Here is a 54,235-nt window from a genome sequence, read left to right on the forward strand (position 1 = left end):
CAACAAGCCCACTGAGGGAATCCAAATTCGATTCAGAGGAAAATCATCCCGCTCTAGCGGCTGGCGAACCAGCGGCGCAGCAACTCGGCGTAGATGTCGGTCAGTCGCTCAAGGTCGTCGACCGCAACGACCTCGTCGACCTTGTGCATCGACTGGCCGGGCAGGCCGAATTCGACGACCGGGCACAGGCGGCGGATAAAGCGCGCGTCGGAGGTGCCGCCGCTGGTCGACAGCTCGGGCGTCACGCCCGTCACCGCCTCGATGGCCTCGACGATGACGGCGCTGAAGTCGCCGGGCTCGGTCAGGAAGGACTCGCCGGAAATCTTCACCTCGACCTCGTTGGCGGGGGCGTGCGCGGCGACCGTCTCGCGAATCCACGCCTCCAGTTCGCTGCCGCGATGGAGGTCGTTGAAGCGGATGTTGATGCGCGCGCGGGCCTGCGCCGGGATGACGTTGGTCGCCGGGTTGCCGACCGTCACATCGGTGATCTCGAGGTTGGAGGCGTCGAACCAGTCGGAGCCCTCGTCGAGCAGCCGGCCCTTCAAATCGGCGAGGATGCGCACCAGCCGGGTGATCGGGTTGTCGGCGCGGGCGGGGTAGGCGACATGGCCCTGCGCGCCGTTGACGGTGATCCAGGCGTTGACCGATCCGCGCCGGCCGACCTTCACCATGTCGCCGAGGCGCTGCGCGCTGGTCGGCTCGCCGACGAGGCAGGCGTCGGGGACGTGGCCGTTCGCTTCCATCCAGTCGAGCAGCTTGGTGGTGCCGAAGGTCGCCGGCCCTTCCTCGTCGCCGGTGATGACCAGCGACAACGATCCGGGGAGCGGCCCGGCGCGGTCGATGGCGGCGACGAAGGCGGCGATCGCGCCCTTCATGTCCGCGGCGCCGCGCCCGACGAGCTGGCCGTTGCGGATCTCGGCGGCGAAGGGATCGAGCGACCAGGCGGCGACGTCGCCGACCGGCACCACATCGGTATGGCCGGCGAAGGCGAAATGCGGGCCGCTGTCGCCCCGCCGCGCGAACAGGTTGCGGATCGGGCCGTCGGGCGCCTCGCCGAAGGTCAATAGCTCGACGGTGAAGCCGCGCGACCGCAGCTCGCCGGCGAGTACGTCGAGCGCGCCGGCGTCGGCCGGGGTGACGCTCGGGCAGCGGATCAGCTCTTGCGCGAGCGCGACGGGATTGCTTGTCATCGCCCCTCGTGTAGCCGGTTGGCCGAACGAGGAGCAACATGCCGAAGATCGATGTCGCCGCCGTGCCGGTGATCAGCCACAGCGGCTATCCCGCGCCCTATGCCGAGGCCGTGGCCGGCCGCAGCTACCAGCGGCTCGCCGATGTCGCGGGCCTGAAGGACTTTGCCGCCAACCTCTGCCGCCTCGCGCCCGGCGCCTGGTCGAGCCAGCGCCACTGGCACAGCGAGGAGGACGAGTTCGTGATGATGGTCGCTGGTGAGGCGATGCTGATCACCGATGTGGGCGAGACTCTGATGCGGCCCGGCGATTGCGCCGCGTTCAAGGCGGGCGTCACCGACGCGCATCATCTGGTCAACCGGTCGGATGCCGACGCGCTGTTCCTCGCGGTCGGCCCCGACAAGCCGTCGGATAGCTGCACCTACCCTGACATCGACATGCACCTGCCGCGCAACGACGGCGGCTACACGCACACGGACGGTCGCCCCTACTGAGCCCCTCTCCCTGGAGGGGAGAGGGGTTGGGGAGAGGGTGGCCGGAGAGCGGACGCTAACCGGCGACCACCCTCACCCCGCTCGCTGGCGCGAGTCGCCCTCTCCCCTCAAGGGAGAGGATTACGATTAGTCGCGGAGCAGCTCGTTGATGCCGGTCTTGGCGCGGGTCTGCGCGTCGACGCGCTTGACGATGACCGCGCAATAGAGGCTCGGCCCCGGGGTGCCGTCGGGCAGCGGCTTGCCGGGGAGATTGCCCGGCACCACCACCGAGTAGGCAGGGACGCGGCCGACGAACACTTCGCCGGTGGCGCGGTCGACGATCTTGGTCGAGGCGCCGAGATAGACGCCCATCGACAGCACCGCGCCGGTTTCGACGATCACGCCTTCCGCCACCTCGGCGCGCGCGCCGATGAAGGCGCCGTCCTCGATGATCACCGGATTGGCCTGCAGCGGCTCGAGCACGCCGCCGATGCCGGCGCCGCCCGACAAATGGACGTTCTTGCCGATCTGCGCGCAGGAGCCGACCGTCGCCCAGGTGTCGACCATCGTGCCCTCGCCGACATAGGCGCCGATGTTGACGAAGCTCGGCATCAGCACCGCGCCCGGCGCGATGAAGGCGCCGCGGCGCACGACCGAGCCGGGGACAGCGCGGAAACCCGTGGCGCGGAAGCGGTTCTCGCCCCAGCCGTCGAACTTCGACGGCACCTTGTCCCACCAGCTGGCGTCGCCGGGCGCGCCGGCGATCAGACTGTTGTCGTTGAAGCGGAAGGACAGCAGCACCGCCTTCTTCAGCCACTGGTTGACCTGCCAGCCGTCGCCGGCCTTTTCGGCGACGCGGTAGCTGCCGTCGTCGAGGCCGGCGAGCGCGGCGTCGACCGCGTCGCGCAGCTCGCCGGTCGTGCCGGCGTTGACGCCGTCGCGCGAATCCCAGCCTGCTTCGATGATCGCTTCGATGCTCATGACAGCTCCCGGTTCAGGCCGGCGAGCCAGGCGCCGACGTCGTTGATCTCGATATCGATATAGCTCGCGCACGCCTCGTGATCGCCGCGCTCGGAGCCGTTGTTGACCCAGACGGTGGTCATGCCGATGGCTTTCGCCGGGCGCAAGTTGCGCGCCATGTCCTCGACGAACAGCGCGGTCGTTGGGTCGATTCCATAGGCGTCGCACAGCCCCTGATAGGCACGCGGATCGGGCTTGGGGATGTAATCGGTGGCGTGGATGTCGAAGATCGACTCGAACGCGTGCGCAAGGCCGAGCCGGTCGAGCACCTTCCCCGCATAGGGCGCGTCGCCGTTGGTGAAGACCAGCTTGCGCCCTGGCAGCGCCGCGATCCCCTCGATGACGCGGACATCCTGCTCCAGCACATCCATGTCGACGTCGTGGACGTAGCTCAGGAACTCGTTGGGGCTGACGTCGTGATGGTCCATCAGGCCGCGCAGCGTCGTCCCATGCTCGTGGAAGAACGCCTTCTGTACCCGGTAGGCTTCCGCCCGGTCGCAGGCGAGCAGGCGCGAGATATAGTCGCCCATCCGAACGTCGATCTGCCCGAACAGGTTGGCGCTCGGCGGATAGAGCGTGTTGTCGAGGTCGAAAATCCAGGTGGAGATGCGCGACAGGTCCATGTCGTCCGCGCGTATAGCCGCCCAGGAGTCGCAGGCGAAACGTTAATATTCGGGTGACCCTTATCGTGGTAAACAGCCGCCGCCCGTTGGGGGGCGCGTGGGGACCGGGGGGTCTTATCGTGTTGAGTTCGTCGAAGGTGCGGATGCGCGCCGCCACTGCGCTTGCGGGCGCTGTCTTTCTCACCGCCTGCGGGGGCGGCGGCGGTGGGGGAACCGCCACCATTCCGACGCCGCCGGCCGGCAGCGCGACTCCGACGCCGACACCGGTGGTGCTCGCCCCCACGCCGGCACCGACGCCCACCCCGACTCCAACGCCGGCGTCGATCAACTACAACACCACCGAGTACACCCGCTCGAGCGGTGCGGTGCACATGAACGCGATCACCGCCTACAACCGCGGCGCCACCGGCGCCGGGGTAACCGTGGCGGTGCTCGACTCGGGCGTCGATACCGACAGCGCCGAATTCTCGGGGCGCATCCACACTGCCAGCCAGGACATCGCCGGCAGCGGTCGCGGCATCGACGATTCGGATGGCCACGGCACCTCGGTCGCCGCGACCTTGCTTGCTGCCCGGAACGACAACGCCATCCAGGGCGCCGCCTTCGGCGCGACCTTGCTGGCGCTGCGCACCGATACGGTCGGCAGTTGCGGCAGTACCGATGGCTGCCAGCACAGCGACAATTCACTGGCGCGCGCCATCGATGTCGCGGTGACGAGCGGCGCGCGCGTCATCAACATGTCGCTCGGCGGATCGTCGGCGAATGCCAATCTGCGCAACGCCATCGCACGGGCGACCACCGCCGGCGCGATCGTCGTCATCTCCGCCGGCAATGACGGCGCGGCGCAGCCCGATCCGCTGGCGCTGATCGCCACCGACATGGTGGCGCGCAACCAGGTGATCATCGCCGGCTCGGTCGGCACCGCGCTCGACCCCGCTGCGATGTCGAGCTTCAGCAACAAGGCCGGCACCGGCGCCGCTCGCTATCTGGCGGCGCTCGGTTACCGGGTCCGTAGCTTCGACAATACTGGCCAGTCCTTCCTGTACAGCGGCACCTCCTATGCCGCGCCGCAGGTGTCGGCGGCGGCGGCGCTGCTGATCAGCGCCTTCCCGAACCTGACCGCTGCGCAAGTGGTCGAGCTGCTGTTCACCTCGGCAACCGACGGCGGCGTCGCGGGCACCGACCCCGACTTCGGCCGCGGCATCCTCAGCCTGACGCGCGCCTTCCAGCCGATCGGCGGCACCTCGCTCGCCGGCAGCGCGATACCGGTTACCGACGACAATGGCATCCTCGGCGGTGCCTTCGGCGACGGCGTGCAACTGGGGAGCGCGCTGCAGGGCGCGGTGATCCTCGATGGCTTCGATCGCGCCTTCGCCATCGATCTCGCCGGCACCATTGCGGCGGCACCCGTTCAGCGCCCGCTTGCGGGACGCCTTGCCGATCGCACCCGCGGTGTCGGGGTCGGCGGCGACAACGGCTATCTGTTCCTCAACATCGCGCCCGCCACCTCGACACGGCCGTGGGTGGGCCTCGCGCAGATCGGCGTCGATTCGCAGGCGGGCGACCGGATGCAGGCGACGAGCGGGCTCATCGCCAGCCGGCTCGACGCGACGACGCGGATGGGCGTCGCCGTCGGCTATGGCGCGGAGACGCTGCTCGGCTCGATGACCGGCGGTAACCCGGACGGCGCCTTCATCACCGGCGCCGACCCGCTGACCGCGGCGGGCTTCGCGGCGCACGACCGCACCTCCACCGCGTTCACCCGGCAGGCCGGCCGCTGGTCGCTTGGCTTTGCCGCCAGCCATGCGCGCGCCAACGATCCGCGCCGCTTCGGCTTCGACAGGCAGCGCGAGGGCAGCGTCGACACCGTGGCGATCGAGGCGGCACGGCGTGTCGGCCCGGTCGAGCTGCGGCTCGGTGTGAGCCAGATGAACGAGAGCGACTCGGTGCTCGGCAGCTGGTCGGGTCCGGCGCTCGGCCTGCAGGGCGCACGGACCCGCTTCGCCAATATCCACGCGAAGCTGCCGCTCGGCTCGGGCTTCATCCTCGGCGCGGGCGCGCGGCAGGGCTGGACCAATGCCGAGACCGGCGGCGGCCTCGTCACGCGCGCGGACGGCATCCGCAGCTTCGGCTTCCAGTTCGACGTCGCCAAGGAGCGGCTGTTCGGCGGCGACCGCTTCGACTTGCGCATCGCGCAGCCGCTGCGGGTCAGCGGCGGCAGCCTGCAGCTCGCGGTGCCGGTCGACTATGACTATGCGACGCTCGCCACGCGCTTCGAGAACCGCTCGGCGAACCTGACGCCGTCAGGGCGCGAGCTCGACGTCGAGGCGGCGTACAGCGTGACGCTGCTCGGCGGCGAAGTCGGTACGCACGTCTACTGGCGCAACGAGCCCGGCCACGTCGCGGCACGCCGCGACGATCTAGGTGCTGCCTTGCGGTACCGCGTCGGCTTCTAGCGGCAGAGATATCCGCGCAAGGCTCGCACCACGCGCAGCTCAATCAGATCGGCGTTGCGGTCGCCGCGGCGCACCGAGGCGTCGGTCAGCGAGCGCGTCATCGACTGGACGTCATCGGCGGCGGCATTGATGTCGCTGCCCCACAGGCGGCCGCGATGCTGCTCGAGGAAGCTGCGGATCACCACGTTGACGCGGCGCGCGGCGCCGTCGTCGACCGGCAGGCGCCGGCCCTCGTAGGCGAGCGTGCGTTCGAGCCCCGGCCGGTCGAGCTGGTGGCGCACGATGGTGCGCACCAGCAGCCGCAGCCCGGCTTCGAACAGCATCGTCTTGGCATCGCGCCCGGCCTGCACGACCGAGGTTTCGAGGCTGCCCGACGAGCGCTCGATCAGCGCGGCGGTGAGCGCCTGCTTGTTCGGAAAATATTGATAGAGCGACCCGATGCTGACGCCGGCCTGCGCCGCCACCGCATTGGTGGTCAGCCGGGTCGGCCCTTCGCGTTCGAGAATGCCGGCGGCCGCCGCCAGAATCGCTTCAACCGTCGCCTGTGCGCGTGGCTGCACAGGCATCTTGCGCGCGGCAAGAGCCACTACCCCCATCTCGCTAACCCCCGTCTCGCGAGTCCCTAGAAGCGTGAGTATCGACTCACATTTGTTACGGGGTCAAGACGGGCGGGTGGCAATCCAGGTGCCGCTGATCAGCGCGACCGCGAGCGGCATGTAGGCATGCCAGCTGTCGAGCGCGACGAGTCCGATGACGGCGCTCGCCGCCAGCGCGACTAGCGCCATGATCTTGCCGCGCTTGCTGATCGCCCCGCGTTCGCGCCACGCGACGATGTGCGGGCCAAAGCGCGGATGGTCGAGCAGCCGCTTCTCCCAGACCGGATTGGCCTTGGCGAAGCAGAAGGCGGCGAGGATCATGAACGGGACGGTCGGGAGCAGCGGCACCACGATGCCGATGACCCCCAGCGCGACGGAGACGATGCCGATCGTCAGATAGACCGGCTGCATCAGGGGCTAGGCCGACAGGCTATGCCGTTCGTGACGGCGTCAGGAAGTCCGGGGCGAGTGAGGGAGCGAAGCCAGCTACAACTCAGTAGCTGGCAAGCGAAGCGAGCGCTGAGCCGGACTTCCTGACGCCGCCCTGCGGGTGGCACGGAGGGGTCGAATGGGTGCGTCGCCGACGCTTGCCGGGGGCCTTCAGGCCCGCCTGCGCGCCAGCTCCTACCCATTCGACCCCTCCGTGCCATCACGAATGGCATAGCCTGTCGGCCTAGCCCCTTTTAGTCCCCGGTCTGGATGCGTTCGACGAGTTGCTTCACCGTCGGCACGAACCCGTTCGAATAAAAGGGGTCCTCGCCGAAGCGGTAGGCCGCGTGCCCCGCGAACATCAGATTATGCTCGGGGTCGCCGCCGTGGGCGATGTCCTGCAGCGTCTTCTGGATGCAGAAGCTTCGCGGGTCGGCGAGGCGGCCGGTCGAGTTGGTCTCGTTGTCGGCCCAGGCGGAGAACTGGCACTGGCTGAGGCAGCCCATGCAGTCGGCCTGGTCCTTACGAACCACCTTCACCTCGTCGGGTGCCTCGAACACCAAGGTGTTGTCGGGGGTCTTCAGCGCCTGGGTATAGCCATAGCCGTCCCATTCGCGGGCGCGCAGCAGGTCGTCGCGGGTGACGTAATATTTCTTGCCGCGGCCAACGCCGACATCGAGCAGGAACTGGTGGTCGCCCGCCGCCTCGGTCGAAAAGGCGATCTGCCGCTCCGACCGCGCTTCGAGCCCACGCAGATAGGTGTTGCGCACCGCCGACGAATAGAAGCCGGTCGGCGAGAATTGATGCAGCAGGATGTCGCCCTTCTTCAGCGTCATCAGCTTTTGCTTCCAAACGTCGGGGATCGGGCTTTCCTGCGTCAGCAGCGGCCGGGTGCCGAACTGAAAGGCGATGGCGCCGAGTTCGGGGTTGCCGATCCAGTCCTCCCACTCGCGCAGGAACCAGACGCCGCCCGCCATGATGATCGGCACATCGTCCGAAATGCCGACCTCGCGCATCGTCGCACGCAGGTCGCGGACGCGCGGATAGGGATCCTGCGGGGCACGCGGGTCCTCGGCGTTCGACAGGCCGTTGTGGCCGCCGGCGAGCCAGGGATCCTCATAGACCACCGCGCCGAGCCACTCCGCCGCCTTCGAATAGGCGCGCTTCCACAGCGCGCGGAAAGCGCGGGCGGACGAGATGATCGGGTAATAGTGCACGCCGTGGTGTGCGGCGATCTCGGACAGCTTGTAGGGCATGCCGGCGCCGCAGGTGACGCCGTTGATCAGGCCCTTGGCGCGTTCGAGCACGCCCTGCAGCACGCGCTGCGCACCGCCCATTTCCCAGAGAACGTTGATGTTGATGGCGCCGCGGCCCGACGCGATATCGTAGGCGCGCTTCACCTGGTCGACGGCACCGGCGATGGCATAGTCGACCAGCTCCTCGTGGCGTTCGCGGCGGGTCAGCGCGCGGTACACCTGCGGGATGATCTTGCCTTCGGCATCGAAGCTGTCGGCGTTCACCGCCGAGACGGTGCCGATGCCACCCGCGGCGGCCCAGGCGCCCGACGAATGATGGTTGGTCGCCGCAACACCCTTGCCGCCCTCGACGAGCGGCAATACTTCGCGCCCGCCCATGAGGATCGGATTGATACCCTTGAACATAGGTTCCGTTCTCTTGCGGCCGTTGCTGGCGGCCTTCGTGCGCCGTCATATAGGCGTTCGGAGGGGAAAATGCGCTGGAAAAACGCTCAAGTCGGGCGAACGGCTCCCTACACGGCTTGACCCGCCGCCCAGCCGCTCGACCACGCCCATTGGAAATTATAGCCGCCGAGCCAGCCGGTGACGTCGACCGCCTCGCCGATGATATGCAGGCCGGGGACTTTGGTGGCTTCGAGCGTCTTCTGGGAGAGGCCGGCGGTATCGACGCCGCCCGCCGTCACTTCGGCCTTGGCGAAGCCTTCGGTGCCGGTCGGCACGAACGACCAGGCGTTGATGCGCTTGCCGACGGCTTCGAGCGTGCGATCGGGCAGGTTGGCGATGCCGCCGGTGAGCCCCAGTTCTTCGGCGATGGCCTGCGCCAGGCGGGTGGGCAGCAGTTCGGCGAGCAAGGTCTTCACCTCCGCCTTCGGCCGCTCGCGCTTGCGATCCTTGAGGAAGACGAAGGCGTCGGCGTCGGGGGCGAGGTCAATGATGACCGGCTCGCGGTGCCGCCAATAGGAGGAGACTTGCAGAATCGCCGGGCCGGAGAGGCCGCGATGGGTGAACAGCACCGCTTCGCGGAAACGCCCCGCGCCGGCGCTCACCAGACCCTCGACCGCGACGCCGGCGAGCGCCCGCGCGGTTTCGAGCGTCTCGGAACCGAGCGTCAGCGGCACCAGTGCCGGACGCGGCTCGACGATCTTCAGCCCGAACTGGCGCGCGACATCATAGGCGAACCCGGTGGCGCCCATCTTCGGGATCGACGGGCCGCCGGTGGCCAGCACCAGCCGCGGCGCGGTGAAGGTCGCGGCGGCGGTCTCGACCTGGAAATCGCCGCCGTGGCGGACGCCGCGCACATGCGTCGACAGCCGGATATCGACGCCGCCCGCCGCGCATTCGTCAAGCAGCATCTGCACGACATTTTTCGCGGATTCGTCGCAGAACAACTGGCCGAGCGTCTTCTCGTGATAGGCGATGCCATGCTTCTCGACGAGCGCGATGAAGTCATGCTGCGTGTAGCGCCCGAGCGCCGAGCGTGCGAAATGCGGGTTCGCCGACAGGAAGCGGTCGGCGGTGGTGTTTAGGTTGGTGAAATTGCAGCGGCCGCCGCCCGAGATCAGAATCTTGGCGCCGGGCTGGTCGAGGTGATCGATCAGCAGCACGCGCCGCCCGCGCTGGCCGGCGGTCAGCGCGCACATCAGGCCGGCGGCGCCGGCGCCGAGGATGATGACGTCATAGGTGTTCACGGGCGGAGGCTATCGGGGTTGAACGGAGCGATTGCAATTCTGATCGACGGCGACGCCTGCCCGGTGAAGGAGGAGGCGTACCGTGTCGCCCGCCGCTACGGCGTGCCGGTGAAGGTCGTCGCCAACGCCTACATCAACGTGCCGCGCGAGCCGTTGATCGAGCGGGTGGTGGTCGATGGGGGCTTCGACGCCGCCGATGACTGGATCGCGGAAAGGTCCGATCCGCTGAGCATCGTCGTCACCGCCGATATCCTGCTCGCCGACCGCGCGCTGAAGAAGGGCGCCAAGGTGATCGGCCCGACGGGCAAGCCGTTCGACGCCGGATCGATCGGCAACGCCGTCGCGCAGCGCGCGCTGATGGCCGATTTGCGCGCGATGGGCGAAGTCAGCGGCGGGCCGGCGCCCTTCTCGAAGACCGACCGCTCGCGTTTCCTGTCCGCGCTCGACGAGGCGGTAAACCGGTTGAAGCGGATGCATCCCGGCGGCTAGGCTGCTGGCCATGCGCAAAACCCTCCTCGCTTCGCTCCTGCTCGGTCTCGCCGCGCCGGCCACCGCCACCCCGCAGGATGATTTCTTCGCCCGGCTGACCGCGCTCTGCGGCAAGAGCTTCGCCGGCACGGTCGAGACCAACGACCCCGCCGACGCCGACTTTGCCGGCAAGCCGCTGGTCATGCAGGTGCGGTCCTGCACCGCCGACACGATCCGCATCCCCTTCCACGTCGGCGACGACCGTTCGCGCACCTGGGTGATCAGCCGTACCAAGGACGGCCTGCGGCTGAAGCATGATCACCGTCACAAGGATGGCAGCGAAGACAAGCTGACCCAATATGGCGGCGACACCGCTGCCGCCGGCAGCGCTGGCCGCCAGGCCTACCCGGTCGACGATTTCTCCAAGAAGATGTTCGTGAGCGAAGGCCGGCAGGTGTCGACCACCAACGTCTGGGCGGTCGAGGTCGAACCCGGCAAGACCTTCGTCTACGAACTGTCGCGGCCGAACCGCCTGTTCCGCGTGCGCTTCGATCTGACGAAGGTCGTCAACGATCCGCCGCCGCCGTGGGGCAACTGATCGATAACCTTATGTTCGGTACCTGACATAAGGGTTGACGCTGGACGCCCCACCCCGCAAGCCGCGCCCGTAATGAAACGTAGCGCGGGCGACATCGACAAGCTGATCGTGGAGTGGGAGAGCCTGCGCGCCGAATATGCGTCGCGCGGCTCCACCGGTATCGTCGATTTCATCAGTGCCGAACTGCGCAAGCTTCGCCTCGAACGCGCCGAACTCGACGGCGACTGAGGTTTGGCGGCGGCGCACATCTCCGGTAGCTTCGCCGCGACGGAGATGCGCGCGATGGACACCAAGCCTTTCGGGACGCTACGGCACAGATCCTTTCCCTATTTCCTGCTGCGCGCCGGGCTGGTTCTCGCGGCGGCGCTGCTGTCCGTTGCGCTGAGGCTGCTGCTTCCACGGCCCTTCACGGGCGGCGGCTTCTGGTCCGACTTCGGGCAGGGCGCGCTGGTGACGATCACCCTCGTGCCCCTCGTGCTCGCGGCGATCTATGGCGGCCGGCTGATCCGGCGCGGATGGACGGTCCTGCCGCGCTAGCTCGCTTTCTTGCGCGCTCCGAACAGGCTGAAGCGGCTGCGCAGCCGCTGGATGGCGGTGACGCCGACGATGGCGGCGCCGACCCACAAACCGATCTCGGTAGCGACGGCGACGACCGCCATCGCGATCGTCCACTGCGTCAGGTTCGGATCGAACAGCAGGTAGAAGAGCAGGGTGCCGATCCAGACGGCGAGGACGGCGGCGAGCGTGGCGACGCCGACGAGGCGTTTGCGCTTCAGGGTGAGCATCATGACGGCAGGTCCTTTCACTTGCCGGCGCGCAGCCGCTCGGGCGCGAGCCGCGTGCCGTTGTTGACCACCGCGCGCACGTCGGCGACGCGGTCGAGATCGGGGCGGGGATCGGCGGCGATGAACAGGATGTCGGCCTCGAGCCCGGGGCGCAGCGCGCCGGTGCGGTCGCCGACGCCGATCAGCCGGGCGGCGTCCGACGTCGCCATGCGCAGCACCGCCCAGGCCGGAATGCCCGCCTGCTGGTGCAGCGCCATCTCGCGCGAGACGCTGAGCCCTGGCGCGATCCACGGATTGGCCTGGTCGGTGCCGATGCTCATCGGCACGCCGGCCTCGTACATGCGGCGGGTAAGATCGAGGACGCGCGGCCACACCGCCTTGGCGCGGGCATAGTCCGCCGGCTTCCAGCCCATGTCGAAGCGGAAGCGGCGCCAGCTCGCGACCATCGCGGGATGGTCGTACCTGATGTCGCGCTCGAAAAGCGTGGGGTCGTCGCCCCAGAAGGCCGGCTGAAAGGCGACCAGCGTCGCGTCGACATGCACCTTGCGCGCGGCGAGCGTGGCGATCAGCCGGCGAACCTCGGGACCGTCGAGATCGGCGGCCTCATACCATTCGAAGAATTCATAGGTGCCGGGCCGGTGATCCTTGCGCCACGCCTCGCGCGTGGCGGCGGGCAGCAGGTCGGCGCTGACCGGCATCATGTGGACGAAGCTGTTGACGCCCAGCTCGGCGGCGCGCTGCCAACTGACGGAAGACAGGTGCGCGACGGTGCGCAGCCCGTGCGCGTCGGCGGCCTTCACCGCGTCGGCGATGTCGGCCTCGGTCAGCCCCGAATAGAGCTTCACATAGGAGGCGCCCGCCTTGGCCTGCTCGGCGACGATCGCCGCCGGGCCGCGATCGGGCGACACCAGGGTCACGAGGTTTTCGAAGCCGAAGGGGCCGCGGTCGATGATCTCCGCGGCGTAGATCATTTCCGGCCCGGCGAGGCGGCCGGCCTTCACGTCGCGCGCATAGGCGACATTCTCGCGCGTGCCGCCGCCGGGGTTGCGGATGGTGGTCACGCCGAAGGACAGCAGCATCCGGGCGTTGTGCGCGGTGATGTCGTCGCTCGGCAGCGTGCGCAGCTTCGGCACCCCCTTGTCGACCGAGATGTCGACCGGGCCGAGCGTGACATGCGCATGCGTGTCGATCAGGCCGGGCAGCGCATAGAGGCCGGTGAAGTCGTGGCGGCGCGCGCCCTTCGCGGCGGGCTTGCCGCGCCCGGTCGCGACGATGCGGCCATCCTCCACGAGGATGTAGCTTTTTGGCGTAACCGTTTCGCGCTCGGGATCGACGAGCGTGACGCCGAAGTAGAGGTCGCGCTCGGCGGCGATGGTGGGGGTGGCCGCGACGGCGGAGAGCAGCAGGACGGGCAAAAGCAAACGCATCGAAACCTCGTTGAAGCGCGTATCGAACGGCCCTTCAGTCGAGGCGGCGGGAGTGGCGCTTACAGGCGTCGGCAGAAAAAGATTCTGTAAGAAATCTCAGTTTGCGTGCGACGCCGCTTCCGCCGAGGCTGGACTCAGAACATCGGGGAGAGGCGGATGCGGATCGCCAGGATCATAGGCGTCGTCATGGTGCTGGCGCTGGCCGGCTTTTTCCTTTTCGCGCCGGGGATCGTCGAAGGCGGGATGAACAGGATCGCGCCGACCAAGGCGACGGCCAGTCCCGAGGCGATCGCGCTGCACCGGACCTTGCAGGTCGCCGACCTCCATTCGGATACGCTGATGTGGCAGCGCGATCTGCTCGACCGTGCCGACCGCGGGCACGTCGATCTGCCGCGGCTCGAGGAAGGGCATGTCGCGCTGCAGGTCTTCTCCTCGGTGTCGAAGACGCCGAAGGGCCAGAACTACGACGCCAACGGCGCCGACAGCGACAACATCACCCTGCTGACCGTCGCGCAGTTGCAGCCGGTGCGCACTTGGACCTCGCTGGTCGAACGGTCGCTGTGGCATGCCGAGAAGCTCGCGCGCGCCGCCGAGGCGTCGGACGGGCGGCTGCGCTTCGTCAAAAGCTCCGCCGACCTGTCGCGGCTGCTCGCCGACCGCGCGGCGGGGCGGCCGGTGACCGGGGCGCTGTTCTCGGTCGAAGGGTTGCAGAACCTCGAAGGCAGGATGGCCAATCTCGACCGGCTCGATGCCGCCGGGCTGCGGATGGCCGGGCTCACGCATTTCTTCGACAATGAGGTCGCCGGCTCGATGCACGGGCTGAAGAAGGGCGGGCTGACGCCGTTCGGGCGGCAGGTGGTCGCCGAGCTCGAACGGCGGCGCATCGTCATCGATATCGCGCATGCCAGCCACCAGACCGTTGCCGAGGTGCTGGCGATGGCAACACGGCCGGTCGTCTCCTCGCATGGCGGGGTGCAGGCGACCTGCAAGGTCAACCGCAACCTCAGCGACGACGAGATTCGCGGCGTCGCGAAGACCGGTGGCGTCATCGGCATCGGCTACTGGGACGCCGCCGTCTGCGGCACCGAGCCGGCGAACGTCGCCGCCGCCATCGCGCATGTCCGCGACCTTGTCGGCATCGATCACGTCGGGCTCGGCTCGGACTATGACGGGGCGACGACGGTGGGCTTCGATACAGCGAAGCTGGCGCTGGTGACTCAGGCGCTGCTCGACCGAGGATTCACTCGCGACGAGATCGCCAAGGTGATGGGCGGCAATCTGCTGCGCCTCCTGGGGGAAAATCTGGCGCCGCGCTAAATATTGTAAGCAGCGCGTGTCCACCCCAGACTAACCGGGCGATGCGCGCGCTCGAACGGATCATCGCCGACTATGGCCCGGGGCTGGCGCGCGTCGCCGCCTCCTATGAGGCCGACCGCGCGCTGCAGGAGGATCTGACGCAGGACATCCTGCTCGCCGTCCACCGCGCGCTGCCGACCCTGCGCGACGAGGCCAGCCTCGCGCCCTTCGTGTTCCGCATCGCGCACAACCGCGGCGTCACCCATGTGATGCGGCAGGTGAGCCGCCGCCCGCCGGCGGCGGGCGTCGCCGATGACGCCGACCCAGCGACACCAGAGGATGTGCTGCTCGCCGACGAGCGGTCGCGGCGGCTGACCGCGGCGGTGCGGCGGCTGCCGCTGCCCTACCGGCAGGTGATGACCCTGCTGCTCGAAGATCTGAGCCATGCCGAGATCGCCGAGGCGCTCGGCCTCACCCGCACCAATGTCGGCGTCCGCATCAACCGGGCGAAGACGCAACTGAAGGCGCTGCTCGATGAGCGATGATCCCTTTCTCGACGAGCTGCGCGCCGAATGGCGGCGGCACCCGGTCGATCCGGCGCGGCTGCAGCGGCAGGCGGCGCGGCGACGGCTGCGCGGGCAGCTGGGGCTGGTGGCGGGCGCCGTCGGCATCCTCGGCTATCTCGTCATCGCCATCCTGTTCTCGCGCGAAGCGCTCACCGGAGGACCGCCGGTGTTCGGGCTCGCCGCCATCGCCTTCACCGTGGGCGTGCCGCCGCTGATCAGCGAGTTCGTCTACGCGTGGCGCGATGCCCGCACCGAGCCGGAGCAGAGCCCCGAAGGCCTGCTCGACCTCGCGCGCCGGCGCATCGCCGCCGCGCGCCACGCGCTGTGGGGCTTCCGTGTCGCGGCGATCATTCTCGCCGGCACCGTCGCCGGGCTGCTGCTGCTGTTCGCGATCGGCCGTGCGAGTGCCGCCGAGACGTGGCGGCTCGGCCTCTGCTGGAGCCTGACCGCGCTCGGCTGCTGGCTCTGGCAGATGCGGCGCGGCCAGCGGCTCGCCACCGAGGCGGAGCAGTGCGAGCGGCTGCTCGCCGAGTATCGGGCTGCCTGAAACGACAACGGGCGGCGCTTCCCGAGGAAGCACCGCCCGCATTCGTCAGCCTGGTGGCTGCCTAGTCGTCGTTGTTGCCGGTCAGGAAGGCCGGCGCGAAGGTCGGCTCGCTGCCGCCCTCTTCGCCACCTTCACGACGCGGGCGATCCTCGCGGTCGCGGCGCGGGCCACGATCGCCGCCGCGATCACCACGCGGGCCGCGGTCACCGCCGTCGCGGCGCGGACCCCGGTCGCCATCGCGACGCGGGCCACGGTCGCCGCCGTCACGGCGCGGGCCGCGATCGCCACGGTCGCTGCGCTCGCCACCTTCACGCGGCGGGCGCGTGTCGGCCAGCTCTTCGCCGGTTTCCTGGTCGACGAGGCGCATCGACAGGCGCACCTTGCCGCGGTCGTCGATGCCGAGCACCTTGACCTTGACCTGCTGGCCCTCCTCGAGAACCTCCTGGACCTTCGCCACGCGCTCGTTCTTGATCTCCGAGATGTGCACCAAACCGTCCTTGGCACCCATGAAGTTCACGAACGCACCGAAGTCGACCATCGAGACGACCTTGCCGGCGTAGATCTTGCCGACTTCCGGTTCCTCGACGATGCCCTTGATCCAGTTGCGGGCGGCTTCGATCTGCGCCGGGTCCGACGAGCTGATCTTGATGGTGCCGTCCTCGTCGATGTCGACCTTGGCGCCGGTGGTGGCGACGATCTCGCGGATCACCTTGCCGCCGGTGCCGATGACTTCGCGGATCTTGTCCTTCGAAATCGACATGGTCTCGATGCGCGGGGCGTGCGCCGACAGCTCGGTGCGGCTCTGATCGAGCGCCTTCGCCATCTCGCCGAGGATGTGCGCGCGGCCGTCCCTCGCCTGTGCGAGCGCGGCCTTCATGATCTCCTCGGTGATGCCGGCGATCTTGATGTCCATCTGCAGCGAGGTGATGCCCTCGCTGGTGCCGGCCACCTTGAAGTCCATATCGCCGAGGTGATCCTCGTCGCCGAGGATGTCGGAGAGGACCGCATAGTCCTTGCCTTCGAGGATGAGCCCCATGGCGATGCCCGAGACCGGACGCTTGATCGGCACGCCGGCGTCCATCATCGCGAGGCTGCCGCCGCAGACGGTCGCCATCGACGACGAGCCGTTCGACTCGGTGATGTCCGAGGTGAGGCGGATCGTATAGGGGAACTCTTCCTTCGTCGGGAGGACGGCGCGCAAAGCGCGCCAGGCCAGCTTGCCGTGACCCACGTCGCGGCGGCTCGGCGCGCCGAAGCGGCCGACCTCGCCCACCGAATAGGGCGGGAAGTTATAGTGCAGCATGAAGTTCTGGTAGCTGAGGCCGTTCAGGCCATCGACCATCTGCTCCGACTCCTTGGTCCCGAGCGTGCAGGTCGCGATGGTCTGGGTCTCGCCGCGCGTGAACAGCGCCGAGCCGTGCGTGCGCGGCAGGACGTGCGCCTCGGCGACGATCTGGCGGACGGTCTTGGTGTCGCGGCCGTCGATACGCTTGCCGTCCTTGAGGATGGCGCCGCGCACGATCTCCGCCTCGAGCTTCTTGACGAGCTTCAGGGCGACCATCTGCTCCTGCGGCGTCTTGTCGGCCATGGCGGCCTTCGCCTTGGCGCGCGCCTCGTTCAGCATGTTCGAACGGTCGGACTTCAGCGTGGTCTTGTACGCGGCGGCGATGTCGCTGCCGATGAGCTTCTTCAGCTCGGCCTTGACCGCCGAATTGTCGTCGCCGGCCTTCAGCTCCCACGGATCCTTGGCGGCATCCTCGGCGAGGTTGATGATCGCGTCGATCACGACCTGCGACTGCTTGTGGCCGAACATCACGGCGCCGAGCATGACGTCTTCGGACAGCTCCTTCGCCTCCGACTCGACCATCATGACGGCGTCCTGGGTGCCGGCCATGACGAGGTCGAGATCGCCGGCGGCGACCTGCTCGTCGGTCGGGTTCAGGATATATTCGCCGTCGTTGTAGCTGACGCGCGCCGCGACGATCGGGCCCATGAAGGGCACGCCCGAGATGGTGAGCGCGGCCGAGGCGGCGACCATCGCGAGGATGTCGGGCTCGTTCTCGCCGTCATAGCTCAGCACCTGGGCGATGACGTTGATCTCGTTGTAGAAGCCTTCCGGGAACAGCGGGCGAACCGGACGGTCGATGAGGCGGGAGACCAGCGTCTCCTTCTCGGTGGCGCCGCGCTCGCGCTTGAAGAAGCCGCCGGGGATGCGGCCGGCCGAGGAGTATTTCTCCTGATAGTGGACGGTCAGCGGGAAGAAGTCCTGGCCTTCCTTCACCGACTTGGCGGCGGTGACGGCGCACAGCACCACGGTCTCGCCATACGTCGCGAGCACCGCGCCGTCGGCCTGGCGGGCGATACGCCCGGTCTCGAGGGTCAGCTTGCGGCCGCCCCACATCACTTCCTGCTTATGAATCTCGAACATACGTCTTTTCCTGCATGTCCTCGGACATTCCGAAGACGCTTACGCCGGCGGGTGCGCCCATCGCAGCCGCCGGAAGTGGAACAGGCCCCGTCGTGGGGCCTGTCCGAAGATATTTACTTACGGAGACCGAGCTTACCGATCAGGTCGGTGTAGCGGCCTTCGTCCTTGCTCTTCAGATAGTCGAGCAGCGAACGGCGCTTGTTGACCAGCATCAGCAGGCCGCGGCGCGAGTGATTGTCCTTCGCGTGGGTCTTGAAGTGCTCGGTCAGGTTGGCGATGCGCTCCGACAGAATGGCCACCTGAACTTCAGGGCTGCCGGTGTCGTTGGCTTCGCGGGCGTGTTCCTGGATAAGCGCAGCCTTGCGCTCGGTAGTGATCGACATCGTGATCTCCTGGCTAGATGTTGAATCCCCGCACCACGCGAACCCCATCGGCCGAAACATCGACCAGCGCGACCGGAACAGACCCGGCGGTCGCGAGATGGAGCCCGTGATTGTCAGGGCGTCCGTCGAGCAGCCGTCCTTGCCGAAGCATGGCTGCCTGCGCGGGGTCGACGGTGAGGACCGGGATGTCGTCCAGTCCAGCCGTCAGCGGCAAAAGGGCCTGTTCAAGCGCGCGGCTATGTCCGAGCGCGTTCAGTTTGTCCAGTGAAATCGCGGAATCTTCCCCGAACGGGCCCGCCTTGGTCCGCCGCAGCATCGACACATGGCCGACGCTGCCCAGCGCCAGCGCGAGATCGCGCGCGAGGCTGCGGATATAGGTGCCCTTCGACACGGTGGCGTCGAGGGTCGCGCTCGCCCCGTCGCAGGCTTCCAGCGCGAGCGCGTAGACGGTGACGTCGCGCGACGCGAGTTCGACGGTTTCGCCGGCACGGGCCAGCGCATAGGCGCGCTGCCCGTCGACCTTCAGCGCCGAATAGGCGGGCGGCGTCTGGGTGATCGGGCCGGTGAAGCGCGGCAGCGCCGCCTCGACCGCGGCACGGTCGGGACGCACGTCGGAGGTGGCGACCACCTCGCCCTCCGCATCGTCGGTGGCAGTCGCAGTGCCGAAGGCGATGGTGAAGCGGTAGCGCTTGGTCGCGTCGAGCAGCCGGCCGGTGAGCTTGGTCGCCTCGCCGAGCGCGATCGGGAGGACGCCGGTGGCGAGCGGATCGAGCGTGCCGCCGTGGCCGATCTTCACCTTGCCCCAGCCGCTTTCGCGGGCGTTGCGCTTCACTGCCGCGACGGCCTGCGCCGAGGACAGGCCGAGCGGCTTGTCGAGAATGATCCAGCCATGCATCGCGCGGCTGTTAACCGCGCGAGGGGGCGGCGGCAACGATTAGCCGCGCGCCGGCGCTTCGACCTCGGTCAGCGAACGCAGCGGATAGCGGCGTCCTTCGACGATCACCGAGGAGAAGCGATCGAAGGTGCCGCCGAAGCCGGTGTCGAAGCCGATGGCGTGCGCATAGTTCAGGCCCCAGGCGGGGGCGAACAGCTCGGCCTTGTACCAGCGCTTGCCGGTGCCGCGGATCAGCAGCGTGTCGCGGTCGACGACGCGCCAGTCGCGGATGCCGCCGTGGTTGACGAAGTTGATGCGCGCTTCCTTCGGCCGCTCGACGGTGGCGGCGGCCGGCATCGCGGTCGTGACGGCCAGCGCCGCCAGCAGAGCCTTGGCGAGGGTGTTCACGTCGGATTCTCCCGTTCTTGTTGGTTACGGGAGAGAGATAGGGAACAGGCAGTGAACTGCCGCTGAATGAGCGAGCCATACGTCATCCTGACAAAAGTCAGGACCTCATGGGGGCAGGGGCGTTGACGGCTTGCAGCCAAATGCATGGGCAGGGCCTTCGGGACGCGATCCCGACTTTCGTCAGGATGACGAGCCCTTCAGAGACAGCAGCCTAGTTGTCGTCGCTGTCGTCCGGATTGCCCATCTTGCCGCCGAGGTCGCGGGCGACCTGCGGCGAGCGCAGGATGGCGTCGATGCGGCTGGCCTCGTCGAAGGTCTCGTCGAGGTGGAAATGCAGCTCGGCGGCATATTTGGTGTTCACGCGCCGCGCGGCCTCGGTCTTCAGGAAGCGCACGTTGCGCTTCATCGCCTTGATCACCTCGATCGCCTCCTGTTCGGAGGCGCCGAGCGGCTGGATGAACACGGTGGCGTGGCGCAGGTCGGGCGACATGCGCACCTCGGTCACCGAGATGATGGCGCGTTCGAGCACCTCGTCGCGAAGCTGCCCGCGCGACAGCACCTCGGCGAGCGCATGGCGCATCTGCTCGCCGACCCGGAGCGTCCGAACCGACTTACCCTGCTCGTCGCGTTGCTGCCGCATGGGCGGGGGAAGGGGCGGCACCCGTTAGAGGGTGCGCGCCCGCTCCTCAACCTCGTAGGTCTCAAGGATATCGCCGATGCGGACATCCATGTTGCCTTCAAGCACGACACCGCATTCGAGACCCGAGCGCACTTCGTTGACGTCGTCCTTGAAGCGGCGCAGCGAGGCGATGTTGCCGTTCCAGATGATGACGTCGTCGCGCATGACGCGGACCTTGAGATTGCGGCGGATGACGCCCTCGACGACGCGCAGACCGGCGGCCTTGCCCTTGCCCGCCGCGAACACCTCGAGCACGTTTGCACGGCCCATGACGTTCTCGATGCGCTCCGGCGACAGCTTGCCCGCCATCGCGTCCTTCATCTCGTCGAGCAGCTCGTAGATGATGTCATAGAATTTGAACTCGACACCGTCGCGCTGCGCGATCTCGCGCGCCTTGGCGTTGGCGCGGACGCCGAAGCCGACGATCGGCGCCTTGCTGGCCTTGGCCAGCGTGACGTCCGACTCGGTGATCGCGCCGACACCCGAGTGCAGCACGCGCACCTTGATCTCGTCGTTCGACAGCTTGTTGAGGCTGCCGACGATCGCTTCGACCGAACCCTGCACGTCCGCCTTGATGACGATCGGGAACTCGATGATCTTGTTGGCCTTCAGCGCCGAGAACATGTTCTCCATGCTCGACGGCGCCTGCGTGGTGCGCTTGCGCTGCGCCACGCTCTGGCGATAGGCGGCGACCTCGCGGGCGCGCGCCTCGTTCTCGACGACGGTCAGCGGGTCGCCCGCCATCGGCGCGCCCGACAGGCCGAGCACCTCGACCGGCATCGACGGCCCGGCTTCCTTGATCTGCTGGCCGCGGTCGTTGACCAGCGCGCGGACCTTGCCCGACTCCCCGCCGACAACGAAGATATCGCCGGTGCGCAGCGTGCCGCGGCTGACGAGGACGGTCGCTACGGGCCCGCGGCCCTTGTCGAGCTTCGCCTCGATCACCGTCGCCTCGGCGGCGCGGTCGGCATTCGCCTTCAGCTCGAGGATTTCCGCCTGCAGCAGGATCTTCTCGATCAGCTCATCAAGGCCGGTCTTCTTCAGCGCCGAAACCTCGACGTCCTGGATTTCGCCGCCCATCGCCTCGACCTGGATGTCGTGCTGGAGCAGCGCCTCGCGGATGCGCTGGGCATTGCTGCCCGGCTTGTCCATCTTGTTGATGGCGACGATCATCGGAACGCCGGCCGCCTTGGTGTGGGCGATCGCCTCGATGGTCTGCGGCATCAGGCCGTCGTCGCCCGCCACCACGATCACCACGATATCGGTGACGTTGGCGCCGCGCGCGCGCATCTCGGTGAAGGCCGCGTGGCCCGGCGTGTCGAGGAAGGTGACACGCTCGCCCGACTTCACCTTCACCTGATAGGCGCCGATGTGCTGGGTGATGCCGCCCGCCTCGCCGGCGACGACATCGGTGCCGCGCAGCGCGTCGAGCAGCGAGGTCTTGCCGTGGTCGACGTGGCCCATGATGGTCACGACCGGCGGACGCGCGGTCAGCGTCGTGTCGGCATCGACGTCGGTGGTGGCGTCGATGTCGATGTCGCTCTCGGACACGCGCTTGATGTTGTGGCCGAACTCGGTGACCAGCAGCTCGGCGGTGTCCTGGTCGATCGACTGATTGACCGTGACGGGCATGCCCATCTTGAACAGGGCCTTCACCAGGTCGGCGCCGCGCTCCGCCATGCGGTTGGCGAGCTCGGCCACGGTGATGGTGTCGGGCACCACCACGTCGCGAACTTGCTTGGCGGTCGAGGCGCCGCCGCCCATGTGCGAGCGGCGATCCTTCTCGCGCGCGCGGCGCAGCGCGGCCAGCGAACGCGAGCGCGTGCCGTCCTCGTCGTCGAGCGCGCGGGTGACGGTGAGCTTGCCCGACTGGCGGCGATTGTCCTCGCGGCCACGCGATGGCTTCGGTGCCGCGGGGGCGTCGGGCCGGCGGCCGGCAGGTGCGCCACCGGGGCGGCGCATGTCGCGGTCGTCATCGTCGGTGCGGCGCGCGGTCGTCGACGGCGCGGCCGTGGCGGTACGCGGCTCGGCGGTCGCGGGCGCCTCGGCAGCGCGCTTCGCGTCCTCGGCGGCGCGGGTCGCGGCTTCCTCTTCCTCGCGGCGGCGGTCCTCGACGCGGCGACGCTCGGCGTCCTGCGCCTCGGTACGGGCGCGGTCGTCCTCGCGGCGACGCTCCTCGGACAGGCGCAGGCGATCTTCTTCCGCCTGGCGGAGGAGGAGGGCCTGGCGCTCCTGGCGCGACATCAAATCGTTCGGCGCCGCGCGGGGCGCTTCCGGACGGCGCGCCGTCGGCGCGGGAGCAGCCGGTACAGGCGCAGGCGCAGGTGTCGGCGTCGGAGCAGCCGCTGCCGGGGCAGCCGGTTCCGGCGCCGCGGCCGCCTCGGCGACGGGTTCGGGCGCCGGGGCAGCCGCCTCGGGCGCGGGCGCGGGCGCAGGGGCGGGAGCAGCGACCGGAGCCGGGGCGGGCGCCGGCGCGGCGACGGGCGCCTCGGCCTCGGGCGCCTCGACCGGCGCGGCTTCGCCCGGACGGCGCAGCACGCGGGTCTTCTTGGTCTCGACCACCACCGAGTGGGTGCGGCCATGGCTGAAGCTCTGCTTCACCTTGCCGATCTCGACGGTGCGCTTCACGCCGAGCGCGGGCCGGAGGCCAAGTTTCGGTTTATTGTCTTCGGTCATGCTTAGCCTGATACCCTTACCGTTCGGCCGCGGAGCCGTGCTCCCCGTCCGCGCCATCGTCATTCGTTCCGCAGAAAGCGCGCCACCGTGAGACGGCGGCTGCTACCCGTGTCGCTGCCGCGCGGTCGCAGAGCGCGGCGTGTACAACATTTTCGCGCCCCAAGGCCACCGACAATTCGGAACGGCCCACCGGGAGCACCACCGACTCGCCCATCTCGGAAACGCGGAGCTTCTGGTCGAGCTTGCCGCGCCCGTCCGCCGACGCATCGGCCGCGTGAAGCAGTAAATGCACCCGTCCGGCGCGAATCTTGTCGAGGATGCGATCCGATCCCAACATGAGGTTGCCGGTGCGCAATTCCAACCCCAGCCGGTCGAGCGCGCGGCGCTGAAGCCCTGCCTCGATGCGCTGGACGAGGTCGTCGGGCACCTTGATCGTCGCGCCCTTGAAGGCACGCAGCAGCGCGCCGCGTAGCTTGCCCTTGGCCACCGCCGCCTCGATCAGCCGGCGATCCGGCGTGACCCAGGCGCCGCGCCCCGGCGCCTTCGCGCCGAGGTCGGGAAGCACATCGCCGTCAGGGCCGAGCGCGAGACGGATGAGGTCGTCGCGCGCGCCGTGCTCAGCGCTTAATATGCACTTACGTTCTGGGGTTTCATGCTCCGGCATCCGCGTCAGCGTCCCCCTCGAACCAGTGGGCGCGGGCGGCCATGATGATGCGGTTGCCGTCTTCCTCGCTGAGGCCAGCGTCCTTCAGGATGCCGTCCCGCTTGCCGACCAGCTCGTCGGTGGCGAGGTCGCCGAGGTCGTCGAGCGTCTTGATGCCGGCCTTGCCGAGCGTGACGAGCATCGCCTCGGTGATGCCCTCGATCTCGCCGACGGCATCCTCGACGCCGAGGCCGCGCCGCTCTTCGCGGTTGGCCGCCTCGCGGCGCTCCAGTGCTTCCAGCGCGCGGTTCTGAAGCTCGCTCGCCAGATCGTCGTCAAAGCCCTCGATCGAGGCCAGCTCGGGCAGCTCGACGTAGCCGACCTCCTCGAGCTCGGTAAAGCCCTCGGCAACCAGCAGCTGCGCCAGCGTCTCGTCGACGTCGAGCTCGCGCTGGAACATCTCCGACCGCTCGATGAACTCGCGCTGGCGCTTCTCGCTCTCGTCGGCCTCGGTCATGATATCGATCTGGTGACCGGTCAGCTGGCTCGCGAGACGGACATTCTGGCCGCGGCGGCCGATGGCGAGGCTCAGCTGATCGTCGGGAACGACGACCTCCAGCCGGTTCTCGTCCTCGTCGATGACGACCTTCGACACCTCGGCGGGCTGCAGCGCGTTCACCACGAAGGTGGCGGTGTCGGGCGACCAGGGGATGATGTCGATCTTCTCGCCCTGCAGCTCCTGCACGACGGCCTGCACGCGGCTGCCCTTCATGCCGACGCAGGCGCCGACCGGGTCGATCGAGCTGTCGCGGCTGATGACGCCGATCTTGGCGCGGCTGCCGGCGTCGCGGGCGCAGGCCTTGATCTCGATGATGCCGTCGTAGATTTCCGGCACTTCCTGCGCGAACAGCTTCTTCATGAACTCGGGGTGGGCGCGCGACAGGAAAATCTGCGGGCCGCGGTTCTCGCGGCGGACGTTCAAAATCAGCGACCGGACGCGGTCGTTGACGCGCAGCACCTCGCGCGGGATCTGCTGGTCGCGGCGGATGACACCCTCGGCGCGGCCGAGATCGACGACGACATGGCCGAACTCGACGCGCTTCACCACACCGGTGATCACCTCGTTGACGCGGTCCTTATATTCCTCGTGCTGGCGCTCGCGCTCGGCGTCGCGGACCTTCTGCACGATGACCTGCTTCGCGGCCTGCGCGGCGATGCGGCCGAACTCGATCGGCGGCAGCGGATCGACGACAAAATCGCCGACCTTGGCGTCGGCGTCGCGCTTCTGCGCGTCCTTGACCGACGTCTGCTTGAAATAATCCTCGACCTGCTCGACCACCTCGACGACGCGCCACAGGCGCATGTCGCCCGACTTGGCGTCGATCTTGGCGCGGATGTCGTTCTCGGCGCCGTAGCGGGCGCGAGCGGCCTTCTGGATCGCGTCCTCCATCGCCTCGATGACGATGCCGCGATCGATCGACTTCTCGCGCGCGACGGCGTCGGCGATCGCGAGCAGCTCGGCCTTGTTGGCGGAAATGGCAGTGGCCATGCCGTCTATTCCTTCTCTTCGATGATGTCGTCGGCACCCTCTGACGAGAGCGGCTTGCTTGCCTTGATCAGCTCGTCGGTGAGCGTGAGCTTGGCAGATTGAATGAGGCTGAGCGGCAGCCGGATCTCGGCGTCGTCGACCTCGATCAGCGCGGTGTCGCCGTCGAGGCCCTTCACGATGCCGAAGAAGCGCTTGCGGCCGTCGATGGCTTCGCTCAGCGCGATCTTCGCTTCGTGGCCGGCCCAGTCGGTCCAGTCCTTGGCCCGCGTCAGCGGCCTGTCGATGCCGGGCGAGGAGACCTCGAGCCGATATTCATCCTCAATCGGGTCGGTCTCGTCGAGCATCGCCGACAGCGCGCGCGAGATGGTGGCGCATTCGTCGAGCGTGAGCTGGCCGGTCTTCGGGTCCTCGGCCATCACCTGCAGCGACACGTACTTCGTCCCCGACAGCGACACGCGCACGAGGTCGAAGCCGAGGCGCGTCACCTCGGGCTCGATCAACTTCGTCAGCTGCGCGGCGTCGGTCAAAAGTCGTTTCTCCAAGCACCTTCGGCGCCGGTCCCGAGGCTGGAACCAGCTTCCTCAAGGTCACCCATGTGGAAGATGCGGCGGATATAGGTGAAAGCCGCGAGGACGGCAAGCGTCCCCGCGGCTTTCACGCCCGCTGGTGCGGGAATTCGGGCGGCGGCCTTACTTGGCCCGCGCGACGCTCACCATTGCCGGGCGGAGCAGGCGGTCCTTCAGCATGTAGCCGGCCTGCAGCTCCTGAACGATGGTGCCGGCCTCGGCGTCATGCTCGACCTCGATCATCGCCTGGTGGCGGTTGGGATCGAGCTTCTCGCCCTGCGATTCGATGCGGGTGACGCCGTGGCGCGCCAGCGTGTTAACCAGCTCGCGCTCGGTCATCTCGACACCGGTGACGACGGTCTTCACCGTCTCGTTCTCGCGCGCCTCGGCCGGGATGGCGTCGAGCGCGCGACGGAGGTTGTCGACGACGCCGAGCAGGTCGCGGGCAAAGCCGGTGACGGCATAGGCGGTCGCGTCCCGCTTCTCGCGGTCGAGCCGGCGGCGGACATTCTCGGTCTCGGCGGCCTGGCGCAGCAGCCGGTCCTTGAGGTCGGCGATCTCGGCATCCCGCGTGGCCTCGGCGGGCGCTTCCGCTGCCTGATCCTCGGGCAGCAAATCCTCGTTCTCAGGGTTCGTCGTGGGGTCGTTCATCCAATCAACCTGCTCAATGCTTTCGCGGTGTAGTCCACCATGGGAACCACCCGCGCATAGTTCAACCGCGTGGGGCCGATCACCCCGATGACGCCGACGACGCGGTCACCTGCGTCGCGATAGGGTGCCGCGATAACGCTCGACCCGGACAAAGAGAACAGCTTGTTCTCCGACCCGATGAAAATCTTCATCGCTTGGCTGGACCGCGCAAGGTCGAGCACGCGCACCAGATCCTCCTTGCCGTCGAGGTCGGCGAGCAAGGAGCGCAGCCGCTCGAGATCGGTGGTGCCCTGCTCGTCGAGCAGATGTGCCTGCCCGCGCACGATCAGCACCGGCCGCTGCGCGCCGTCCGACGACCAGATGGCGAGCCCGCGCTCGATGACGTCGCGCGCCAGGGTGTCGAGCTCGGCGCGCTCGGCGGAAATCTCGTGGCGCAGCCGTTCGGCGGCTTGGCCCAAGGTCAGGCCCGACAGGCGGGCGTTGATGTAGTTGGACGCCTGCACCAGCGCGGCGGGCGGCAGGCCAGGCGGCAGGTCGATGACGCGGTTCTCCACCGAGCCGTCGCCGCCGACCAGCACGGCGAGCGCGCGGTCGGGCGCCAACGGCACGAAGCTGAGCTGCCGCAGCACGGCTTCCGCCTTCGGCACCATGACGATCGCCGCGCAGGCGGACAGCCCGGCGAGCACCGAGGTGGTGCGGCTCAGCACATCCTCCATCGGCAGGCCACGGCCGCGCAGCTGTTCCTCGATCGCTGCCTGTTCTTCGGGCGCCGGCTCGCCGGTCTGCATCATGCCGTCGACGAACAGCCGGAGGCCGATGTCGGTGGGCAGGCGGCCGGCCGAGGTGTGCGGACTGGCGAGCAGCCCCATCTCCTCGAGGTCCTGCATGACGTTACGGATCGACGCCGGCGACAGCCCGAGCCCGCCGAGCTTCGACAAGGTGCGCGACCCCACGGGCGTGCCGCTCGCCAGATAGGATTCGACGATCTGCCGGAAAATGTCCCGCGCGCGGTCGTTCAGTTCGATGATCGAGGGCGACTGCATGTCCGCGTGAATGTAGGGCGTCGGCGGCCCGCCCTCAACTCATGGCGCGATCAGCAGCCGTGCGTCCCCACCGAGCGTGGCGAAGAAGGTGTAGGACAGGTCGCCGAGCGTGTGCATCACGATTCCTGGCACGATCGAGCCGGTGTGATAGGCGAGCATCCCGTAGAGCGCCGAGGCGATGAACAGGCCGGGGCCGAGCAGCAGCAGCGCCGCGCCGCCGTGGACGCCGTGGAACAGCGTGAACACGAGACTGGTGACGACGATCGCGGTGCCGGCGCCATAACGCTCCAGCCGGCTCTGCATATAGCCGCGAAACGCCACCTCCTCGACGAGGCCGCTGACCAGCGCGCCGATCAGGACGATCGAGATGCGGTAGGCGGTGGTCGGATACAGGCTGAGGTCGGGCGGCGGGCGCTGGCCGTCGAGTGCGATCCAGAGGATGTAGAGCATCGTCAGCAGGGCAAGCAGCGCCAAGGTTGGCCCAAGGCCGGCTCGGGTCCAGATGCTCGGGCCCGGCCGCCACAGCCGCAGGCTCTCGTGCCGCCATTCCCGCCAGCGCTTCGGCCAGCCGGCGCCGTTCAGCCAGGCGACGTACAGCGCCAGATAGGCGACCATCGCAACCGCCGCCCACGGCAGGTCGGGCCGAACACGGGCGTTGATCGGCGCGATCAGCGCCCAGGGCAGTATGCCGGCAATCGCCACCGCAGCGCCGATCAGGATCGGCACGGCATAGCGGCGGGTCGTTTCGATCAGGCTGGTGGCCATGATGTGTCCCCTTCGTCAGGGCGTCAGCAGCGCGCGGATTTTCTCCCGCGCCCGGTGCAGCCGCACCTTGGCCGCCGCCTCGCTGATCCCCAGCCGCGCGGCGATCTCCGCCACCGGCCGATCCTCGTAATAATGCATCAGCAACGGCACCCGGTACGTCTCGGGCAGCGCCGCGACGGCGCGTTCCAGATCGATCCGCGCCTCGGCCGACGGCAGCTCGGCGGCGATCGCATCGGCCTCCTTCAGCTCCTCGATCCGCCGCCACAGCGGGGCGACGAGCCCGAAGCAGATGCGGGCGACGATGCGCAGCAGCCAGGCCGGAAAGGCGGCGGCCGATCGCAAGGCCGGCAGCTTGCGCTGCACCGTGACGAGCGCTTCTTGCGTCGCGTCCTCCGCATCGGCGAGGCAGTTGCGCTCGGCCTGGCGGCGGAGGAACGGCCGCGCGGTGCGCAGCAACGTGTCCAGCGCCGCCCGGTCACCCTGCCGGGCCGCCTCGACGAGCGCGGAATCGAACGCCGCTATCGCCGCCCCCTCATGATTTCGGCTTCAGCCGCCGCCCGGCGAGCGCACAGGCCGGGCAGAATCCGATCAGGCCGGTCAGCGCCAGACAGGCGCCGACGGCAGCGACGATGATATTGTCGAGCGAAACGACGCCATACGCCGCGAGCCCGCCGCCGAGCAGGACGCGCAGCAGCCGTTCGATCGCGGTGACATTGGTGGCGAACATGGGCCTTCCCCTTCGCTAGGGTCGCACCATGAGGGGGCGACCACAAGATGAAGAGGGCGGCGGGGCGGGAAAGGTTACAGGCGAATGTTCGGCGAAGCGTTTGCCCTCCCGCCGCCATCCCGCTAGACCGCGCGCTCCATCATAAGGAGTGATCCCATGCGCCCGTCCGGCCGCGCCCCCGACCAGATGCGTCAGCTCGAAATGATCCCGGGTTTCAGCGCGCACGCCGAAGGCTCGTGCCTGGTGAAGTTCGGCCGCACGCATGTGCTGGTCACCGCCAGCGTAGAGGAGCGGCTGCCGCCCTGGCTGCGCGGGCAGGGCAAGGGCTGGGTCACGGCAGAATATGGCATGCTGCCGCGCGCCACCCACACCCGCGGCAACCGCGAAGCGGCGAAGGGTAAGCAGTCGGGCCGCACCCAGGAAATCCAGCGCCTCATCGGCCGTAGCCTGCGCGCCGTCACCGACCTCAAGCTGCTCGGCGAGCGCCAGATCACGCTCGACTGCGACGTCATCCAGGCGGACGGTGGCACGCGCACCGCGGCGATCTCGGGCGCCTGGGTGGCGCTGCGCCTCGCCATCGACGGCATCATGAAGGCGAACAGCCTCGAGATCGATCCGTTGAAGGGTCGTGTCGCGGCGGTGTCGTGCGGCTTCCACAACGGCACCGCGGTGCTCGACCTCGACTATGATGAGGATTCGACCGCCGAGACCGACGCGAACTTCGTGCTCCTCGAAGGCGGCCACATCGCCGAGGTGCAGGCGACCGCCGAGGGCGCGGCGTTCGACGAGGAAGGGCTGCTGCGCATGATGCGCCTCGCCCGTATCGGCTGCGACGAGATCTTCGCGATGCAGCACAAGGTGACGGGTCGCTGAGCATGACGGCGCGCAGGCTCCTCCCCGGCCCACTGGTCATCGCCAGTCACAATCAGGGCAAGGTGCGCGAGATCACCGCGCTGCTGGGCCCGCTCGGCATGGAGCCGGTGTCGGCGGGGCATCTCGGCCTGCCCGAGCCCGAGGAGACCGAGGACAGCTTTGTCGGCAACGCCACGTTGAAGGCGCTGGCCTCGGCGCGGGGCAGCGGCATGCCGGCGCTCGCCGACGACAGCGGGCTCGAAGTCGCGGCGCTCGGCGGGCGGCCGGGGGTCTACACCGCGAACTGGGCGGAAGCGGCCGACGGCACGCGCGACTGGTATATGGCGATGGAAAAGGTCGAGGCGGAGCTTCAGAAGCTCGGCCCCGACGTGTCGCGCGCCGCGGCGTTCGCCTGCACCCTCGCGCTCGCCTGGCCCGATGGCCATGTCGACTGCTTTTCGGGGCGCATCGAGGGCCATCTGACCTGGCCGCCCCGCGGCACTTTGGGCTTCGGCTACGATCCGGTCTTCGTTCCGGGCAGCGGAAGCCTTACCTTCGCCGAAATCGACCCGAGCGAGAAACATGCGATCAGCCACCGTGCCAGGGCTTTTGAGAAGCTGGTCGCCGCCTGTTTCTGACGGGGGCGGTCGGCCGCTAGCGGTCTATGTCCACTGGCCGTTCTGCGTCTCGAAATGCCCCTATTGTGATTTCAACAGCCACGTTCGCGCCTCGGTCGACGAGGCGGGCTGGCGCGACGCGCTGATCGCTGACCTCCGGCATGAGGCGGCGATGCTGCCCGACGCACGGGTGGTCAGCATCTTCTTCGGTGGCGGCACCCCGTCGCTGATGGACCCGTCATCGACGGCGGCGATCATCGACAAGATCGCGCGGCTGTGGCCGGTGGCGCCGGGTGTCGAGATCACGCTGGAGGCCAACCCGACCAGCGTCGAGGCGGCGCGCTTTGCCGGCTTCGCAGCGGCGGGCGTCAACCGCGTCTCGCTGGGGCTGCAGGCGCTCGACGACGCGTCGCTGAAGCTGCTCGGGCGGCCGCACGACGTGGCGATGGGGCTCGCGGCGCTCGACGTGGCGCAGACCAATTTCGACCGCGTGAGCTTCGACCTGATCTATGCGCGGCCCGAACAGACGGTCGATGGCTGGCAGGCCGAACTGACCCGTGCGATCGGTTTCGGCACCGAGCATCTGTCGCTCTATCAGCTGACCATCGAGCCGAAGACCCGCTTCGCCAGCCTGCACGCCAGCGGCAAGCTGGTGCTGCCCGACGAGGATGTTTCCGCCGAACTGTTCGAGACGACGCGCGCGATGACGGCAGCGGCCGGCCTTCCCGCTTACGAAGTGTCGAACCATGCGCGGGCGGGCGCGGAGAGCCGGCACAATCTCGCCTATTGGCACTATGCCGATTACGTGGGCGTCGGCCCCGGCGCGCATGGCCGGCGGCGTGGCGTCGCGACGGTGCGCACGATGAAGCCCGAGGGCTGGATCGCCGGGGTGCGCGCGCAGGGCCACGGCATGAGCGAGGAGGCGGTGCTGACCCCCGCGATGCGCGCCGAGGAGGCGCTGCTGATGGGGTTGCGGCTGAAGGACGGCATCGACGCAGCGCGGTTCAGAGCGGGCACGGGCGTTGCGCTCGATGACGCGATCGATGCGCGCGGCACCGCGGAGCTGGTCGGGCTCGGCCTCGTCGAGCATGACGCGCGCGGGCTGCGGCTGATGCCCGCGGGCATGCTGCTGCTCAACGCGGTGATCGCCAAGGTCGCGGCATCGTGACCGTTGCCGCCGAGTCGCCGTCCCTCTAAATCCTCGCCGCATGGGGAAGGCAGGGGCACTGGCGCTGCTGTTGTTCGCGGCGACGTCCGCGACGGCGCAGCAGCCTGAACAGACACCGCCAGCGGCGGCGGCGACCGACGATCCGTTGCCGGTTGGCGAGGCGGTGCGCAACGCCGGCCATATCGCGACGCAGCCGGTGCGCGACGTCGGCATCGCCAAGGCGGAGATCGCGCCGGTGCTCGCGATCGCGGTGGCTAATCCCTACAGCCTCGAAGGGCTGAAGCGCTGCGCCGACCTCGGCGCCGCGCTCGTCGCGCTCAACAAGGTGCTGGGGCCGGATTTCACCGGCGGCTTCCCAACCAAGGAGAACCGCGTCGGGCGGCTGGCGGCGGCGGGCGGCAAGACGGTGGTCAATTCGATCCTGCCGTTCCGCGGGCTGGTGCGCGAGGTCAGCGGCGCGGCGCCCGCCGAGCGGCGGCGCAACGCGGCGATCGATGTCGGCTATGCCCGGCGCGGCTTTCTGCGCGGCGTATACGAGACGCGGCGCTGCAAGCCGGCGATCGACACCTCACCGAACTGACCGGCACGGATCGCAACGGCCGTTCCGATGTTGTATCGTTCGCTATGAACAAAATACTCCTCACCGCCGCCGTCGCCCTCTCGGCGACCACTGCCTTTGCGCAGGAGTCCGCGACTCAGAAAGCCGGCGAGATCGCCACCCAGCCGGTTCGCGACGTCGGGATCGACAAGAAGGCGATCCCGCCAGCGCTCGTCGCGGCGGGCGCCAATGCGTACGGCGTCGCCGGCCTGACCAGCTGCGCGAAGATCGGCGCGGCGATCGGCGAGTTGACCGCGGTGCTCGGCCCCGATTTCGGCACCGGCGAGCAGTCGGCGGAGAACCGCGCGGAAAAGATTGCCGAGGCCGGCGGCAAGACGGTGGTGAACACCGTCATCCCGTTCCGCGGCCTCGTCCGCGAGATCAGCGGTGCGGCGCCCGCCGAGCGGCGGATGAACGCCGCGCTCGACGCCGGCTACGCCCGCCGCGGTTTCCTGCGCGGGCTTTATCTGCAGCGCAACTGCAAGCCCGCGCTCTAGCCGACTTTAGTTGATCGCGCTGACCTGCGCGTTGCGGAACGCGCGCGGCGCGGGCGAGACGGTCGAGAAGCCGCCCGGCGCTACCTGTTGCACCTCCAGCCCGCGCTCGGCGACGCCGCCGCGGAAGCGGAAGATGCCGTCGATGCCGGCAAAGCCCTCATCCCCGTCGAGCTGGGCGCGCGGGAAGCTCTCACCGATTTTCCAGCGGTCGCCCATCGAATGGACGAGCAACACCGCGTCATAGCCCATCGAGGCGAGGCGCGACGGCGCGCCCCCGAACTTGGCGCGGTAGCGGGTCGACAGCTGCTGGAAGCGATTGTCGGGGACCGAGGCGAACCACGACCCGTGCATGCCGCTGATGCTCGCAAGGCCCGGCTCGCTGTTCCACAGCTCGGTGCCGAGGATGCGGGTGCCGGCGGCGCCGAACTGCTGCAGCGCGGGCAGGAAGCGCGGCGCGACGCTGCCGCTGTCGGCGATGAGCAGCGCCTGGAACGACACCGGCCCGAGCCGCTGCTGGACCGGCGCGACGGTGCCGTCGGCACGGACAACGCCGCCCTGCGCGACCTTCGCCACGCGCGCTTCATAGTTGGTGACGCGGCGCGCGGCGGCGGCGAGCCGCTTCGGGTCGCGCGGATAGGTCTCGATCGAGGTGACCTTGCCGCCGTTCGCCTGCACGGCGCGGACGAAGGCGGTCGACACGCGCTGGCCATAGTCGCCGGCGGGGATCAGCGCCGCGAAATTTTCGACGCCCTTCGAGCGGGCGAAGCCGACGACGCGCGCGATCGACTGCTGCGGCTGATAGCCCATCACATAGGTGTTGCTGCCGGCGAGCGTCGCATCGTTGGAGAAGGCAAGGATCGGCACGCCGGCACCGGCGGCGACGCCCTGCACCGCGCGCACGTCGGGGGCGAGCAGCGGGCCGAGGAAGATCTTGTTGCCGTCGGCGAGCGCCCGCGTCGCCGCGGCGCTGGCGCCGGTCGCGGTATTGTAGACGGTGAGCTTGATGTTCTGAACGTTCGAATCGAGCAGCGCCATGTTGGCGGCGTTGGCGATCGACTGGCCGACCGCGGCGTTGCCGCCCGTGGTCGGCACGAGCAACGCGATGCGGTGCTGCGGCGGGCCGGCGACCTCGCGCGGCGCCTGGACGACCGGCGCGGCGACGGGTGCCTCGGCAGCGGTCGGGGCCCGGCGCACCGTATTGCTCGAACAGGCGGCAACGGCGAGCAGCGCCACGGCAGCCAAACCCTTACGCGCGATTTGCGTGCGGCCACCCGGCTGCGTCATGATGTTCAACATGTCTCTCCCTGAGCCGCTCAACCCCGGCCTCTATATCGTTGCCACCCCGATCGGCAATCTCGGCGACCTGACGCCGCGCGCCGCGGACACGCTGTGCCGTGCCGCCTTAATCGCGGCTGAAGACACTCGCGTGACCGCAAAGCTCCTGCGGCACATCGGTTCCACGCGGCCGATGACACCCTATCATGATCACAACGCCGATGCCGTACGGCCACGCCTCATCGCCCGCATGCGCGGCGAGGCGGTGGCGCTGGTGTCGGATGCCGGCACGCCGCTGATCTCCGACCCCGGCTACAAGCTGGTGCGCGATGCCCGGGCGGCAGGGATCGCGGTCACCACCCTGCCGGGGCCGTGCGCCGCCATCGCCGCGATGACGCTCGCCGGCCTGCCGACCGACCGTTTCCTGTTCGCGGGCTTCCTGCCTTCGAAGCAGGGCGCGCGCGCCACGGCTATCGAGGAATTGAAGAGCCTTCGCGCGACGTTGGTCTTCTATGAATCCGGGCCGCGCCTCGGCACCAGCCTTGCCGCGCTCGGCGAGATTCTCGGGCCGCGCCCCGCGGCGGTGGCGCGCGAGATCAGCAAGAAGTTCGAGGAAGTGGTCGACGGCGACCTGCCGACGCTCGCCGCTCGCTACGCCGACGGCGGCCCCAAGGGCGAGATCGTCGTCATTGTCGGCCCGCCCGGCGAGGAAGCGATGGCGACCGCCGACGATCTCGACGCCGCGCTGGCAAAGGCGATGGCCGCCGCGCCCCTGAAGACCGCCGTCGCCGAGGTGGCGGTGGCGCTCAATCTGCCGAGGAAGCAGGTCTATGCGCGGGCGCTGGAACTGAAGGGCGGATGAGGCGACGGCGCGCGGAGAGCTGGGGGCGCCGCGCCGAGGATATCGCCGCCTGGTGGCTGCGGCTGAAAGGCTATCGCATCCTCGCGAAGCGGGTGCGCACGCCGGTTGGCGAGGTCGATCTTGTCATCCGGCGCGGCCGCACGCTCGTATTTGTGGAGGTGAAGGCACGCCTCGACGCACGATCGGCCGCCGAGGCTGTCACACATCTGAATCAATCTCGTGTCGCGCGTGCGTCCAATGTGTTGCTCGCGCGTTACGGAAAAGGATGCGAGGCGGTGCGCATCGACGCGGTGCTGGTCAGCCCCTGGCGGTTGCCACGCCACATCGTCGGAGCGTGGGCCGGGTAACGGGCCGGAGAGGAATATGAGCGAGGCCATTCAGCAGCTCGGGCTGCTCGAAGACGAAGCGATCCCGCTCGACGAGGCGGCGCTGCTTCTGGCCACGCTCGATCATCCCGAAACCGACATCGGCGACTATCTCGACCAGATCGCGGAAATGGCGGCCGAGCTGCTGACGCGCGGCGCGCGGGCCGTCGGCGCGCGCGACCGGGCCCTGCTGCTCGCCGACCTGATCGCCGGCGATCACGGCTTCCGTGGCGATTCGAGCGACTATGACAACCCGGCGAACGCCGACCTTGTCGCCGTGATCGACCGGCGGCGCGGCCTACCGGTGGCGCTCGCGATCCTCTACGTTGCCATCGCGCGTCATGTCGGCTGGGTGGCGGAACCGCTCAACATGCCTGGCCATGTGCTGGTGCGCATCGGGCGGGAGCCCGATGCGGTGATCGTTGATCCGTTCGATGGCGGCACCATCCTCGACGGCGACGGCCTCGCTGCACTCGTCGCACGCGTCGTCGGCAGCCATGCGACGGTCGAGGCGGAGCATCTGGCGCCGCTCGGCAACCGCGCGGTGCTGGTGCGGCTGCTCTCCAATCAGGCGGCGCGGGCACGCCGCGCCGGCGACATCGAGCGCGCGCTCGTCCTCCACGAGCGGATGACAAGCTTCGCCCCGTCCTTTACGGGGCTCTGGTGGGAGCGCGCGCGGCTCGAGCAACTGCTCGGCCATGTGCGCCAGGCCCGCGGCAGCCTCGGCGCGATGCTCGAGACCACCCGCGACCCGGCGCTCCGCTCGCGCATCCGCGCCGCGCTCGACGCGTTGGCCCGGTCGATCAACTAGGGGCCTCGCCCCGCTTTTGGGGGCGCTATGGGTCTCAAGGTCGCGGTCCAGATGGACCCGCTCGAAACCATCAACATCGGCGGCGATTCGACCTTCGCGGTGATGCTGTCGGCGCAGGCGCGCGGGCACAGCCTCTATCATTACACGCCGCACGACTTGAGCTATCGCGACGGGCGCATCATCGCGCAGGCGCGTGCCGTAACGGTGCAGCGGGTGGTCGGCGACCATCATGCGTTCGGCGAGAAAGTCGAGCTCGACCTCGGGCGCGACATCGACGTCGTGCTGATGCGCCAGGACCCGCCGTTCGACATGGCCTATATCACCGCGACCCACCTGCTCGAACTCGCGCAGGCGCAGGGCGTGCTGGTGGTCAACGACCCGGCGCAGGTGCGCAACGCGCCTGAAAAGCTGTTCGTGCTGGAGTTCGCACGCTTCATGCCGGCGACCCTGGTCACCCGCAGCCTCGACGAGGTCCGCGCCTTCCATGCCAAGCACGGCGAGATCGTGGTGAAGCCGCTCTACGGCAACGCCGGCGCCGCCGTTTTCCACGTCGCGCAGGGCGACGCCAACCTCGCCGCGCTGGTCGAGCTGTTCAGCCATGTCTGGCGCGAGCCGTTCATGGCGCAGCAGTTCCTCCCCAAGGTGACCGAGGGCGACAAGCGCATCGTGCTGATCGACGGCGAGCCGACCGGTGCGATCAATCGGTTGCCGAAGACCGGCGAGATCCGGTCGAACCTCGCGGCCGGCGGCAAGGCGCAGGCGACCGAGCTGAGCCCGCGCGAGCAGGAAATCTGCGCGGCGTTGGGGCCGGAGCTGCGCAGGCGCGGACTGCTGTTCGTCGGCATCGACGTCATCGACGGCCACCTGACCGAGATCAACGTGACCTCGCCGACCGGCATCGTCGCCATCGACAAGTTCAACGGAACCGATACGCCCGCCCGCATCTGGGAAGCCATCGAACGCAAGAGGAATGCCCCGACACATGGATAGCTGGCTCACCGACCTGATCGAGCAGTCGGGCTATCTCGGCGTCGCGTTCCTGATGTTCCTCGAAACGGTGTTCCCGCCGATCCCATCGGAAGTGATCATGTCGCTCGCCGGGTTCGAGGCGTCGACCGGCTCGCTGAGCCTGTCCGGCGTGATCGCCGCCGGCACGGCAGGGGCGATGCTCGGCAATACCTTCTGGTATCTGGTGGCGCGCGCCTTCGGCTACGCTCGCTTCAAGAAGCTGACCGAAAAGCACGGCCGCATCCTCACCATCCATCCCGAAGAGCTGGACAGCGCGCAGCATTGGTTCGACCGCTGGGGCGGCTTTGCTGTCGGCATCGGCCGCATCATCCCGACCGCGCGCTCGCTGATCTCGGTGCCGGCGGGCATCCTCAAGATGAGCCTGTCGCGCTTCTTCATCTATTCGCTGATCGGCACCGCGACCTGGACGGCGCTGCTCGCGTTCGCCGGCTACGCGCTCGGCCGCGCCTATGCCGACGCGGAAAAGTACATCAATCCGTTCGCCACCGGCGTTATGCTGCTGATTGTGCTGCTCTACGTCTATCGCTTCGTCACCTACGACAAGCGCGACGCCAAGTAGCTCATGCCCGTGGATGGGCGTTGCGATAGACGTCCATCAGATGCGCGGTATCGACGGCGGTATAGACCTGCGTCGACGACAGGCTGGTGTGGCCGAGCAGTTCCTGAACGGCGCGCAGGTCGGCGCCGCGACCGAGCAGGTGCGTGGCGAAGCTGTGGCGCAGCGCGTGCGGGGTCGCTGACGGCGGCAGGCCGAGGCCGACGCGCGCGGTGCGCATCGCGCGGCGCACCACCGCCGGATCGAGCGCCCCGCCGCGCGCGCCGCGGAACAGCGGCGCTTCGCGGGCGGTGCCATAAGGACAGAGCGACACATAGGTCTCGATCGCCTGCCGGACGATCGCGAGCAGCGGCACGATGCGCGTCTTGCTGCGCTTACCGGTAACGGTCAGCGTCTCGCCGAGCGGCAGCGCCGCGCCGGTTAGCGACAGCGCCTCGGCGATGCGCAGCCCGCTGCCATAGAGCAGCAGCAGCGCCGCCTCGTCGCGCGCGGCGATCCACGGTTCGTCATGCTGCGCGCCGGTGTCCTTGACGATGGCGAGCGCGTCGGCGGGCGACATCGGGCGCGGCAACCGCTTCGGCACCTTGGGGCTCTTCAGCCCGGCGATGCCGTCGCATTCGATGGCCTTGGTGCGCGCCAGCCAGCCGAAAAGGTTGCGCAAGCCCGACACCTCGCGCGCCACCGAGACATTGGCGAGGCCGTCGCCGCGGCGTGCGGCGAGGTAGGAGCGAAAATCGCTGAGCGTCAGCTTGCGCAGCGCCTCGGCATCGACCGAGCGGCCGAGATGCGGGCCGAGGAAGCCGACGAAGGCGAGCGCGGTCGCCTGATAGGCGCGCTGCGTGTGCGGCGACATCCGGCGGCCGTGCGCCAGCGACCCGAGCCATTCGGCGACGAGCGCATGCGCGGGATGGGTCAGGGTGGGGTCAGCAGCCACCGGGCGATCATGCGCGAGACGATGCTGCCGAGGAAGGCCAGCAATTCGCCGCCGTGGGTGCCTTCGAAATTATGCGCGGCGCGCGAGCCGAGCGCGAGCATGCCAATGGGCAGCGGCGCAGGCAGCCGCAGGCGGATCAGCGCTTCGGAGCGGATCAGGTCGGCAGCGGGGCCGAACAGGTCGGCCCCGCGATCGACGGCGCGCAGGGTCACGTCGGGGCCGCCCGCCATCAGGCTGTCCATCGCGCCGACGCTCATCAATTGCAGCCCCTGGCTGCCGGCGCGCAGCGCCTGGTCCTTGGTGGCGAGCGCCAGCGCCACCGCATCGACGCTGAGGATATCGACCCAATCCTGCGTCACCACATGGATCAGATGGTCGAGCCCCTCGGCATCAATGGCGGCGAGTGCGGCGATGTGGATCTGCGCGACCGCGCCGGTATGGCCGCGCGCATAGGCGAGCAGATCGGCGTTCGCCTCGTCGAGCGCGGCAACGCGCGCACGGAGGCGCGCCACCGCATTGCTCTGGAAGTCGATCACCTCGCTCATCGGCCGTGATGGTAACCCAAGTTGGTTAACGGCCAATGCGGATTGCGACGGATCGCGCCTAGATGATGGACTGGCCGGTCTTGGCCCAGTCAGCGGCGAAGGCGGCCAGGCCCTTGTCGGTCAGCGGGTGGTTGAACAGCGCGCGGATGACGGCGGGCGGCGCGGTCATCACGTCGGCGCCGATCTTGGCCGCCTGCAGCACATGGATCGGGTGGCGGATGCTCGCGACCAGAATCTCGGTGTTGAAGGCGTAATTATCGTAGACGGTCTTGATGTCGTCGATCAGCCCCATGCCGTCGTAGCCGACATCGTCGTGACGGCCGACGAACGGCGAGATGAACGCCGCGCCCGCCTTTGCCGCCAGCAGCGCCTGATTGGCGCTGAAGCACAGCGTCACGTTCACCATTGTGCCGTTGTCCGACAGCTTCTTGCAGGCCTTCAGCCCGTCGATGGTCAGCGGCACCTTGATGGTGATGTTGTTGCCGAGCGTCAGCAGCTTGTCCGCCTCGCGCAGCATGCCGTCGGCGTCCGACGCCACCACCTCGGCGGACACCGGCCCGTCGACCAGCTTGGCGATCTCGGCGATCACCTCGAGGAACTGGCGGCCCGACTTGGCGATCAGGCTCGGGTTGGTGGTGACGCCGTCGAGCAGCCCGGTGGCGGCGAGGTCGGCGATCTCCTGGGTGTCGGCGGTATCGACAAAGAATTTCATGGTGGGCGGCCCTTGCGTGCGTGACGGTCGGCCTGCTCTATCGCGGCATGCAGCCGAACGCTACCTCGCCGACCCTCGTCACCGAACGCCTCACCCTGCGCCCGCATGTCCGCGCCGATTTCGAGGAGAGCGCGGCGATGTGGGCCGACGAGGGGGTCACCCGCTTCATCGGCGGGCGCCCCTCGACGGCGGAGGAATGCTGGCAGCGGCTGCTGCGCTACGGCGGGCTCTGGCCGCTGTTCGGTTTCGGCTATTGGGTGGTGCGCGAGACGGCGACCGGGCGCTTTGCCGGCGAGGTCGGCTTCGCCAATTTCCGCCGCGAGCTCGACCCGCCGTTCGGCGACACGCCGGAGATGGGCTGGGCGCTGGCGCCCTGGGCGCACGGGCAGGGCTTTGCCAGCGAGGCGGTGCAGGCGGCGGCGGCGTGGGCTGACGCCCAGGGGCTCGACCGCACCGTGTGCATGATCTCGCCCGACAACACGCCGTCGATGCGGGTCGCGGAGAAGGCCGGCTACCGCGAATATGCCCGCACCGAGTTCAAAGGGAGCCCGACCGTTCTGTTTGAGCGCCCGATCCCTCGAAATCCGGAAGCGGCGTGATATATATGACTAATGCACTTGCCTGAGCGGAGACAGCATGGCGACTGAAGCACCGACCATCGACGCCCCGACGATCACCCTGACGCCGCCGGAGCCGGTGAGGCCGATCGCGGTCGAAAAGGCCTCCGGGCTGGTGCCGTTGAAGAGCGAGCAGACCAGCGAGCTGGAAAAGCGCGTCGAGACCTTCGTCGACGATCTCGTCGCGCAGGACGCCAACAGTCCCGAGTTCGGCAAGCGTATCGACGCGCTGACCTCGCTCGGCCGTCGCGAGATCGCCGAGGCGGCCGGCTATTCGAACCGCTTCCTCGACCGCCCGGTGCGCGCGATGGACAAGGACAGCGGCGTCGGCGCCGACCTCGCCGAGCTGCGCCGCACCATCGAGGACCTCGACCCCGGCAAGCGCGGCGACCTGATGACCCGCAAGAAGCTGTTCGGGATCATCCCCTTCGGCAACAAGCTGCGCGACTATTTCGACAGCTATTCCTCGGCGCAGGGCCATATCTCGTCGATCATCGCGCGCCTCGGCAGCGGCAAGGACGAGCTGCTGATGGACAATGCCGCCATCGACGTCGAGCGCTCGAACCTGTGGACCACCATGGGGAAGCTCGAGCAGATGATCTACGTCTCGAAGGCGCTCGACGCGCAGCTCGAGGCGAAGGCGATGGAGCTGGAGTCGACCGACCCGGCGAAGTCGAAGGCGGTGCGTGAAAGCGCGCTGTTCTACGTCCGCCAGCGCACCACCGACCTGCTGACGCAGATGGCGGTGACGGTGCAGGGTTATCTTGCGCTCGACCTCGTCAAGAAGAACAATGTCGAGCTGGTGAAGGGCGTCGATCGCGCCTCGACCACCACGGTCGCGGCACTGCGCACGGCGGTCACCGTCGCGCAGGCGATGACCAACCAGCGGCTGGTGCTCGAACAGATCACCACGCTCAACACGACGACGGCGAATATGATCGAATCGACCGGCGCACTGCTGAAGGACAATACTGCCCGCATCCACGAGCAGGCCGCCTCGTCGACGATCCCCGTCGAGACGCTGAAGCGCGCCTTCCAGAACATCTACGACACGATGGACGCCATCGACACCTTCAAGCTGAAGGCGCTCGATTCGATGAAGACCACGGTCGATGCGCTGTCGGGCGAGGTCGAGAAGTCGCGCGGCTACATCGCCCGCGCCGAAGGCGCGGCGCAGGCGCGGCTGTCGGGCGGCGAGGTCGCGTCGCCGTTCACCGCGCTCGAATCGAAGTAAGCCTTGGTCCTCGACCCCGATCGCGCGCTGGAACGTGCCGAGGATTTCCTGCGGCGCCACATGAAGTCGCGCGCCACCCGCGAGGCGGAGAAGCGCGCGCGGCAGCGGGCGATGGCCGATTTCGGCCGCCGCTTCGGCCGCGCCTCAATGGTGACGGGCGCCTCGGCCGCCGGCGTGCTGGGTTACGGGCTCGCGGTGGCACCGGTCGGCGCGACGGGGCTGATCGCGGCGACAGCGGCGACGATCGTCGCGGCGGGCGCGGCGCTGTTCTGGCCGTCGCGGCGACCGCAGGGCTCGGCGGCGCTGTCGATGGTCAGCCTCGGCACGCTGACCCTGGAGGCGGAAGAGTGGCTGCTGCGGCAGCGCAATTTGCTGCCCGGCCGCGCCGCCCCGTCGATCGATGCCATTCTCGTCCGCCTGCACGACCTGCAGCCGTATATGGCGAAGCTCGACCCCAACGCACCGCTCGCGGGCGAGGCGCGGCGGCTGATCGGCGAGCATCTGCCGCGGCTGGTCAACTCCTATCTCGGGGTGCCGGCGACCTCGCGCGAGGCCAATCCCGAGATCGGCAAGCGGCTGATCGGCGGCCTCGGTATCGTCGCCGGCGAACTGCAGCGGCTGTGCGAGCAACTGAGCCGCGACGAGATGCTGAGCTTCGAGACGCAGGGTCGCTTCCTCGAAACCCGCTATGGCGCCGACGACACAATCGACAATTAGCATCGTCGTTTTGCGTCCGAAATCTCTCTTCGGGAGTACCTAGCGCATCGGCCGACGGGGCCGCGTCTGGGGAGACCTATTCCATGAAGAAGATTCTACTCGCCGCCGTGCTCGTTGCCGGCACCGCCATGCCTGCGATGGCGCAGGACGCCAGCTGGACCGGCGGCTACGTCGGCGGCCGCATCGGCTACGCCTTCCAACCGAACAACGGCGACGAGACCATCGTTTTCGACCGCAACCTCGATGGCACCTTCGGCGACACGATCAGCACCGCGGCGGCCCCGACCGGCAACGCCTTCTCGCCGGGCTTCTGCGGCGGCGCGGCGACCTCGACGGCGCCGGGGACGGGCTGCACCAAGGACAAGGACGGCCTCGACATCGCCGTCCACGCCGGCTTCGATTATCAGTTCGAGGGCGGCTTCGTGGTCGGCCTCGTCGCCGACTACGGCACGCAGAAGGGTCGTGACAGCGTCGCCGCCTTCAGCACGACGCCGGCCTTCTACACGATGACCCGGCGCCTGCGTGACAATTACTCGATCCGCGCCCGCGCCGGCTTCGGCACCGACCAGTTCCTGGTGTACGGCACCGGCGGCTGGGCCTGGGGCAAGGTGAAGAACAGCTTCTCGACCAGCAACACGGCGAACAGCTTCACCACCAACGGCAACGACACCGCCGACGGCTATCGTCTCGGCGTCGGCACCGAATATCGCCTCGGCACCAACGTCACGGTCGGCGTGCAGTATCTCTACACGCGCCTCGACGACGACGGCTATCGCGTCCGCGCCGGCAATACCGGCACGACGCCGGCGACCAACCCGTTCCTGCTCGGCAACGCGGCGGGCACCGACTTCGCGCGCAGCGAGGACAAGCTGACCAGCAATAGCCTCGCGGCGACAGTCAACTTCCGCTTCTGATCGCGGGTCAAACGTTGACGAAGGGCCGTCCGGGCGACCGGACGGCCTTTTCGAGTTTCAGCCGACCTCGGCGAACGGGTCGTAGCTCCCGAAATTCCAGACGTTGCCCTCGGTATCGAGCGCGTCATAGGCGCGGCCGGGATAGCCCTCGTTGTCGTAAGGGCCGCGCACGATCCGGGCCCCCGCCGCCTTGGCGCGGGCGGCATGCGCGTCGGGATCGTCGATCACAGCGCAGACGCACATGGTGATGCCGCCGGCCTCGTCGGGCGTCTTCCAGCGGTAGAGATCCCTGGTGTCGCCGGGGCGGTCGCTGCCCAGCATGATCATGTTGCCGTCGAGCAGCAGCTGCGCATGGTGGACGAGGCTGGGGTCCTGCTCGTCGGTGAATACCATGTGCCGCTCAAAACCGAAGGCGTCGCACAGGAAATCGATGGCAGCGGGCGCATCCTTGTAGCGCAGGCAAGGAATGAGGGCATGGCGCATGGCGTTCTCCCGGATCAGCGGACGGGGCGCAGGGTGGCGCGGTGGATGTGCCAGCGCAACTGCGCGGGCGTGGCGCCGGGCAGGCCATTGACACGGCGCAGCGTGTAGCTGCCAGCGAAGCGCTGTTCGGCGCCGCTGCGCAAGGTCGCGGCGACCTGCACCGGCACCTCGACATACAGCGATCCCGCCGCGCCCTGGGGCGCCGACGGGAGCCCGGCCGTGACGCGGCTCTTTTCCGTCTCGGCGAAGCCGCGGGCGAAGTCGGCGGCGGACTTGCCGCTGGCGCGGCCGCCGTCGCCCCACAGCGCGTAGGCGCTGCCATAGTCGCGCCGGTCGATCGCCGCATAGTAGCGCAGCACCACTTCGCGCGCGGCGGTCGGCGAGGTCTCGCCGTCGCTCACGACCGCCGCTTCGTCGCCGGTCGCGCAGCGGATGCGCCGCAGCGGCGCGACGCCCTTGCCGCTGATCGTCAGGACGTCGCCGCTGCGGCGCAAGGTGCGGATCGCCTGCCAGGTCTCGCCTTCGCCCTCGAAGGCGAGGTCGAGTTCGACGCTGTCGGCGTTGCTGGCGCGCACGCCGCGCAAGGTGCCGAGGCTTTCGTGGAAGCGCAGCGCCTGCGAGGTCACGCGAACCCATTCGATTGAGGAGGCCGGCACGCGGCATCCCTCCTCATCCTTCGCCCAGAGGCCGATGAACACGGCGGGGATCGCGGTCGGCTCGGGCGGCATCGGCGCGTCGGCGGGCGCGGCGCAGCCCTTGAACGGGCCGGTGCCGTCGATGCCGATGCTGCCCGAATAGGGGAAGGGCGCGCCCGACATGTCGTTGATGCATTCGCGGCCATAGACTTCGACGGTCACCGTGCCTTTCGCGTCGCTGGCGGTGACGCGGCGACCATCGGGGATCACCGCGTCGGCGATGATCGACAGACGGCGGGGCTGGCTGTCGACGCCGGTCAGGCTGACCACCTCGCCGTCGATGACCGCCTGCCAGAAGGGCTCGTTGGTCGACACGCGGATGCGCGCGGGAAGGCCCGGCTCCTGCGAGGCGATGACAGCAGCGGACGGCGGTCCCGGCTTGGTCGCGACCTTGGGCTCGGCCTTCGGTTCGGACGGCGCGGGATCGCCGTTGCAGGCGGCGAGGAGCGCGGCGGTGGCGAGGAGGGCAATGCGGGTCATGCAGACCTAACGGACAGAGGGGACAAAACTCTCCGCTAGAAAACGCCGAGGGCGAGTCCGGTAGCGAGCGCCGCGCCCAGGTCGCGGCAGCGGTCGAGGTCGGCAGGGGCGATGGTCTTGGGGGCGAGGATGGCCTCGGGCGTCTGCGCATGGGTGCAGACGATCAGCGGGTCGGCGACCGCCTTCAGCCGCCAGCCGGTGGCGATGCGCGCGATCTGGCGGACGGCATTTTCGCCGTCGCTGCCGGCGCAAACCATCGTCGCATAGGGGCGGCCCTCGATCTGGCCGAGCACCGGGTAATAGCTGCGGTCGAAGAAGTCCTTCATCACGCCCGCCATCGCCGCGAGGTTCTCGGGGCAGGCGAAAACATAGCCGTCGGCGGCGAGCAGGTCGTCGGGACCGGCATCGGCCGCCGCGATCGACACGACCTCGGCACCTTCCTCGCCCGACGCGCCATCGGCGGCGGCCGCCGCCATCTGGCGGGTGCCGCCGGTCATCGAGTGCCAGACGATCAGCAGACGCTTCATGCCGACCGGTTTAGCTCACCTCAGGCGATAGCGCACCGGCAGCGTCTTCAGCCCGCTAACGAAATTGGCGCGGCTGTTCTTCGGCTCGCCCGCCAGCTCGATCGATTCGAGGCGCGGCAGCAGCTCGGCGAACAGCGCCTTGATCTCCAGCCGGGCGAGATGGAGGCCGAGGCAGAGGTGGACGCCGTGGCCGAAGGCGATATGCGGGTTGGGCTTGCGGTCGACCTTGAACTTGTCCGGCTCGTCGAACACCGCCTCGTCGCGGTTGCCCGACCAGTAGAAGAGGGCAAGGGCATCGCCCGCCTTGATCTGCTTGCCGCCCAGCTCGCAATCCTCGGTGGCGGTGCGCATGAAATGCTTCACCGGAGTCACCCAGCGGATCATCTCGTCGACCGCCAGCGGCAGCAGCGAGGGATCGGCCGTCAGCTTCGCCATCTGGTCGGGGTTGCGGATGAGCTGGAGCAGACCGCCGCTCGCGGTCGAGCTGGTGGTGTCATGCCCCGCGGTGGCGATGATGACGTAATAGCTCATCGCCTGCAGGTCGTTGATCGGCTCGCCGTCGATCATCCCGTTGGCGATGACGGTCGCGACATCGTCCTTGGGATTGGCGCGGCGGTCGGCGGTGATCGCGCCGAAATAGGCGAAGAATTCCTGCGCCAGCGCCATCAGATCGACCTGCTGCTCGCTGCCGAGCGGCGTCTGGTTGAGATGCTGCGAGCGCGCGACGACGTCCGGGTCGCCGGCGCCGAAAATCTCCTGCGTCATCCGCAGCATCCGCGGCTCGTCCTCGCGCGGCACGCCGAGCAGATGCATGATGACGCGCAACGGGTACCAGAGCGCCACCTCGTTGACGAAGTCGCACTCGCCGCCCATCGCCGCCATCCGGTCGACATGGTCCTTGGCGATCTCGGCGATCTTCGCCTCCATCTTGCGCAAGTTGGGCGGCAGGAACCACTCGTGGGTGAGCTTCCGCAGCTTCATATGCTCGGGGTCGTCGAGGTCGACGAGGGTGCGGAACAGGTGGGTGTCGCCGGTGGTCGACTTGATCCAGTCCTCGGCCTCGATCGGGCTCAGATAGGTGCGGAAGCGATTGACGAAGCGGCTGTTCGCCTTCGACACCGTCGAGATGTCGGCATGACTCGTCACCGACCAGAAGGGCCGGAAGCCCGTCGGCTGCGTCCAGTGCACCGGATCCTCGGCGCGCAGCTTCGCATAGAGCGCATGAATCTCGGCCTCGTTCGCGACGACCTCCGGATTGACGATCGCATCGTCGATCGTGTCGCGCGAGAAACCCGGAAACTTCGGATCGGCATCGGCCATGGCATTTCTCCCCAGCGGCCGAGCCTATCCTGCTTTACCGCACCCGAAAGCTGTGCTTTGCGATTGGGTCTGGCAGTTCCCATAATGTTCGCATGACCCCGCCCCTCACCCGTGTTCGCGTACTCGTGCTCCAGCACGGACTCGGCGCGCTCGACTATCGCGTGCCGCCGGGGCTCGCCCTCCAACCCGGCGATATCGTGCGCGTGCCGCTGGGGCCGCGCGAGATCTTGGGCGTGGTGTGGGAAGCCGATCGGCTGCCGGCGAAGGAAGTGCCGGTCGAGAAGCTCCGCCCGGTGCATGGCCGCTATGACGCGGCGCGCATCGAAGCGCCGCTGCGCCGGCTCATCGAATGGGTGGCCGACTATTATCTGGCGCCGCCCTCCGCCGTGCTGCGCATGGCCATCTCGTCGCCGAGTGCGCTCGATGGCGCACGCGAAATCACCGAATATCGCCCGACCGGCACATTGCCGGCGAAGCTGACGCCGCAGCGACTGCAGGCGATCGAGAAGCTGGAAAGGCGACAGGGGCTGGTCATCGAGCTGGCGCGCCATGCCGAGGTGTCCGACGCGGTGATCCGTGGGCTGGTGAAGGCGGGCGCGATCGAGGCGATCCGCGTGCCCGCCGACCGGCCAATCCCGGCGCCCGACCCCGATTTCATCGTGCCGGTGCTTGAGGAAGGCCAGCAGGCCGCCGCCAATGCGCTGATCGAGGCGGTGAAGGTGGGTGCTTTCGCGCCTTACCTGCTCGACGGCGTCACCGGATCGGGCAAGACCGAGGTGTATTTTGAAGCGGTGGCCGAGGCCCTACGGCGCGGCGGGCAGGTTTTGGTGCTGGTGCCCGAGATCGCGCTGACCGAGCCGTGGCTGCGCCGGTTCGAAGCGCGCTTCGGCTGCGCGCCGGTTGCTTGGCATTCCGACCTGCGCTCGACCGAGCGGCGGCAGGCGTGGCGCGCGACGGCGAATGGCGAAGCGCGGGTGGTGGTCGGCGCGCGCTCGGCGCTGTTCCTGCCCTATCGCGACCTGCGGCTGGTCGTCGTCGACGAGGCGCATGAGCCGAGCTTCAAGCAGGAGGAAGGCGTCTCCTACCACGCTCGCGACGTGGCGGTGGTGCGGGCGCAGTTCGAGGCGTGCCCGGTGGTGTTGGCGACCGCGACTCCCGCCATCGAGACGCGCGTGCAGGCGGAGCGCGGGCGCTACGTCCGCCTGACCCTGCCGCAGCGTTATGGCGGCGCGCAGATGCCGGCGATCGAGACCATCGACCTGCGCAAGGCGCCGCCGCCGCGCGGTCGGTGGATCAGCCCGCCCTTGCTCGCCGAGCTGGAAGCGACGCTCAATCGCGGCGATCAGGCGCTGCTGTTCCTCAACCGTCGCGGCTATGCGCCGCTCACCCTTTGCCGGGCGTGCGGCGAGCGGGTCGACTGCCCCAATTGCACCGCCTGGCTGGTCGAACACCGGCTGACGCGGCGGCTGCAATGCCATCACTGCGGGTTCGTGACGCCGCCGCCCAAGGCCTGCCCGAGCTGCGGCGAGGAGGACAAGCTCGTCCCTTGCGGCCCCGGCGTGGAGCGAGTGGCCGAAGAGGTCGCGCAGGTGCTGCCGCAGGCGCGCGTCGCCATCGTCACTTCGGATACCATCTGGTCGCCGGCACGCGCCGCGGCGCTGATCCGGGGCGTCGAATCGGGCGAAATCAACCTGCTCATCGGCACGCAGCTCGTCACCAAGGGCTATCATTTCCCCAATCTGACGCTCGTCGGGGTGATCGACGCCGATCTCGGCCTGTCGGGCGGCGATCTGCGCGCCGCGGAACGCACCTATCAGCAGATCGCACAGGTGGCGGGCCGCGCCGGGCGCGGCGCCAAGCCGGGCTGGGTGTATCTGCAGACTCACCAGCCCGAGGCCGCGGTGATCCGCGCGCTGGTCGAGGGCGACACAGAAGGCTTCTACACGGCGGAGACGGCGGCGCGGCGCGAGCATGCGATGCCGCCGTTCGGCCGGCTGGCGGGGATCGTGGTGTCGGGGCCGCATGAAGGCGAGGTGATCGAGACGGCACGGGCACTCGGCCGCGTGGCGCCCGATCTGGACGGCATCGGCGTGCTCGGGCCGGCGCCCGCGCCGCTCGCCATGCTGCGCGGGCGGCATCGCCACCGGCTGCTGGTGCATGCGCGGCGCTCGGCGGACATTCAAGGGATGCTGCGCGACTGGCTGGCGACCGTGCCGGTCCCATCAAGCGTTCGCGTTACCGTGGACGTCGACCCCTATAGCTTCCTCTAGCGCTGACCTGTCCCTCTCCCGCTTGCGGGAGAGGCTAGGTGAGGGTGTGCGAGCGTCAGCGAGCCTATCGTCGCGGGTGCGAAGGGGACAGGGCGGTACACCCTCACCCTCCCACCGCTTCGCGGCGGGCCCCTCCCTCTCCCGCAAGCGGGCGGGGACCTAAGAGAGCCTCGGTGCCTTGGGCTGCTCGCTGAGCTGGCTCAGCAGCGCCTTCATTTCCGGATTGGGCGGCGGGCCGTCGATGGCGGCGTCGAGCATGGTGCCGACCGCGCGAAGCGGCGCCGGGAAGCCGGCGTCATATTCGGCGTTGGTATACACGCGCTCGAGCAAGAATCGGCGGGGCATGAATGCAGCCTATCAAAGTCTCGCTAAATCCAATGCATGCTATTCGCAGTGGTTCCGACAAATATCTCAGTCCGGACATGAAAAGGGCCGCGGCGTTTCACACGCCGCGGCCCTGATTTCTTAAGCTCGAGCCCGGATTTACCGGCCCATTGCCTGCACCTTCACGCCGGCCGGCTTCTTGCGGCCGAAGCGACGGCGGCGCGCCTGCTGATCGCCGCCCGGCAACTGGCGGTGGCCATCGCGCGCGCTCTGGCCGTGGCGCTGGCCATGGCCGTGGCCGCGCTCGTCGCGCTCCTGGCGAACCGGCACCGGCGGTGCCGACTTCTTCAGCTTGGCCGCTTCGGCGAGGAAATTCTCGGGCAGCGGCGCGACCGGCACCTTCTGGCGCGTCAGCTTCTCGATATCGCGCAGATAGGGGCGCTCGTCCTCGGCGCAGAAGCTGATGGCGAGGCCCGCCGCGCCCGCCCGCGCGGTGCGGCCGATGCGGTGGACATATTGCTCCGGCACGTTCGGCAGCTCGAAGTTGACGACATGGGTCACGCCGTCGACGTCGATGCCACGCGCCGCGATGTCGGTCGCCACGAGCACCCGGCTCTGGCCGCCGCGGAAGCGGGCGAGTGCGCGCTCGCGCTGCGGCTGGCTCTTGTTGCCGTGGATCGCATCCGATTCGATGCCGGCGCCCGCCAGATGACGCACGACGCGGTCGGCGCCATGCTTGGTGCGGGTGAACACCAGCGTCCGCTCGAAGGCCGGATCGCGCAGCGACAGGGTCAGCAGCGCCTGCTTTTCGGTCTGGTTGCAGAAGGTGACGCGCTGCTCGACCCGCTCAGCGGTGGTCGCCACCGGCGCGACGGCGACCTTGACCGGATCGGTCAGGAACTTGTCGGCGAGGTCGGCGATGGTCTTCGGCATGGTGGCCGAGAAGAACAGGCTCTGGCGCTTCCTCGGCAGCAGCGGCACGATCCGCTTCAGCGAGTGGATGAAGCCGAGGTCGAGCATCTGGTCGGCCTCGTCGAGCACGAAAATCTCGACGTCGCGCAGCTGCAGCGCGCGCTGGTCGATCAGGTCGATCAGGCGGCCGGGCGTCGCGACGAGCACGTCGACGCCGCGCTCCATCTGACGGATCTGCCGGTTGATCGGCACGCCGCCGAACACCGTCGCCACGGTCAGCTTCATGAACTTGCCATAGGCGCGGAAAGACTCCGCGATCTGGCTGGCCAGCTCGCGCGTCGGCGACAGCACCAGCATGCGGCAGCCCTTGTGGGGCGGCGCGATCGGGCGCTGGGACAGGTTATGCAGCGACGGCAGCGCGAACGCCGCGGTCTTGCCGGTGCCGGTCTGCGCAATGCCGCAGATGTCGCGGCCCGCCAGCAGATGCGGGATGGCCTGCGCCTGAATCGGCGTCGGCGTCTCATAGCCTTCGGCGGCGAGCGCCTTCTGCAGGAAGTCGGCGAGGCCGAAGTCGGAAAATTTGGTCAAGAGATAGTCTTTCAAAACAGCATGCACGCCTGGCGCCTGACCGGTGGATACACCGGTGACGCAGTACGGGCTCGAATGACGACCCGCGTGAAGAGGCAGCCTGGAATGAAGCGCTCTGAAGGTGGGGCCCGGCCCGCGCTAATCCGCGGAAAAGTTCACGCCGCCCCGATCACGCGCCATGCGGCGCGGAACGCTTGCGGAACGGCATGTGGGGGAAAGGCGGTGAAAAGTCAATGTTGGGGGGTATCAGGCCGCCGCCCCTTCTGCGATCAATCGCGTGACGGCATCGCCGATCAGCGGTGGCGACGCCAAAACGACCGAGGCCGCGACCTGCGCCTCGGGGATGTTCCAATAGGCGCGCAGCAGTCGTGCGACATCACCATCGGCGACACGGGAGAAACCATGCCGCTCGTAGAAGCGAACGGCCCAATCCGCCGCCCGCCAGGTGCCGAGGAGGATCGGCCGCTCGCTCGAGGCAGCAAGATGGCGGAGCAGCGCCGCGCCGATGCCATGCCCCTGCCAGGCCGGCAGGACATAGGCGTGCCGGATCAGGTCGACGCTGCGCCGGCGCTGCACGCCCATCACGCCGACGAGCCCACCCTCCCGCACATAGCCGCTGAAGATCACCCCGTCGGCGATCTCCGACGCAAGCTCGGCCGCCGGCATGTAGGGCTCGTGCCAGCGGTCGGCGGGAATCACACCGCGATAGGCCTCCGCCGCCGCATTGATGATGGGGAGGATCGCGGGCAGATCGCCCGGATCGCACGGGCGGATGGTGCCGGCAGCCGTGTCACGCGCGTTCATTCGCATCCTCCCGTCGCCTGGAGGAAAAAGCGGTAGTGGGCGATGGGAGGCGGCGATTGGACGAAATTGCGCGTCAGCGACGAAAGGCCGCCGCGTAGACTCCGGGGGTGAAGCCGTGCCGCGCGGTGAAGATGCGGTGCATGTGGCTCTGGTCGGTAAACCCCGCGTCCAGTGCCGCCTGCACCAGCGTCGCGCCGCTGCGGATCAGCCGGCGGGCGCTGTCGAGCCGGCGCTGCATGACATAGGCGTGCGGGGTCAGTCCGGTGAGCTTCGAAAAGCCGCGGATCGTCTGAAAGCGGCTCAGGCCCGCCTGCGCTGCCAGCTCGGTCAGTGTATGGGCGCTCGCGGGGTCGTCGTCGATCCGCGCGCGAAGCTGGACCAGTCGATCATGCGGCACGCGGGCCGACCGCGGCGCGCCGAACAGCCGCGCCAGCAGCAGGGTCAGTCGCTCCTCGAATCGCTCGCCGCTTCCATCGTCGAGCGCCGCCGACCGGGCGACGGCGAACAGGCGCGCGGCTTCCGCGTCGCACACCACCGGCGCCTGCAGCTCGCGGGAGGTAAGCCGGCCCTCGCTCAGGTCGGCGACGATGCCGTCGACGAGCGCGGGGGAGAGGTACAGCATCGACCAGACGCGCCGACCGCCGATGGGCGCGCCGTCATGCAATTCGCCGGGGTTGACGGTGATGATGTCGCCGCGCCCCGCCTCGACCAGACCGCGTCCGCTCCACGACCGCTGCGCGCCGTTGGTCACCAACCCGACGCCGAACTCGTCATGGGCATGCCGGGCAAAGGATCGCCGTGACCGGGCATCGACCGCGGTGACCGACCCGCTGCGAAGCGACCGCACCCGGTAATCGTCGCCCGTCACGTCGCGCCGGCCCACGCGCCTAGTCCAGCAATCGCTCGAGAACGACGTGGGTGGAGACCTCGGCGACGCCCGACAGCCCGGCCACCTCCGCCCGCGCCCTCTCCAGCCCATCCACATGCTCCGCCGCCACCCGGACGATCATGTCGATGGCGCCGGTGACCGAATGGATCGCCTCGACGTTGGGGAGCGTCCGTACCCTTGGCGCGATCTGGACGCAGCGGGTGCCGCGGTCGAGCTTGACCATCAGATAGGCGGTCTCGCGGGCGCGGCTGTCGCCTTCGACGATGGTGAAACGGGCGATGGCGCCCGAGGCCTGCAGCTTGGCCAGCCGGTCCTGCGTTGCGGTGCGTGACAGGCCGAGGTCGCGGGCGAGCGCCACGACCGGCCGGCGCGCGTCGCGCCGGAGCAGGCTCAGCAGCAGCTTGTCCTTGTCGTCCATCGCTGCTCCCACCGGCAAAATGCCGCCCGCGCCGTCGCAATGATCAATGAAACCGGCGCGGCGCGAAGGCAAGCAGGCAGGCGACGCCCCCGATGAAGGCAGAAGCATGCGCGCCGCCCTGTCCACCCCACGCCCAGACCCGACTGCGGCCGGCCTCTGGTCCAGCTTCTGGAAGGATGTCGGCACCGACAACGCGCCGCACGAGCGCTGCTACGTCCCCGGCGACGGGCGGCCGGTCGTCGATCGCCACTGGGCGGCGTTCGCCGATGGCCTGCCGCACGCCGCAGAAGTGATCGATCTGGCCTGCGGGGCGGGGATCGTCGGGTCGACGCTGCTCCGTCGCCGGGGCGATCTGCGGGTCACGGGAATCGACTGGGCCGACGTGCCGACGCCGCCGGTGGCGAATCTCACAATCCATCCGTGGGTGAGCATGGAGGCGCTGCCGTTCGAGGACGACAGCTTCGACGCGGCGGTGAGCCTGTTCGGCATCGAATATGGCGATATCGAACGCATCGCGCGCGAGCTGGAGCGCGTGCTGAAGGCCGGCGCCCGCTTCAGTTTCCTCGTCCACCACGACCAGAGCGAAATCCTGCGCGAGGGCGGGACGCGGCGGCGCGCGATCCGCGAAGTGCTGTCGGGAAAGATGCGCGCCGCCTTCCTGGGCGGGAATGCCGCAGGCGTCGATTTCCAGCGGCAGCGACTCAAGGCGCAATTCCCCGGCGAGCCGTCGATGGCGCTGCTCCTCGACCACCTCGGCCGCCATGTCTTGCGCACGCGCGCCGAGCGGCAGGCGGTGTGGGACAGACTGATCGCCGACTTCGGCCCCGAGATATCGTTGCTGGCGCACCTCGAACGCAGCGCCAAATCCGCCCCCGGCATGGGCGCCTGGCTCGCCGCGCTGCTGTCGGGCATGCGCGAGGTGAATATTTCGGTGCTGCGGCGGGGGTCTGGCGAGCCGATCGCCTGGGGTGTCGGCGGTATCCGCTAGCTGGCGCCGGGCTGCGGCCAAATTGCAGGGCGACCGGGCGTCCTCGCTGCCTTGCAACATACAGGACCCCATGCTAGTGCCCCCCTCGCTCGTGGCGCGGGCCTTCTCAGCGCCTGCCGGCGAGCGCTTCCGATACCGATTTCGATTGGGTTGTCCGTGGACATTTCAGGCGGCATCGTCACCGGGCTTGCAGGGCGCTACGCCACTGCATTGTTCGAGTTGGCGCGTGACCAGAAGCAGATCGACAGCGTTTCGCAGAGCCTTGGCAAGCTGCGGGCCGCGCTCAGCGATTCGGGCGATTTCGCCACCCTCACCACCAGTCCGCTCGTCGGGCGCGAGGCAGCGTTGCGCGCCACGCTCGCCGCCGCCGATGCGATGAAGCTGGACCCGCTGACGCGCAACTTCCTCGGCGTTCTCGCCAAGGCGC

62 protein-coding genes (1 of these 62 cut by a window edge) are annotated in these 54,235 nt (G+C 68.8%); 26 read left to right on the plus strand and 36 right to left on the minus strand.

All coding sequences use genetic code 11. The annotated features are described in order from the left end of the window. Positions 1-53 precede the first annotated feature (53 nt). Entirely contained in the window at positions 54-1,190 is a 1,137-nt protein-coding gene (gene dapE, locus ACFOMD_RS08980) for a succinyl-diaminopimelate desuccinylase (RefSeq protein ID WP_380860104.1), read from the minus strand. 38 nt (positions 1,191-1,228) lie between these two features. Between dapE and ACFOMD_RS08985 the strand changes: the two genes are divergently transcribed. Next, positions 1,229-1,681: a cupin domain-containing protein gene (locus tag ACFOMD_RS08985; RefSeq protein ID WP_380860107.1), complete on the plus strand. Its 453-nt coding sequence runs from the start codon at positions 1,229-1,231 to the stop codon at positions 1,679-1,681. A 126-nt stretch (positions 1,682-1,807) separates the two neighbouring features. Here ACFOMD_RS08985 and dapD read toward each other — a convergent pair whose 3' ends face one another. Together dapD and ACFOMD_RS08995 are read right to left on the minus strand one after the other, a co-directional pair. Next, positions 1,808-2,641, minus strand: a complete 834-nt coding sequence (dapD, locus tag ACFOMD_RS08990) for a 2,3,4,5-tetrahydropyridine-2,6-dicarboxylate N-succinyltransferase (protein WP_380860110.1) — start codon at positions 2,639-2,641, stop codon at positions 1,808-1,810. Next, positions 2,638-3,303 carry a pyrimidine 5'-nucleotidase gene (locus ACFOMD_RS08995; protein ID WP_380860113.1) on the minus strand — a complete coding sequence of 222 codons (666 nt, stop codon included), beginning with the start codon at positions 3,301-3,303 and terminating at the stop codon, positions 2,638-2,640. The genes dapD and ACFOMD_RS08995 overlap by 4 nt, the downstream gene beginning before the upstream one ends. Before the next feature lie 119 nt (positions 3,304-3,422). Between ACFOMD_RS08995 and ACFOMD_RS09000 the strand changes: the two genes are divergently transcribed. Next, positions 3,423-5,759, plus strand: coding sequence for a S8 family peptidase (locus ACFOMD_RS09000; RefSeq protein ID WP_380860116.1), 2,337 nt, complete (start codon positions 3,423-3,425; stop codon positions 5,757-5,759). Here the strand turns inward: ACFOMD_RS09000 and ACFOMD_RS09005 are convergent. The 4 genes from ACFOMD_RS09005 to ACFOMD_RS09020 all read right to left on the minus strand — a co-directional run bounded on the left by ACFOMD_RS09005 (position 5,756) and on the right by ACFOMD_RS09020 (position 9,728). Next, positions 5,756-6,346 carry a TetR/AcrR family transcriptional regulator gene (locus tag ACFOMD_RS09005; RefSeq protein WP_380860119.1) on the minus strand — a complete coding sequence of 197 codons (591 nt, stop codon included), beginning with the start codon at positions 6,344-6,346 and terminating at the stop codon, positions 5,756-5,758. The genes ACFOMD_RS09000 and ACFOMD_RS09005 overlap by 4 nt on opposite strands. Positions 6,347-6,418: 72 nt before the next feature. Further along, on the minus strand, positions 6,419-6,769 hold the full coding sequence (locus ACFOMD_RS09010) for a YbaN family protein (protein WP_380860389.1): 351 nt from the start codon (positions 6,767-6,769) through the stop codon (positions 6,419-6,421). A gap of 269 nt (positions 6,770-7,038) precedes the next feature. Continuing rightward, positions 7,039-8,445 carry an NAD(P)H-dependent flavin oxidoreductase gene (locus tag ACFOMD_RS09015; RefSeq protein ID WP_380860121.1) on the minus strand — a complete coding sequence of 469 codons (1,407 nt, stop codon included), beginning with the start codon at positions 8,443-8,445 and terminating at the stop codon, positions 7,039-7,041. A 107-nt stretch (positions 8,446-8,552) separates the two neighbouring features. Further along, the gene (locus ACFOMD_RS09020; RefSeq protein ID WP_380860124.1) at positions 8,553-9,728 is read right to left on the minus strand and encodes a BaiN/RdsA family NAD(P)/FAD-dependent oxidoreductase; all 1,176 of its coding nucleotides are present in this window, start codon (positions 9,726-9,728) and stop codon (positions 8,553-8,555) included. 18 nt (positions 9,729-9,746) lie between these two features. Between ACFOMD_RS09020 and ACFOMD_RS09025 the strand changes: the two genes are divergently transcribed. The 4 genes from ACFOMD_RS09025 (at position 9,747) to ACFOMD_RS09040 (ending at position 11,331) form a co-directional block, all read left to right on the plus strand. Next, positions 9,747-10,217, plus strand: coding sequence for a YaiI/YqxD family protein (locus ACFOMD_RS09025; protein ID WP_380860127.1), 471 nt, complete (start codon positions 9,747-9,749; stop codon positions 10,215-10,217). A gap of 10 nt (positions 10,218-10,227) precedes the next feature. Further along, positions 10,228-10,794, plus strand: coding sequence for a hypothetical protein (locus tag ACFOMD_RS09030; protein ID WP_380860130.1), 567 nt, complete (start codon positions 10,228-10,230; stop codon positions 10,792-10,794). A gap of 72 nt (positions 10,795-10,866) precedes the next feature. Then, entirely contained in the window at positions 10,867-11,022 is a 156-nt protein-coding gene (locus ACFOMD_RS09035) for a hypothetical protein (protein WP_380860133.1), read from the plus strand. A gap of 54 nt (positions 11,023-11,076) precedes the next feature. Continuing rightward, positions 11,077-11,331, plus strand: coding sequence for a hypothetical protein (locus ACFOMD_RS09040; RefSeq protein ID WP_380860136.1), 255 nt, complete (start codon positions 11,077-11,079; stop codon positions 11,329-11,331). Here the strand turns inward: ACFOMD_RS09040 and ACFOMD_RS09045 are convergent. Continuing rightward, entirely contained in the window at positions 11,328-11,582 is a 255-nt protein-coding gene (locus ACFOMD_RS09045) for a hypothetical protein (protein ID WP_380860139.1), read from the minus strand. The two genes, ACFOMD_RS09040 and ACFOMD_RS09045, sit on opposite strands and share 4 nt — an antisense overlap. Positions 11,583-11,596: 14 nt before the next feature. Beyond that, positions 11,597-13,006, minus strand: a complete 1,410-nt coding sequence (locus tag ACFOMD_RS09050; protein ID WP_380860142.1) for an amidohydrolase family protein — start codon at positions 13,004-13,006, stop codon at positions 11,597-11,599. 156 nt (positions 13,007-13,162) lie between these two features. On the opposite strand from ACFOMD_RS09050, the gene ACFOMD_RS09055 reads away from it, so the two are divergent. Genes ACFOMD_RS09055 through ACFOMD_RS09065 form a run of 3 tightly spaced genes read left to right on the plus strand, consistent with a single transcriptional unit; the run spans position 13,163 to position 15,415 of the window. Then, positions 13,163-14,323 carry a dipeptidase gene (locus tag ACFOMD_RS09055; RefSeq protein ID WP_380860145.1) on the plus strand — a complete coding sequence of 387 codons (1,161 nt, stop codon included), beginning with the start codon at positions 13,163-13,165 and terminating at the stop codon, positions 14,321-14,323. Positions 14,324-14,364: 41 nt separating this feature from the next. Continuing rightward, positions 14,365-14,847 carry an RNA polymerase sigma factor gene (locus tag ACFOMD_RS09060; protein ID WP_380860148.1) on the plus strand — a complete coding sequence of 161 codons (483 nt, stop codon included), beginning with the start codon at positions 14,365-14,367 and terminating at the stop codon, positions 14,845-14,847. Further along, the gene (locus ACFOMD_RS09065; protein WP_380860151.1) at positions 14,837-15,415 is read left to right on the plus strand and encodes a hypothetical protein; all 579 of its coding nucleotides are present in this window, start codon (positions 14,837-14,839) and stop codon (positions 15,413-15,415) included. The genes ACFOMD_RS09060 and ACFOMD_RS09065 overlap by 11 nt, the downstream gene beginning before the upstream one ends. A gap of 61 nt (positions 15,416-15,476) precedes the next feature. Here the strand turns inward: ACFOMD_RS09065 and pnp are convergent, their stop codons facing one another. The 14 genes from pnp to ACFOMD_RS09135 all read right to left on the minus strand — a co-directional run bounded on the left by pnp (position 15,477) and on the right by ACFOMD_RS09135 (position 28,807). Then, positions 15,477-17,843 (minus strand): polyribonucleotide nucleotidyltransferase, encoded by a 2,367-nt coding sequence (gene pnp / locus ACFOMD_RS09070; protein ID WP_380860154.1) that lies wholly within the window; start codon positions 17,841-17,843, stop codon positions 15,477-15,479. Positions 17,844-17,956: 113 nt separating this feature from the next. Next, the gene (gene rpsO / locus ACFOMD_RS09075) at positions 17,957-18,226 is read right to left on the minus strand and encodes a 30S ribosomal protein S15 (protein ID WP_380860157.1); all 270 of its coding nucleotides are present in this window, start codon (positions 18,224-18,226) and stop codon (positions 17,957-17,959) included. A gap of 13 nt (positions 18,227-18,239) precedes the next feature. Then, complete coding sequence (truB, locus tag ACFOMD_RS09080) at positions 18,240-19,121, minus strand: tRNA pseudouridine(55) synthase TruB (protein ID WP_380860160.1); 882 nt, start codon at positions 19,119-19,121, stop codon at positions 18,240-18,242. A 39-nt stretch (positions 19,122-19,160) separates the two neighbouring features. Further along, positions 19,161-19,508 (minus strand): DUF6491 family protein, encoded by a 348-nt coding sequence (locus tag ACFOMD_RS09085; protein WP_380860163.1) that lies wholly within the window; start codon positions 19,506-19,508, stop codon positions 19,161-19,163. 211 nt (positions 19,509-19,719) lie between these two features. Beyond that, complete coding sequence (gene rbfA, locus ACFOMD_RS09090) at positions 19,720-20,148, minus strand: 30S ribosome-binding factor RbfA (RefSeq protein ID WP_380860166.1); 429 nt, start codon at positions 20,146-20,148, stop codon at positions 19,720-19,722. A 24-nt stretch (positions 20,149-20,172) separates the two neighbouring features. After that, a complete protein-coding gene (gene infB, locus ACFOMD_RS09095) occupies positions 20,173-22,863 on the minus strand; it encodes a translation initiation factor IF-2 (protein ID WP_380860169.1) in 2,691 nt (896 codons plus the stop codon). Positions 22,864-22,879: 16 nt separating this feature from the next. Further along, a complete protein-coding gene (locus ACFOMD_RS09100; RefSeq protein ID WP_380860172.1) occupies positions 22,880-23,527 on the minus strand; it encodes a DUF448 domain-containing protein in 648 nt (215 codons plus the stop codon). Continuing rightward, positions 23,514-25,055 carry a transcription termination factor NusA gene (nusA, locus tag ACFOMD_RS09105; protein WP_380860175.1) on the minus strand — a complete coding sequence of 514 codons (1,542 nt, stop codon included), beginning with the start codon at positions 25,053-25,055 and terminating at the stop codon, positions 23,514-23,516. Before nusA ends, ACFOMD_RS09100 begins: the two co-directional genes overlap by 14 nt. A gap of 5 nt (positions 25,056-25,060) precedes the next feature. Next, complete coding sequence (gene rimP / locus ACFOMD_RS09110) at positions 25,061-25,582, minus strand: ribosome maturation protein RimP (protein ID WP_380860178.1); 522 nt, start codon at positions 25,580-25,582, stop codon at positions 25,061-25,063. Positions 25,583-25,744: 162 nt separating this feature from the next. Then, entirely contained in the window at positions 25,745-26,272 is a 528-nt protein-coding gene (grpE, locus tag ACFOMD_RS09115; protein ID WP_380860181.1) for a nucleotide exchange factor GrpE, read from the minus strand. Then, on the minus strand, positions 26,269-27,315 hold the full coding sequence (gene hrcA, locus ACFOMD_RS09120) for a heat-inducible transcriptional repressor HrcA (RefSeq protein WP_380860184.1): 1,047 nt from the start codon (positions 27,313-27,315) through the stop codon (positions 26,269-26,271). Before hrcA ends, grpE begins: the two co-directional genes overlap by 4 nt. Positions 27,316-27,354: 39 nt before the next feature. Further along, a complete protein-coding gene (locus ACFOMD_RS09125) occupies positions 27,355-28,080 on the minus strand; it encodes a CPBP family intramembrane glutamic endopeptidase (protein WP_380860187.1) in 726 nt (241 codons plus the stop codon). A gap of 15 nt (positions 28,081-28,095) precedes the next feature. Next, positions 28,096-28,536, minus strand: a complete 441-nt coding sequence (locus ACFOMD_RS09130) for an RNA polymerase sigma factor (RefSeq protein ID WP_380860190.1) — start codon at positions 28,534-28,536, stop codon at positions 28,096-28,098. A gap of 76 nt (positions 28,537-28,612) precedes the next feature. Continuing rightward, entirely contained in the window at positions 28,613-28,807 is a 195-nt protein-coding gene (locus tag ACFOMD_RS09135; RefSeq protein ID WP_380860193.1) for a YgaP-like transmembrane domain, read from the minus strand. A gap of 156 nt (positions 28,808-28,963) precedes the next feature. On the opposite strand from ACFOMD_RS09135, the gene rph reads away from it, so the two are divergent. The 5 genes from rph to ACFOMD_RS09160 are packed head-to-tail and all read left to right on the plus strand — an operon-like array spanning position 28,964 to position 32,539. After that, positions 28,964-29,680, plus strand: coding sequence for a ribonuclease PH (gene rph / locus ACFOMD_RS09140; RefSeq protein WP_380860196.1), 717 nt, complete (start codon positions 28,964-28,966; stop codon positions 29,678-29,680). A gap of 2 nt (positions 29,681-29,682) precedes the next feature. Continuing rightward, on the plus strand, positions 29,683-30,297 hold the full coding sequence (locus ACFOMD_RS09145) for a non-canonical purine NTP pyrophosphatase (protein WP_380860199.1): 615 nt from the start codon (positions 29,683-29,685) through the stop codon (positions 30,295-30,297). Beyond that, entirely contained in the window at positions 30,257-31,444 is a 1,188-nt protein-coding gene (gene hemW, locus ACFOMD_RS09150; RefSeq protein WP_380860202.1) for a radical SAM family heme chaperone HemW, read from the plus strand. The genes ACFOMD_RS09145 and hemW overlap by 41 nt, the downstream gene beginning before the upstream one ends. A 40-nt stretch (positions 31,445-31,484) precedes the next feature. Beyond that, positions 31,485-32,024, plus strand: coding sequence for a hypothetical protein (locus tag ACFOMD_RS09155; protein ID WP_380860205.1), 540 nt, complete (start codon positions 31,485-31,487; stop codon positions 32,022-32,024). Positions 32,025-32,068: 44 nt separating this feature from the next. Continuing rightward, entirely contained in the window at positions 32,069-32,539 is a 471-nt protein-coding gene (locus tag ACFOMD_RS09160; protein ID WP_380860208.1) for a hypothetical protein, read from the plus strand. 6 nt (positions 32,540-32,545) lie between these two features. Here the strand turns inward: ACFOMD_RS09160 and ACFOMD_RS09165 are convergent, their stop codons facing one another. Next, positions 32,546-33,835 carry a penicillin-binding protein activator gene (locus tag ACFOMD_RS09165; protein WP_380860210.1) on the minus strand — a complete coding sequence of 430 codons (1,290 nt, stop codon included), beginning with the start codon at positions 33,833-33,835 and terminating at the stop codon, positions 32,546-32,548. On the opposite strand from ACFOMD_RS09165, the gene rsmI reads away from it, so the two are divergent. The 5 genes from rsmI to ACFOMD_RS09190 are packed head-to-tail and all read left to right on the plus strand — an operon-like array spanning position 33,822 to position 37,440. Next, complete coding sequence (rsmI, locus tag ACFOMD_RS09170) at positions 33,822-34,676, plus strand: 16S rRNA (cytidine(1402)-2'-O)-methyltransferase (protein ID WP_380860213.1); 855 nt, start codon at positions 33,822-33,824, stop codon at positions 34,674-34,676. The two genes, ACFOMD_RS09165 and rsmI, sit on opposite strands and share 14 nt — an antisense overlap. Beyond that, a complete protein-coding gene (locus tag ACFOMD_RS09175) occupies positions 34,673-35,023 on the plus strand; it encodes a YraN family protein (RefSeq protein WP_380860216.1) in 351 nt (116 codons plus the stop codon). The genes rsmI and ACFOMD_RS09175 overlap by 4 nt, the downstream gene beginning before the upstream one ends. 16 nt (positions 35,024-35,039) lie before the next feature. Next, positions 35,040-35,852, plus strand: coding sequence for a SirB1 family protein (locus ACFOMD_RS09180; RefSeq protein ID WP_380860219.1), 813 nt, complete (start codon positions 35,040-35,042; stop codon positions 35,850-35,852). Positions 35,853-35,879: 27 nt separating this feature from the next. Beyond that, positions 35,880-36,842 (plus strand): glutathione synthase, encoded by a 963-nt coding sequence (gene gshB, locus ACFOMD_RS09185; RefSeq protein ID WP_380860221.1) that lies wholly within the window; start codon positions 35,880-35,882, stop codon positions 36,840-36,842. Continuing rightward, positions 36,835-37,440 (plus strand): DedA family protein, encoded by a 606-nt coding sequence (locus ACFOMD_RS09190; RefSeq protein ID WP_380860224.1) that lies wholly within the window; start codon positions 36,835-36,837, stop codon positions 37,438-37,440. Before gshB ends, ACFOMD_RS09190 begins: the two co-directional genes overlap by 8 nt. A gap of 1 nt (position 37,441) precedes the next feature. On the opposite strand, the gene ACFOMD_RS09195 is transcribed toward ACFOMD_RS09190, so the two are convergent. The 3 genes from ACFOMD_RS09195 to fsa are packed head-to-tail and all read right to left on the minus strand — an operon-like array spanning position 37,442 to position 39,628. Beyond that, positions 37,442-38,371 carry a tyrosine recombinase XerC gene (locus ACFOMD_RS09195; RefSeq protein ID WP_380860227.1) on the minus strand — a complete coding sequence of 310 codons (930 nt, stop codon included), beginning with the start codon at positions 38,369-38,371 and terminating at the stop codon, positions 37,442-37,444. Next, a complete protein-coding gene (locus ACFOMD_RS09200) occupies positions 38,350-38,916 on the minus strand; it encodes a DUF484 family protein (protein WP_380860230.1) in 567 nt (188 codons plus the stop codon). Before ACFOMD_RS09200 ends, ACFOMD_RS09195 begins: the two co-directional genes overlap by 22 nt. A gap of 58 nt (positions 38,917-38,974) precedes the next feature. Continuing rightward, the gene (gene fsa / locus ACFOMD_RS09205) at positions 38,975-39,628 is read right to left on the minus strand and encodes a fructose-6-phosphate aldolase (RefSeq protein WP_380860233.1); all 654 of its coding nucleotides are present in this window, start codon (positions 39,626-39,628) and stop codon (positions 38,975-38,977) included. Positions 39,629-39,648: 20 nt separating this feature from the next. On the opposite strand from fsa, the gene ACFOMD_RS09210 reads away from it, so the two are divergent. From ACFOMD_RS09210 to ACFOMD_RS09225, 4 genes are all read left to right on the plus strand, one after another. Beyond that, positions 39,649-40,227: a GNAT family N-acetyltransferase gene (locus ACFOMD_RS09210; protein ID WP_380860235.1), complete on the plus strand. Its 579-nt coding sequence runs from the start codon at positions 39,649-39,651 to the stop codon at positions 40,225-40,227. 37 nt (positions 40,228-40,264) lie between these two features. After that, positions 40,265-41,479, plus strand: coding sequence for a toxic anion resistance protein (locus tag ACFOMD_RS09215; RefSeq protein WP_380860238.1), 1,215 nt, complete (start codon positions 40,265-40,267; stop codon positions 41,477-41,479). Between the two features lie 3 nt (positions 41,480-41,482). Then, positions 41,483-42,196 carry a hypothetical protein gene (locus ACFOMD_RS09220; protein ID WP_380860241.1) on the plus strand — a complete coding sequence of 238 codons (714 nt, stop codon included), beginning with the start codon at positions 41,483-41,485 and terminating at the stop codon, positions 42,194-42,196. Between the two features lie 83 nt (positions 42,197-42,279). Further along, the gene (locus ACFOMD_RS09225) at positions 42,280-43,110 is read left to right on the plus strand and encodes an outer membrane protein (RefSeq protein WP_380860244.1); all 831 of its coding nucleotides are present in this window, start codon (positions 42,280-42,282) and stop codon (positions 43,108-43,110) included. A gap of 57 nt (positions 43,111-43,167) precedes the next feature. On the opposite strand, the gene ACFOMD_RS09230 is transcribed toward ACFOMD_RS09225, so the two are convergent. From ACFOMD_RS09230 to ACFOMD_RS09245, 4 genes are read right to left on the minus strand one after another with little or no spacing between them, the layout of a single operon-like run. Further along, the gene (locus ACFOMD_RS09230) at positions 43,168-43,593 is read right to left on the minus strand and encodes a VOC family protein (RefSeq protein WP_380860247.1); all 426 of its coding nucleotides are present in this window, start codon (positions 43,591-43,593) and stop codon (positions 43,168-43,170) included. A 14-nt stretch (positions 43,594-43,607) separates the two neighbouring features. Continuing rightward, entirely contained in the window at positions 43,608-44,768 is a 1,161-nt protein-coding gene (locus tag ACFOMD_RS09235) for a hypothetical protein (protein WP_380860250.1), read from the minus strand. Positions 44,769-44,803: 35 nt separating this feature from the next. Continuing rightward, positions 44,804-45,295, minus strand: a complete 492-nt coding sequence (locus ACFOMD_RS09240; protein ID WP_380860253.1) for a flavodoxin family protein — start codon at positions 45,293-45,295, stop codon at positions 44,804-44,806. A gap of 15 nt (positions 45,296-45,310) precedes the next feature. Next, positions 45,311-46,615 (minus strand): cytochrome P450, encoded by a 1,305-nt coding sequence (locus ACFOMD_RS09245; RefSeq protein WP_380860256.1) that lies wholly within the window; start codon positions 46,613-46,615, stop codon positions 45,311-45,313. Between the two features lie 92 nt (positions 46,616-46,707). Here ACFOMD_RS09245 and ACFOMD_RS09250 point away from each other — a divergent pair, with 92 nt between their 5' ends. Continuing rightward, positions 46,708-48,885 (plus strand): primosomal protein N', encoded by a 2,178-nt coding sequence (locus tag ACFOMD_RS09250; protein WP_380860259.1) that lies wholly within the window; start codon positions 46,708-46,710, stop codon positions 48,883-48,885. A 159-nt stretch (positions 48,886-49,044) separates the two neighbouring features. On the opposite strand, the gene ACFOMD_RS09255 is transcribed toward ACFOMD_RS09250, so the two are convergent. The 5 genes from ACFOMD_RS09255 to ACFOMD_RS09275 form a co-directional block, all read right to left on the minus strand. After that, positions 49,045-49,230 (minus strand): hypothetical protein, encoded by a 186-nt coding sequence (locus ACFOMD_RS09255; RefSeq protein ID WP_380860262.1) that lies wholly within the window; start codon positions 49,228-49,230, stop codon positions 49,045-49,047. 138 nt (positions 49,231-49,368) lie between these two features. Continuing rightward, complete coding sequence (locus tag ACFOMD_RS09260) at positions 49,369-50,709, minus strand: DEAD/DEAH box helicase (protein ID WP_380860265.1); 1,341 nt, start codon at positions 50,707-50,709, stop codon at positions 49,369-49,371. 246 nt (positions 50,710-50,955) lie between these two features. Continuing rightward, positions 50,956-51,513, minus strand: a complete 558-nt coding sequence (locus ACFOMD_RS09265) for a GNAT family N-acetyltransferase (RefSeq protein ID WP_380860268.1) — start codon at positions 51,511-51,513, stop codon at positions 50,956-50,958. Positions 51,514-51,586: 73 nt separating this feature from the next. Further along, complete coding sequence (locus tag ACFOMD_RS09270; protein ID WP_380860271.1) at positions 51,587-52,396, minus strand: helix-turn-helix transcriptional regulator; 810 nt, start codon at positions 52,394-52,396, stop codon at positions 51,587-51,589. A 4-nt stretch (positions 52,397-52,400) separates the two neighbouring features. Then, complete coding sequence (locus tag ACFOMD_RS09275; protein ID WP_380860274.1) at positions 52,401-52,820, minus strand: Lrp/AsnC family transcriptional regulator; 420 nt, start codon at positions 52,818-52,820, stop codon at positions 52,401-52,403. A 106-nt stretch (positions 52,821-52,926) separates the two neighbouring features. On the opposite strand from ACFOMD_RS09275, the gene ACFOMD_RS09280 reads away from it, so the two are divergent. Next, complete coding sequence (locus ACFOMD_RS09280) at positions 52,927-53,808, plus strand: class I SAM-dependent methyltransferase (protein ID WP_380860277.1); 882 nt, start codon at positions 52,927-52,929, stop codon at positions 53,806-53,808. Between the two features lie 156 nt (positions 53,809-53,964). Continuing rightward, on the plus strand, positions 53,965-54,235 hold the 5' portion of the coding sequence (locus ACFOMD_RS09285; protein ID WP_380860279.1) for a F0F1 ATP synthase subunit delta. It continues 284 nt past the right edge of the window; the window shows 271 of its 555 coding nt (coding positions 1-271); it begins with the start codon at positions 53,965-53,967; its stop codon lies off the right edge, out of view.

Source organism: Sphingoaurantiacus capsulatus, from assembly GCF_042648405.1.
Lineage (GTDB): Bacteria > Pseudomonadota > Alphaproteobacteria > Sphingomonadales > Sphingomonadaceae > Sphingoaurantiacus > Sphingoaurantiacus capsulatus.

Coding starts and splice junctions, on each gene's coding strand:
- rpsO (WP_380860157.1), bottom strand. CDS start 18,226: ATGTCGATCACTACCGAGCGCAAGGCTGCGCTTATCCAGGAACACGCC.
- infB (WP_380860169.1), bottom strand. CDS start 22,863: ATGACCGAAGACAATAAACCGAAACTTGGCCTCCGGCCCGCGCTCGGC.
- ACFOMD_RS09250 (WP_380860259.1), top strand. CDS start 46,708: ATGACCCCGCCCCTCACCCGTGTTCGCGTACTCGTGCTCCAGCACGGA.
- ACFOMD_RS09200 (WP_380860230.1), bottom strand. CDS start 38,916: ATGAGCGAGGTGATCGACTTCCAGAGCAATGCGGTGGCGCGCCTCCGT.
- ACFOMD_RS09100 (WP_380860172.1), bottom strand. CDS start 23,527: ATGCCGGAGCATGAAACCCCAGAACGTAAGTGCATATTAAGCGCTGAG.
- ACFOMD_RS09145 (WP_380860199.1), top strand. CDS start 29,683: ATGACGGCGCGCAGGCTCCTCCCCGGCCCACTGGTCATCGCCAGTCAC.
- rbfA (WP_380860166.1), bottom strand. CDS start 20,148: ATGCGGCAGCAACGCGACGAGCAGGGTAAGTCGGTTCGGACGCTCCGG.
- ACFOMD_RS09055 (WP_380860145.1), top strand. CDS start 13,163: ATGCGGATCGCCAGGATCATAGGCGTCGTCATGGTGCTGGCGCTGGCC.
- ACFOMD_RS09275 (WP_380860274.1), bottom strand. CDS start 52,820: ATGGACGACAAGGACAAGCTGCTGCTGAGCCTGCTCCGGCGCGACGCG.
- ACFOMD_RS09060 (WP_380860148.1), top strand. CDS start 14,365: ATGCGCGCGCTCGAACGGATCATCGCCGACTATGGCCCGGGGCTGGCG.
- ACFOMD_RS09035 (WP_380860133.1), top strand. CDS start 10,867: ATGAAACGTAGCGCGGGCGACATCGACAAGCTGATCGTGGAGTGGGAG.
- ACFOMD_RS09240 (WP_380860253.1), bottom strand. CDS start 45,295: ATGAAGCGTCTGCTGATCGTCTGGCACTCGATGACCGGCGGCACCCGC.
- ACFOMD_RS09135 (WP_380860193.1), bottom strand. CDS start 28,807: ATGTTCGCCACCAATGTCACCGCGATCGAACGGCTGCTGCGCGTCCTG.
- nusA (WP_380860175.1), bottom strand. CDS start 25,055: ATGGCCACTGCCATTTCCGCCAACAAGGCCGAGCTGCTCGCGATCGCC.
- ACFOMD_RS09255 (WP_380860262.1), bottom strand. CDS start 49,230: ATGCCCCGCCGATTCTTGCTCGAGCGCGTGTATACCAACGCCGAATAT.
- ACFOMD_RS09180 (WP_380860219.1), top strand. CDS start 35,040: ATGAGCGAGGCCATTCAGCAGCTCGGGCTGCTCGAAGACGAAGCGATC.
- dapD (WP_380860110.1), bottom strand. CDS start 2,641: ATGAGCATCGAAGCGATCATCGAAGCAGGCTGGGATTCGCGCGACGGC.
- ACFOMD_RS09040 (WP_380860136.1), top strand. CDS start 11,077: ATGGACACCAAGCCTTTCGGGACGCTACGGCACAGATCCTTTCCCTAT.
- grpE (WP_380860181.1), bottom strand. CDS start 26,272: ATGAACGACCCCACGACGAACCCTGAGAACGAGGATTTGCTGCCCGAG.
- ACFOMD_RS08995 (WP_380860113.1), bottom strand. CDS start 3,303: ATGGACCTGTCGCGCATCTCCACCTGGATTTTCGACCTCGACAACACG.
- ACFOMD_RS09015 (WP_380860121.1), bottom strand. CDS start 8,445: ATGTTCAAGGGTATCAATCCGATCCTCATGGGCGGGCGCGAAGTATTG.
- ACFOMD_RS09175 (WP_380860216.1), top strand. CDS start 34,673: ATGAGGCGACGGCGCGCGGAGAGCTGGGGGCGCCGCGCCGAGGATATC.
- rph (WP_380860196.1), top strand. CDS start 28,964: ATGCGCCCGTCCGGCCGCGCCCCCGACCAGATGCGTCAGCTCGAAATG.
- dapE (WP_380860104.1), bottom strand. CDS start 1,190: ATGACAAGCAATCCCGTCGCGCTCGCGCAAGAGCTGATCCGCTGCCCG.
- gshB (WP_380860221.1), top strand. CDS start 35,880: ATGGGTCTCAAGGTCGCGGTCCAGATGGACCCGCTCGAAACCATCAAC.
- truB (WP_380860160.1), bottom strand. CDS start 19,121: ATGCATGGCTGGATCATTCTCGACAAGCCGCTCGGCCTGTCCTCGGCG.
- ACFOMD_RS09125 (WP_380860187.1), bottom strand. CDS start 28,080: ATGGCCACCAGCCTGATCGAAACGACCCGCCGCTATGCCGTGCCGATC.
- ACFOMD_RS09265 (WP_380860268.1), bottom strand. CDS start 51,513: ATGAACGCGCGTGACACGGCTGCCGGCACCATCCGCCCGTGCGATCCG.
- ACFOMD_RS09245 (WP_380860256.1), bottom strand. CDS start 46,615: ATGGCCGATGCCGATCCGAAGTTTCCGGGTTTCTCGCGCGACACGATC.
- ACFOMD_RS09160 (WP_380860208.1), top strand. CDS start 32,069: ATGAACAAAATACTCCTCACCGCCGCCGTCGCCCTCTCGGCGACCACT.
- hrcA (WP_380860184.1), bottom strand. CDS start 27,315: ATGCAGTCGCCCTCGATCATCGAACTGAACGACCGCGCGCGGGACATT.
- ACFOMD_RS08985 (WP_380860107.1), top strand. CDS start 1,229: ATGCCGAAGATCGATGTCGCCGCCGTGCCGGTGATCAGCCACAGCGGC.
- ACFOMD_RS09045 (WP_380860139.1), bottom strand. CDS start 11,582: ATGATGCTCACCCTGAAGCGCAAACGCCTCGTCGGCGTCGCCACGCTC.
- pnp (WP_380860154.1), bottom strand. CDS start 17,843: ATGTTCGAGATTCATAAGCAGGAAGTGATGTGGGGCGGCCGCAAGCTG.
- ACFOMD_RS09215 (WP_380860238.1), top strand. CDS start 40,265: ATGGCGACTGAAGCACCGACCATCGACGCCCCGACGATCACCCTGACG.
- ACFOMD_RS09280 (WP_380860277.1), top strand. CDS start 52,927: ATGCGCGCCGCCCTGTCCACCCCACGCCCAGACCCGACTGCGGCCGGC.
- ACFOMD_RS09050 (WP_380860142.1), bottom strand. CDS start 13,006: ATGCGTTTGCTTTTGCCCGTCCTGCTGCTCTCCGCCGTCGCGGCCACC.
- ACFOMD_RS09230 (WP_380860247.1), bottom strand. CDS start 43,593: ATGCGCCATGCCCTCATTCCTTGCCTGCGCTACAAGGATGCGCCCGCT.
- ACFOMD_RS09235 (WP_380860250.1), bottom strand. CDS start 44,768: ATGACCCGCATTGCCCTCCTCGCCACCGCCGCGCTCCTCGCCGCCTGC.
- ACFOMD_RS09165 (WP_380860210.1), bottom strand. CDS start 33,835: ATGTTGAACATCATGACGCAGCCGGGTGGCCGCACGCAAATCGCGCGT.
- ACFOMD_RS09155 (WP_380860205.1), top strand. CDS start 31,485: ATGGGGAAGGCAGGGGCACTGGCGCTGCTGTTGTTCGCGGCGACGTCC.
- fsa (WP_380860233.1), bottom strand. CDS start 39,628: ATGAAATTCTTTGTCGATACCGCCGACACCCAGGAGATCGCCGACCTC.
- ACFOMD_RS09030 (WP_380860130.1), top strand. CDS start 10,228: ATGCGCAAAACCCTCCTCGCTTCGCTCCTGCTCGGTCTCGCCGCGCCG.
- ACFOMD_RS09190 (WP_380860224.1), top strand. CDS start 36,835: ATGGATAGCTGGCTCACCGACCTGATCGAGCAGTCGGGCTATCTCGGC.
- ACFOMD_RS09225 (WP_380860244.1), top strand. CDS start 42,280: ATGAAGAAGATTCTACTCGCCGCCGTGCTCGTTGCCGGCACCGCCATG.
- ACFOMD_RS09065 (WP_380860151.1), top strand. CDS start 14,837: ATGAGCGATGATCCCTTTCTCGACGAGCTGCGCGCCGAATGGCGGCGG.
- rsmI (WP_380860213.1), top strand. CDS start 33,822: ATGATGTTCAACATGTCTCTCCCTGAGCCGCTCAACCCCGGCCTCTAT.